General features: G+C 64.8%; 54 protein-coding genes and 2 pseudogenes (1 of these 56 only partly in view). 36 read left to right on the forward strand and 20 right to left on the reverse strand.

Going from position 1 to position 55,437, the window contains the following annotated elements; translation table 11 throughout:
- Positions 1 to 72 precede the first annotated feature (72 nt).
- The 3 genes from DPQ65_RS06095 to DPQ65_RS06105 form a co-directional block, all read right to left on the reverse strand.
- The gene (locus tag DPQ65_RS06095) at positions 73 to 669 is read right to left on the reverse strand and encodes a hypothetical protein (RefSeq protein ID WP_114906501.1); all 597 of its coding nucleotides are present in this window, start codon (positions 667 to 669) and stop codon (positions 73 to 75) included.
- A 92-nt stretch (positions 670 to 761) separates the two neighbouring features.
- Positions 762 to 2,063 carry an Eco57I restriction-modification methylase domain-containing protein gene (locus tag DPQ65_RS06100; RefSeq protein WP_162802040.1) on the reverse strand — a complete coding sequence of 434 codons (1,302 nt, stop codon included), beginning with the start codon at positions 2,061 to 2,063 and terminating at the stop codon, positions 762 to 764.
- A complete protein-coding gene (locus DPQ65_RS06105; protein WP_162802041.1) occupies positions 2,057 to 2,872 on the reverse strand; it encodes a hypothetical protein in 816 nt (271 codons plus the stop codon). Before DPQ65_RS06105 ends, DPQ65_RS06100 begins: the two co-directional genes overlap by 7 nt.
- Before the next feature lie 333 nt (positions 2,873 to 3,205).
- On the opposite strand from DPQ65_RS06105, the gene DPQ65_RS06110 reads away from it, so the two are divergent.
- The 22 genes and pseudogenes from DPQ65_RS06110 to DPQ65_RS06210 form a co-directional block, all read left to right on the forward strand.
- Positions 3,206 to 3,442: a hypothetical protein gene (locus DPQ65_RS06110; protein ID WP_162802042.1), complete on the forward strand. Its 237-nt coding sequence runs from the start codon at positions 3,206 to 3,208 to the stop codon at positions 3,440 to 3,442.
- Entirely contained in the window at positions 3,442 to 4,200 is a 759-nt protein-coding gene (locus DPQ65_RS06115; protein WP_162802043.1) for a metal-dependent hydrolase, read from the forward strand. Before DPQ65_RS06110 ends, DPQ65_RS06115 begins: the two co-directional genes overlap by 1 nt.
- 47 nt (positions 4,201 to 4,247) lie before the next feature.
- Positions 4,248 to 4,514, forward strand: coding sequence for a hypothetical protein (locus DPQ65_RS06120; RefSeq protein WP_114906506.1), 267 nt, complete (start codon positions 4,248 to 4,250; stop codon positions 4,512 to 4,514).
- A 129-nt stretch (positions 4,515 to 4,643) separates the two neighbouring features.
- A complete protein-coding gene (locus DPQ65_RS06125) occupies positions 4,644 to 4,901 on the forward strand; it encodes a hypothetical protein (RefSeq protein ID WP_114906507.1) in 258 nt (85 codons plus the stop codon).
- A 770-nt stretch (positions 4,902 to 5,671) separates the two neighbouring features.
- Positions 5,672 to 6,259, forward strand: a pseudogene (locus DPQ65_RS16445) (ABC transporter permease subunit); the annotation flags it as partial.
- 327 nt (positions 6,260 to 6,586) lie between these two features.
- Positions 6,587 to 7,141 carry an ABC transporter permease gene (locus tag DPQ65_RS16055; protein WP_238146715.1) on the forward strand — a complete coding sequence of 185 codons (555 nt, stop codon included), beginning with the start codon at positions 6,587 to 6,589 and terminating at the stop codon, positions 7,139 to 7,141.
- A gap of 101 nt (positions 7,142 to 7,242) precedes the next feature.
- Complete coding sequence (locus DPQ65_RS06135; protein ID WP_162802045.1) at positions 7,243 to 8,445, forward strand: ABC transporter ATP-binding protein; 1,203 nt, start codon at positions 7,243 to 7,245, stop codon at positions 8,443 to 8,445.
- Positions 8,442 to 9,512, forward strand: a complete 1,071-nt coding sequence (locus tag DPQ65_RS06140) for an ABC transporter substrate-binding protein (protein ID WP_114906510.1) — start codon at positions 8,442 to 8,444, stop codon at positions 9,510 to 9,512. Before DPQ65_RS06135 ends, DPQ65_RS06140 begins: the two co-directional genes overlap by 4 nt.
- Positions 9,513 to 9,705: 193 nt before the next feature.
- The gene (locus DPQ65_RS06145; RefSeq protein WP_162802046.1) at positions 9,706 to 10,887 is read left to right on the forward strand and encodes an MFS transporter; all 1,182 of its coding nucleotides are present in this window, start codon (positions 9,706 to 9,708) and stop codon (positions 10,885 to 10,887) included.
- Between the two features lie 530 nt (positions 10,888 to 11,417).
- Complete coding sequence (locus DPQ65_RS06150) at positions 11,418 to 12,410, forward strand: 5-dehydro-4-deoxyglucarate dehydratase (RefSeq protein WP_162802047.1); 993 nt, start codon at positions 11,418 to 11,420, stop codon at positions 12,408 to 12,410.
- A gap of 32 nt (positions 12,411 to 12,442) precedes the next feature.
- Complete coding sequence (locus DPQ65_RS06155; protein ID WP_114906513.1) at positions 12,443 to 13,822, forward strand: aldehyde dehydrogenase family protein; 1,380 nt, start codon at positions 12,443 to 12,445, stop codon at positions 13,820 to 13,822.
- 44 nt (positions 13,823 to 13,866) lie between these two features.
- Complete coding sequence (locus DPQ65_RS06160; RefSeq protein WP_202863029.1) at positions 13,867 to 14,061, forward strand: ferredoxin; 195 nt, start codon at positions 13,867 to 13,869, stop codon at positions 14,059 to 14,061.
- A gap of 21 nt (positions 14,062 to 14,082) precedes the next feature.
- Positions 14,083 to 15,366, forward strand: coding sequence for an NAD(P)/FAD-dependent oxidoreductase (locus DPQ65_RS16450; RefSeq protein ID WP_420330072.1), 1,284 nt, complete (start codon positions 14,083 to 14,085; stop codon positions 15,364 to 15,366).
- Positions 15,367 to 15,419: 53 nt separating this feature from the next.
- A complete protein-coding gene (locus tag DPQ65_RS06170; RefSeq protein ID WP_114906516.1) occupies positions 15,420 to 16,805 on the forward strand; it encodes an aromatic ring-hydroxylating oxygenase subunit alpha in 1,386 nt (461 codons plus the stop codon).
- The gene (locus tag DPQ65_RS06175; RefSeq protein WP_114906555.1) at positions 16,805 to 17,350 is read left to right on the forward strand and encodes an aromatic-ring-hydroxylating dioxygenase subunit beta; all 546 of its coding nucleotides are present in this window, start codon (positions 16,805 to 16,807) and stop codon (positions 17,348 to 17,350) included. Before DPQ65_RS06170 ends, DPQ65_RS06175 begins: the two co-directional genes overlap by 1 nt.
- Positions 17,351 to 18,279: 929 nt before the next feature.
- Positions 18,280 to 19,755 carry an aldehyde dehydrogenase family protein gene (locus DPQ65_RS06180; RefSeq protein ID WP_162802049.1) on the forward strand — a complete coding sequence of 492 codons (1,476 nt, stop codon included), beginning with the start codon at positions 18,280 to 18,282 and terminating at the stop codon, positions 19,753 to 19,755.
- A 162-nt stretch (positions 19,756 to 19,917) separates the two neighbouring features.
- On the forward strand, positions 19,918 to 20,718 hold the full coding sequence (locus tag DPQ65_RS06185) for an IclR family transcriptional regulator (protein ID WP_114906518.1): 801 nt from the start codon (positions 19,918 to 19,920) through the stop codon (positions 20,716 to 20,718).
- Positions 20,719 to 21,121: 403 nt separating this feature from the next.
- Positions 21,122 to 21,709, forward strand: coding sequence for a hypothetical protein (locus DPQ65_RS06190; RefSeq protein WP_114906519.1), 588 nt, complete (start codon positions 21,122 to 21,124; stop codon positions 21,707 to 21,709).
- Positions 21,710 to 21,913: 204 nt separating this feature from the next.
- Entirely contained in the window at positions 21,914 to 22,978 is a 1,065-nt protein-coding gene (locus tag DPQ65_RS06195) for a tyrosine-type recombinase/integrase (RefSeq protein WP_162802050.1), read from the forward strand.
- Positions 22,975 to 23,913: a tyrosine-type recombinase/integrase gene (locus tag DPQ65_RS06200; protein WP_114906521.1), complete on the forward strand. Its 939-nt coding sequence runs from the start codon at positions 22,975 to 22,977 to the stop codon at positions 23,911 to 23,913. The genes DPQ65_RS06195 and DPQ65_RS06200 overlap by 4 nt, the downstream gene beginning before the upstream one ends.
- Entirely contained in the window at positions 23,910 to 24,899 is a 990-nt protein-coding gene (locus DPQ65_RS06205; protein WP_114906522.1) for a tyrosine-type recombinase/integrase, read from the forward strand. The genes DPQ65_RS06200 and DPQ65_RS06205 overlap by 4 nt, the downstream gene beginning before the upstream one ends.
- An 83-nt stretch (positions 24,900 to 24,982) precedes the next feature.
- A pseudogene (locus DPQ65_RS06210) lies at positions 24,983 to 25,957 on the forward strand (IS1634 family transposase); the annotation flags it as partial.
- Between the two features lie 91 nt (positions 25,958 to 26,048).
- Here DPQ65_RS06210 and DPQ65_RS06215 read toward each other — a convergent pair.
- The 3 genes from DPQ65_RS06215 to DPQ65_RS06225 are packed head-to-tail and all read right to left on the reverse strand — an operon-like array spanning position 26,049 to position 29,551.
- On the reverse strand, positions 26,049 to 26,702 hold the full coding sequence (locus DPQ65_RS06215; protein WP_114906523.1) for an isochorismatase family protein: 654 nt from the start codon (positions 26,700 to 26,702) through the stop codon (positions 26,049 to 26,051).
- A complete protein-coding gene (locus tag DPQ65_RS06220; protein WP_114906524.1) occupies positions 26,699 to 28,435 on the reverse strand; it encodes an ABC transporter permease in 1,737 nt (578 codons plus the stop codon). Before DPQ65_RS06220 ends, DPQ65_RS06215 begins: the two co-directional genes overlap by 4 nt.
- 42 nt (positions 28,436 to 28,477) lie before the next feature.
- The gene (locus tag DPQ65_RS06225; protein WP_114906525.1) at positions 28,478 to 29,551 is read right to left on the reverse strand and encodes an ABC transporter substrate-binding protein; all 1,074 of its coding nucleotides are present in this window, start codon (positions 29,549 to 29,551) and stop codon (positions 28,478 to 28,480) included.
- Positions 29,552 to 29,915: 364 nt separating this feature from the next.
- On the opposite strand from DPQ65_RS06225, the gene DPQ65_RS06230 reads away from it, so the two are divergent.
- Positions 29,916 to 31,085, forward strand: a complete 1,170-nt coding sequence (locus DPQ65_RS06230) for an ABC transporter ATP-binding protein (protein WP_162802051.1) — start codon at positions 29,916 to 29,918, stop codon at positions 31,083 to 31,085.
- 82 nt (positions 31,086 to 31,167) lie between these two features.
- Complete coding sequence (locus tag DPQ65_RS16455) at positions 31,168 to 31,383, forward strand: dihydrodipicolinate synthase family protein (protein WP_114906527.1); 216 nt, start codon at positions 31,168 to 31,170, stop codon at positions 31,381 to 31,383.
- A gap of 104 nt (positions 31,384 to 31,487) precedes the next feature.
- On the opposite strand, the gene DPQ65_RS06240 is transcribed toward DPQ65_RS16455, so the two are convergent.
- Together DPQ65_RS06240 and DPQ65_RS06245 are read right to left on the reverse strand one after the other, a co-directional pair.
- On the reverse strand, positions 31,488 to 32,429 hold the full coding sequence (locus DPQ65_RS06240; protein WP_114906528.1) for an NAD(P)-dependent oxidoreductase: 942 nt from the start codon (positions 32,427 to 32,429) through the stop codon (positions 31,488 to 31,490).
- A 258-nt stretch (positions 32,430 to 32,687) separates the two neighbouring features.
- Entirely contained in the window at positions 32,688 to 33,635 is a 948-nt protein-coding gene (locus DPQ65_RS06245) for a LysR family transcriptional regulator (protein WP_114906529.1), read from the reverse strand.
- Between the two features lie 129 nt (positions 33,636 to 33,764).
- Between DPQ65_RS06245 and DPQ65_RS06250 the strand changes: the two genes are divergently transcribed.
- Complete coding sequence (locus tag DPQ65_RS06250) at positions 33,765 to 34,385, forward strand: LysE family translocator (protein WP_114906530.1); 621 nt, start codon at positions 33,765 to 33,767, stop codon at positions 34,383 to 34,385.
- Between the two features lie 7 nt (positions 34,386 to 34,392).
- On the opposite strand, the gene DPQ65_RS15540 is transcribed toward DPQ65_RS06250, so the two are convergent.
- Positions 34,393 to 35,349, reverse strand: coding sequence for a hypothetical protein (locus DPQ65_RS15540; protein WP_162802052.1), 957 nt, complete (start codon positions 35,347 to 35,349; stop codon positions 34,393 to 34,395).
- Between the two features lie 108 nt (positions 35,350 to 35,457).
- On the opposite strand from DPQ65_RS15540, the gene DPQ65_RS15545 reads away from it, so the two are divergent.
- A complete protein-coding gene (locus DPQ65_RS15545; protein ID WP_162802053.1) occupies positions 35,458 to 36,696 on the forward strand; it encodes a sensor histidine kinase in 1,239 nt (412 codons plus the stop codon).
- A 16-nt stretch (positions 36,697 to 36,712) separates the two neighbouring features.
- Positions 36,713 to 37,345, forward strand: coding sequence for a response regulator transcription factor (locus tag DPQ65_RS06265; RefSeq protein WP_202863031.1), 633 nt, complete (start codon positions 36,713 to 36,715; stop codon positions 37,343 to 37,345).
- Between the two features lie 86 nt (positions 37,346 to 37,431).
- On the opposite strand, the gene DPQ65_RS06270 is transcribed toward DPQ65_RS06265, so the two are convergent.
- Entirely contained in the window at positions 37,432 to 38,307 is an 876-nt protein-coding gene (locus tag DPQ65_RS06270; protein ID WP_114906533.1) for a GNAT family N-acetyltransferase, read from the reverse strand.
- Positions 38,308 to 38,561: 254 nt separating this feature from the next.
- Here DPQ65_RS06270 and DPQ65_RS06275 point away from each other — a divergent pair, with 254 nt between their 5' ends.
- The 4 genes from DPQ65_RS06275 to DPQ65_RS06290 all read left to right on the forward strand — a co-directional run bounded on the left by DPQ65_RS06275 (position 38,562) and on the right by DPQ65_RS06290 (position 41,507).
- Positions 38,562 to 39,089 (forward strand): alternate-type signal peptide domain-containing protein, encoded by a 528-nt coding sequence (locus tag DPQ65_RS06275; protein WP_114906534.1) that lies wholly within the window; start codon positions 38,562 to 38,564, stop codon positions 39,087 to 39,089.
- Between the two features lie 68 nt (positions 39,090 to 39,157).
- A complete protein-coding gene (locus DPQ65_RS06280) occupies positions 39,158 to 40,090 on the forward strand; it encodes a hypothetical protein (protein ID WP_162802054.1) in 933 nt (310 codons plus the stop codon).
- Positions 40,087 to 40,653 carry a signal peptidase I gene (locus DPQ65_RS06285; RefSeq protein ID WP_162802055.1) on the forward strand — a complete coding sequence of 189 codons (567 nt, stop codon included), beginning with the start codon at positions 40,087 to 40,089 and terminating at the stop codon, positions 40,651 to 40,653. The genes DPQ65_RS06280 and DPQ65_RS06285 overlap by 4 nt, the downstream gene beginning before the upstream one ends.
- A 26-nt stretch (positions 40,654 to 40,679) precedes the next feature.
- Entirely contained in the window at positions 40,680 to 41,507 is an 828-nt protein-coding gene (locus DPQ65_RS06290) for a PhzF family phenazine biosynthesis protein (RefSeq protein WP_114906537.1), read from the forward strand.
- 70 nt (positions 41,508 to 41,577) lie between these two features.
- On the opposite strand, the gene DPQ65_RS06295 is transcribed toward DPQ65_RS06290, so the two are convergent.
- The 3 genes from DPQ65_RS06295 to DPQ65_RS06305 all read right to left on the reverse strand — a co-directional run bounded on the left by DPQ65_RS06295 (position 41,578) and on the right by DPQ65_RS06305 (position 43,820).
- Positions 41,578 to 42,345 carry a thioesterase family protein gene (locus tag DPQ65_RS06295; protein ID WP_114906538.1) on the reverse strand — a complete coding sequence of 256 codons (768 nt, stop codon included), beginning with the start codon at positions 42,343 to 42,345 and terminating at the stop codon, positions 41,578 to 41,580.
- A gap of 138 nt (positions 42,346 to 42,483) precedes the next feature.
- Positions 42,484 to 43,398, reverse strand: coding sequence for a cation diffusion facilitator family transporter (locus DPQ65_RS06300; RefSeq protein ID WP_114906539.1), 915 nt, complete (start codon positions 43,396 to 43,398; stop codon positions 42,484 to 42,486).
- The gene (locus tag DPQ65_RS06305) at positions 43,395 to 43,820 is read right to left on the reverse strand and encodes an ArsR/SmtB family transcription factor (RefSeq protein WP_114906540.1); all 426 of its coding nucleotides are present in this window, start codon (positions 43,818 to 43,820) and stop codon (positions 43,395 to 43,397) included. The genes DPQ65_RS06300 and DPQ65_RS06305 overlap by 4 nt, the downstream gene beginning before the upstream one ends.
- Before the next feature lie 119 nt (positions 43,821 to 43,939).
- Here DPQ65_RS06305 and DPQ65_RS06310 point away from each other — a divergent pair, with 119 nt between their 5' ends.
- Complete coding sequence (locus DPQ65_RS06310; protein WP_114906541.1) at positions 43,940 to 44,497, forward strand: DinB family protein; 558 nt, start codon at positions 43,940 to 43,942, stop codon at positions 44,495 to 44,497.
- 16 nt (positions 44,498 to 44,513) lie between these two features.
- Here the strand turns inward: DPQ65_RS06310 and DPQ65_RS06315 are convergent, their stop codons facing one another.
- A complete protein-coding gene (locus DPQ65_RS06315) occupies positions 44,514 to 45,188 on the reverse strand; it encodes a maleylpyruvate isomerase family mycothiol-dependent enzyme (RefSeq protein WP_114906542.1) in 675 nt (224 codons plus the stop codon).
- 91 nt (positions 45,189 to 45,279) lie between these two features.
- Between DPQ65_RS06315 and DPQ65_RS06320 the strand changes: the two genes are divergently transcribed.
- Positions 45,280 to 46,287, forward strand: a complete 1,008-nt coding sequence (locus DPQ65_RS06320; protein WP_114906543.1) for an MsnO8 family LLM class oxidoreductase — start codon at positions 45,280 to 45,282, stop codon at positions 46,285 to 46,287.
- 44 nt (positions 46,288 to 46,331) lie between these two features.
- Here DPQ65_RS06320 and DPQ65_RS06325 read toward each other — a convergent pair whose 3' ends face one another.
- Positions 46,332 to 46,718, reverse strand: a complete 387-nt coding sequence (locus DPQ65_RS06325) for a DoxX family protein (RefSeq protein ID WP_114906544.1) — start codon at positions 46,716 to 46,718, stop codon at positions 46,332 to 46,334.
- 132 nt (positions 46,719 to 46,850) lie between these two features.
- Here DPQ65_RS06325 and sigJ point away from each other — a divergent pair, with 132 nt between their 5' ends.
- Together sigJ and DPQ65_RS06335 are read left to right on the forward strand one after the other, a co-directional pair.
- The gene (gene sigJ / locus DPQ65_RS06330; protein ID WP_238146717.1) at positions 46,851 to 47,828 is read left to right on the forward strand and encodes an RNA polymerase sigma factor SigJ; all 978 of its coding nucleotides are present in this window, start codon (positions 46,851 to 46,853) and stop codon (positions 47,826 to 47,828) included.
- A 72-nt stretch (positions 47,829 to 47,900) separates the two neighbouring features.
- The gene (locus DPQ65_RS06335; RefSeq protein WP_114906545.1) at positions 47,901 to 49,091 is read left to right on the forward strand and encodes a TerC/Alx family metal homeostasis membrane protein; all 1,191 of its coding nucleotides are present in this window, start codon (positions 47,901 to 47,903) and stop codon (positions 49,089 to 49,091) included.
- Positions 49,092 to 49,178: 87 nt separating this feature from the next.
- On the opposite strand, the gene DPQ65_RS06340 is transcribed toward DPQ65_RS06335, so the two are convergent.
- The 5 genes from DPQ65_RS06340 to DPQ65_RS06360 form a co-directional block, all read right to left on the reverse strand.
- On the reverse strand, positions 49,179 to 50,177 hold the full coding sequence (locus DPQ65_RS06340; protein ID WP_114906546.1) for a phosphotransferase enzyme family protein: 999 nt from the start codon (positions 50,175 to 50,177) through the stop codon (positions 49,179 to 49,181).
- Between the two features lie 44 nt (positions 50,178 to 50,221).
- Complete coding sequence (locus tag DPQ65_RS06345; protein WP_114906547.1) at positions 50,222 to 51,253, reverse strand: hemolysin family protein; 1,032 nt, start codon at positions 51,251 to 51,253, stop codon at positions 50,222 to 50,224.
- Positions 51,253 to 52,641 (reverse strand): hemolysin family protein, encoded by a 1,389-nt coding sequence (locus DPQ65_RS06350; RefSeq protein WP_114906548.1) that lies wholly within the window; start codon positions 52,639 to 52,641, stop codon positions 51,253 to 51,255. Before DPQ65_RS06350 ends, DPQ65_RS06345 begins: the two co-directional genes overlap by 1 nt.
- Before the next feature lie 177 nt (positions 52,642 to 52,818).
- Positions 52,819 to 53,187, reverse strand: coding sequence for a VOC family protein (locus tag DPQ65_RS06355; protein ID WP_114906549.1), 369 nt, complete (start codon positions 53,185 to 53,187; stop codon positions 52,819 to 52,821).
- A gap of 77 nt (positions 53,188 to 53,264) precedes the next feature.
- Complete coding sequence (locus tag DPQ65_RS06360) at positions 53,265 to 53,609, reverse strand: cupin domain-containing protein (protein WP_114906550.1); 345 nt, start codon at positions 53,607 to 53,609, stop codon at positions 53,265 to 53,267.
- A 133-nt stretch (positions 53,610 to 53,742) separates the two neighbouring features.
- On the opposite strand from DPQ65_RS06360, the gene DPQ65_RS06365 reads away from it, so the two are divergent.
- On the forward strand, positions 53,743 to 55,437 hold the 5' portion of the coding sequence (locus DPQ65_RS06365; RefSeq protein WP_114906551.1) for a copper-translocating P-type ATPase. The gene runs 438 nt beyond the window's last position; the window shows 1,695 of its 2,133 coding nt (coding positions 1-1,695); it begins with the start codon at positions 53,743 to 53,745; its stop codon lies beyond the right edge, outside the window.

The following is a 55,437-nucleotide window of genomic DNA, read 5'->3' on the forward strand; positions in this document are numbered from 1 at the left end:
CACGCCGTTCTCCTGACCACTGGCTTCTGTTCCTTGACAGCTCAGAAACCTATGCAGGGAACGGCGTGCGCCCTACCCAGGCACCCTCAGAACACCCACAGGTGAGTCAGAAGAGCCACCATCTTGACAAATTCCGGGATCGAACGTCGGGATCGGCAGTTTCCAGACGTGCTTGTCGATGTGCCTCTCGTCCTTACCGTATGACATCAACGGACGAACAAGGGCAGTCAGAACGGGGGCATTAAGAATGCCCATGAGAAAGCGTCCTTCGGCCAACGTCGCGACTGCGCTCCAGTACAGGGTGTGGTCGATGATCACCCTCGGGTTCGTAACTACTGCGGCGGAGACGTGCATCCCAGCCTTTGCGTAGACCACTCTTAGCTGTGGCGGGGGTACCTGTTGGGTGAGCTTGCTCATGTGATCGATCTGCTCGGTCAGGGTCATCTTGCCCGTGCTGCGCGTGCGCCAGATCTCTTCCGTCCTCCGGGTCCAGTCGGCGAGGCCGGGGTAGGCGTCGATCCGTTGGTGCTCACCGGAGAGCAAAGTGCCCTGGCTGGTCAGGGGCACGACGAACAGATCTGGATCTTGGTTTCGGAACGGCAATACATGCTCGCCAAGGAGCGTTGGCCAGATGAACTCGGTCTCGACGGATCCGGAGATGTTCGGCACTTCCTTCCACGGTGCCTTCTCTGTCGCGGATCGCTTTGATATGACAGCTGCCCGACCGCTGGGCACGCCAAGTGCGGTTTCTTCCGAGGGCTCTACGCGCATGAGCACGCGAGGTACGAGACTTGCTCCCTGGCTAAAGCGCTTGGCATAGGGCGAGCGGGGGTCGTCCTCGGAGCCGATGGACAAGCTGCCAGCGCTTGGCTCAGGAGGTGAGCCGTGTCGTGGGTGGCGTGAGGGTGCGGTGCTCGCCCCGTCCAGATGAGGGCCGTGGCCGGCATCTGGTCTGCTGCCGGACCACGCGATCCGAAGATCACAGCAGATCCGCGGGGGAAGAGGTGTGGCCGGATTCTGCGCAGGTCCCAGCTGGGGCTGAAGGTGACGTTCGCGCCGTCGAAGCTGCCGCGACGAAAGCCTCTCCAGTAGTCGCGGTCGATCACCGAGTTGGGGACGACGAAGGCGAGCCTGCCGCCAGTCTTGAGATAGCGCTCGACGGCGCGTGCGACGAACAGGCCGGCGAGGTCCTGGTGGGTGGCGGTGGTCTCGTTGTGCCAGAAGCCGCGATCTTTGGCCAGTGTCTTGAACCGTTTCTGCATGGTGGCGGTCATGTGTCGGTAACTCAGCCATGGTGGGTTCCCGATCAGCACGTCGACGCGGTTTTCGTATCGGGCGAGCCACGCGGGGCGTGAGACGTTGCGGATGTAGTAGGACCAGATGTGGTTCCGCCCTGCTTCGTGTAGCTCTTTGAGGCGGACGAAGTTCGCGTTCAGGTCGGGAAGGTCGGCCTCGGCCAGTGCTAGACGGCGGATCGTCCCCTCGGACAGTTTGCGAGTCGGTTTGCCTGCAGCCCGACCGGCCTCGTTGACCAGAGTCTGAATCAGATCGTCGAAGAGAGCAGAGTTCTCAAGTAGATGTTCGCCGAAGCGCAGTTCTCCGGACAGGAGTTGGTCGCCGACCTCGGTGGGAATGACGAGGTGGCTGATGCTCATCAGGTCCTCGCGCTGGTCCCAGCCGAGCGAGTCGCCCAGGTAAATCGGGACGGACAGATTGCCCCGGTCTGGGGCGTTGAGCCGTTCCCGACCCAGGGCCAGCAGGTATGTCACCCGAGCCAGGGCGACGGCAACGGGATGCAGGTCGATGCCCATCACCCTGGAGGTCACCAGTCCCATGGCGTCTTTCAGAGACATGCCTGAGTGTTCAGTTGCTATCAGGAAACGGCGTACGGCGTAGAACACAAATGTTCCGGAACCGCAGGAGGGATCCAGGACCCGTTGGTTGAGAGGGTCGGTGACTACCTCGGACACAACGCGGTTGGCCAGCCAGTCAGGGGTGTAGTACTCGCCCAGTGCTTTGCGAGTTTCGGCTGGGATGACGGACTCGTAGAGAACTTTCAGCACGTCGTGCTCGACTGCTGACCAGTCGAACCGGGCAAGCCGTCGGCCAGAGCGTTGATGAACCCGTCTCCGCCAGGGACTTCGAGGACCCAGTCGAAGAAGTCTCGGTCGACCACGCCGTGCAGACCAGCGATGGTGAACTGGTCGCCGGACAGCAAGGTCGCCGGCGAGAGTTCTTCGGCGTCAAGGCCGAGGACCAGGTGCGCGATGATCTCAGCGCTGTTGACCAAAAGGGTGTGTTCGAGGAAGAGATCATCCGAGTCCGTGAACTGGGTTCCCAGTGCGCTGCGGAGCAGGTCGGCCCATAGCTCGCGCTTCAGGGCCACGGTCGGTAGGTCCCTGCTGTCTGCGTACATGGCCTTGAGGATGGAGTAGTCCAGTGCGTGAGAGGAGCTCTCGGCTCCGAGCCGATCGGCGATCTCGTTCGGCGTCGGCCGAACACCCTTCTTAGTGGCCAGGACACCTTCGAGCCAGCGCAGTAGGTCCTGGGCGGCGCCGGGGCCGCCGGTTGTGGCAGTGTGCCGGGTTGCCTCGGTCAGAGCCCCCTCGACCTCGTGGTACGCGATCCAGAGCCGGCCGTCGGTGATGATCCCGACGTAGCGCTGCCCCATCTCTGCCGCGCGGGTCTGCACATAGTTGCTCACCTGTGCTGCGGCCTGGGCGATCGCAGTCTCGCTGGCCAGTGATCTCTTGACCTCGATCACGGTGCAGCCGACCTCGACGTCGATCCGCTGTCCCTGACCCACTTGTGTCTCAAGTTGGACGTCTAGATCATCCGCGGCCAGGCCAAGCTCATTGTCGAGAAGGAGCATCCGCACGTCCGATTGGATTGTTGCTTCTGACCGGACACCACCGGATTTGTTGACCAGCCTCTCGAGGAGAGCGGTTCTGCTTCCGACTCGGGCTTGGGTCATGACCCCGAACCTATCCGGTCGTGGTTCTGACCAGGGCAAGGCTCGAAGGGTGGCCACAGGGCATCTTTCCCGGCCACGACTGCGCTGGACGTCCGTCGTCGCGGGGTCACAGCGACTGAGTCGGCGGCACCTACTTGGACGGGAAAGGACTATTCATCTGACGAGAGGTAGACCTACATGACCAACCCGGCGCGAACACCTGGCCCACTGGACTCGGGCGCTCGGTGTCACATGAGGCTGGTGGACGTCCAGGCGGTCACCAGCATGGACGTCCACCAGCCGTTGGATCAAAGCACCGGGCCGCTGGGGGAGTGGCTGCGCAGGTCCATGATCGTCTGCGATGACACCGCACTGGGGATCATCAACGCAACGGTCTGGGATGACGAGGTTGACACAGATGTCTGCGAGCTCGTCCTCTCGGTGGAGATCAGTCATCGGACCGAGTCGGTCGGGGTGTGGCCCCGGTGATGGGCTACAACCACGCGGCCAGCGGCATGCTGGTCGGTGTGGCCACGGTCGGCCTGGTCCCGGTCCAGCACTGGTCCGAGCAGGTCGCCTGGGTGTTGGCCCTCGGTGGGGCGGCCATGAGTCCAGACCTGGACACGGGGGGCTCTCACGCTGCTCGCATGTGGGGAGCACCGACCAGACTGCTCGGCACCGGGCTGGGTGCGGTTGTCGGCGGACACCGACAGGGGACCCACGACGCCGTCCTGGTGTCGCTGACCGTGGCAGTTGGTGCCTGGCTGGCGGGCCTGCACCCGATCTCCCTGACGGTCGCGCTGGCCCTGTGCATCGGCTTGGCGCTGCGCGGACTGATGGTCGTCGGGGCCGGTCGCATCGGTGCCCCACTCAACCTCATCGCCTCGGGCCTGGGGGCCTGGTGGTTGGTCAACAACGGTGCCGGCGGGCTGGAGTTGCTGCCGCTGGTGCTGGCCGGTGGAGTCTTGGTCCACATCCTCGGTGATCTGATCACCACCGAGGGTGTGCCGATCCCAATTGTCTGGCTGTTCGGGGTGAAGCAGCGGATCAGTCTGCAGTTGTTCAGTGTGAACTCGAGGATGGAGCGCGCCGTGGTCGCGCCGGCCCTGAGTCTGGGCACCGTCTTCCTGCTGGCCGGTCACCTCGGGATCCACGACCTTGCCAGTTTGCTGGAGGCCGGCGACCTGATCGTGCGGACTGTTCTTCCCGGTCTGGCGAGCACTGGCTCTGTCAGCCCTCACATTTAGACTGTGCAGTGTCGGAACAAGTCAAAGTGAGGGAAGTGAGCGGACCGATGGCTACATACAACGGTTCTAACGTCGAGGCCAGCGGCGGCGAGGTCCTGACGATGGAGCGGTGCGAGTGCAAGACCTGTCCCGTCGACCCGTTCGCCTGCCCGAGCTGTGGCGGCGAGGTCGACTACTACTGGCGCGAGTGCCCGCACGAGGCGCCCGAGCAGCGGTGGTCCCTGGTCGTGCGGACGGTCGGGGGCTCGCAGGCGCGCTTGGTCCACGCGCGTCACAGCTCGATCATCGAAGCCGTCCTGAGCGAGGTGAAGTGATGGCCGCCCGCGCGCAGGCACCTGATCCAGCTGACTGGAGACATGTTGTGAAAAGCACCGCTGGCACGGGTCTGTCAGTGGGCGGCATTGGACTGTGTGTTGTCGAACATAGAGTGAAAGAAATGCACCATGACCATCACGCCGACGAGCATTGAGGACACCGCGGCCGCGGCGTCCGGAGCGTTCGAGCTTTACTACCGTGCCCTGGCGGCCGCCCTGCGACCACCGCGATGGGTGCCTCCCGTCCGCCGATCCCGGCCCTGGCCCCCGCGCTCGTCGAGGCCACCGAAGACGGCCACGTGCGCCCTGACCACTCGCATGGTGTTGGCGGAGGCCGGGGTGGCGCTCACCGCCACGGACCGCTACCGGCTCGCGTGGGGTCGGTGACGGCCCCGGAACCGCCGCCGCGCCCGAACGCCCGCCCCTACCAGTGACCCACGTTGGACCGCACAGCGCTTCCAAACTCCACTGACTGCGCGGCCACAGGGCAGTCAGGCGTGCCCCACTCATGCGGGAGCACCAGGTCACATCGCATCCTCCTGACTCCGCGACGTCCATCGCTGTGCGGAACTGGTCCAGACAGCAAGCCAACTGCTGGATCAAACGAGCTTGACGACCTTCCGTATCCGCGCCCCGACAGATCGCATGGGCGAACCAAAGGAGGGTCTTGACAACGTCCATACTGGCCCCTAGCATCTACACACCAATCCTTTCATCTCCCTATGCAGACACCAGCCATAGTGAGGAACCATGCTCGCTGCAGCTCTCCATCAAGTTTCCGATACGCGTCACCTTCAAGACGACAACGGCAACCCAGCCGACGCGCTGGCCTCGCTTGCATTGAACAGTAAGGCATGTGATTTGACCTCCACAGGAAGCTTTGGCCGGCCATGGTGACCGAAACGCACGCCCCCGTAAGACAACGCGTCGCACCTCGCCGAGGGGCAGCCCGGAAGTACAGCATCGCCGCGGCCCTGATACTCGTTGGCTACCTGATCCTTAGTCCCCTTCTTCAGGTTGTCGTGAACGCTTTCAGCGACCGCCCTCTTTACCAGGGAGTAGGACACTTCAGTCTTGAGCCATGGACTCTTTTGTCGGAACCCGGAACCTGGACACTCCTGACGAATACAGTTGCCTTCGCATTTGGGGCGGTCTGTATGGGCTTAGTTCTGAGTCTTCCTGCCGCATGGATCCTTGAGCGAACCGATATCGCCGGAAGACGCGTTTGGCGCTCACTGATTCTCTGCGGATTGGGTATGGCGCCTGGAGTAACCGCACTAGCGTGGACACTCTTGGGTAGCGGTACTATCGGTGCCATCACGCTCACTGTTGAACGGATACCGATCCTAGGGGATCTCGTTGATATAAACATCACTACTCTCTTCGGCATGGCATTTGTGGGTGGGATCATTGCCGTACCAACGATGTACACTTTGATCGCACCAAATCTGCGTCGCGTCTCAGGCGACCTGGAAGAGGCAAGCTACGTATGTAAGGCAAGCCGACTTCGTACCGCCCGAAAGATAATACTCCCATTGGTGCAACCAGCGGTACTAGGTGCAGTAATAATGATGGCTATCATCATGCTAGGCACGTTCGACATCCCTGCGATTGTCGGCTCAGCGCCCGGTCTACAAGTCTTCTCTAGCCGCCTATATGCCGAAATGACGCCCCAGATTGGGCTTCCTAATCATAACAGAGCCGCAGTAATCGGTCTGCTTATGCTGATACTCGCGGCAGCACTGATCGTTTTGTATACCCGTGCCAATGGCAAGAGCACTCGATACGCTGTTGTGTCTGCTCGAAGCTTTAGGCTCACGCGCACGGCACTAAGTCGCCGATGGACTGCAATCGCCCAACTCTACCTAGCTGTGGTCGTCACCATTGCTCTAGTCTTGCCCATGGCCATCCTAGTGCTCGCGAGTCTGCAGCCATTCTACCAACCACCCGCTGACAGCGCTGCATTCAGCAACCTCAGTCTCGACGCATACGCACAATTGTTGGATGCTCGCAATGTACGTCGAATGGTAACGAATACCGTCTTGGTTACCTTACTAAGTGCGACCCTTACGATGTTCGTTGCAGTCGGTGTTGGATGGCTGGTAACGCGCATCCAAAGACCATCGACATCCCTGCTAGCTGTCTTGGCGTTCGCCCCAATTGCGATCCCAGGAGTCCTGCTTGGCGCCGCCATATACATGACGTACCTCTACCTACCACTTCCTATATCGGGAAGCATTACGATAATGGTTATCGCCTACTTAACAAACTACCTCCCTTTCTCCATGATCGCGATGCGCTCAGGAATAGCCCAGATGCATCCATCCTTGGAAGAAGCGTCCCTGATGTCTGGTGCAACCGGCGCGAAGACGTTCCTTCGCGTTACGGGTCCACTTCTTATGCCGGCGTTCATGGCCGGGTGGATATGGCTAGTGGCCCATGTCATGCGGGACATGAATATCGCTCCGGTTCTCGCATCACCTGAGAACCAAACAATTGGTGCGTTCCTGTGGCAGAGAATCCAAGACGGAAACATCCAACAGTTCAGTGCCCTGTCGGTGTGCATGGTAACGGTCCTCTTGGCCCTTATTCTAACCTGGCAGCGAATGTCGCGAGAGGAAGGCTGAGGTACATGATTTGGAGTCGTTCGGAGTCGACCCTAGATGCCACGCCTGCGAAAACACGAGAAGCCCCAAGAGGCTCAGTTGAAAGCCATCCTGGGAAAACCGTGGAAGTCGCTGGCCTATATAAGAGCTTCGTGCTAGGACGGAACCGCGAGCGAGTAGACGTTCTTCGAGACATCTCCTTTGACGTTGGATCAGGAGAGTTTCTCACTCTGCTTGGACCGAGCGGTTCCGGTAAGAGCACCCTACTGCGCTGTATTGCGGGCCTAGAGAGTCCGGATGATGGCGTGATCAGGATCGGTGACGAGTCCGTCGCCGATAAGCGCCGCTTCGTTCCTCCCAACAGGCGTGATATAGGCATGGTCTTCCAGAGTTATGCTGTCTGGCCGCATATGACTGTGTCTCAGAATGTTGCGTATCCCCTTCTCAATGCACGGGCGCGGTCTACGCGAAGGTCGTCCATGAATGTGGACCGGGACGTCAACAGAACACTTGAGACCGTGGGGTTGGGGGGATACGGCGGAAGAGGCGTCCATGAACTATCCGGCGGTCAACAGCAGCGAGTCGCGTTGGCTCGAGCTATCATTTCCCGGTCCGGCCTTCTCCTGCTGGACGAGCCTCTTTCAAACCTGGACTCCAAGTTGCGCCGGGAGATGCGTCATGAACTCCGTCAGATATCAAAGGAGCATGGTCTCACATCAATCTATGTGACACATGATCAGTTTGAGGCGCTATCCATGTCTGATCGTATTCTCCTCATGCGCGATGGGAGGATTGAGCAACAAGGAGAGCCAGAGGCAATATACGGGTCACCCGACACCGAGTTTGTAGCCGGCTTCCTAGGGAATATTAACCTTATCCCCGCAAGAGTACTAGAGCGCCACGGTAGTGTGGTCATAGCTGAATTGTCTGGAACTGGCGAGACGGTTCGCGTCGCGATCCCAAGGAACAAGGAGTTGAACGTCGGCGAGAAGGCAACTCTAGGAATCCGCACGCATGACATCACGATTCAGGAAGCTGCCGAGGGTGGAGACAGCAGCATCCGGGATGAAGGCGCGCCTCACGACAATCGACTCACGGGGAGGGTCACGTCACTGCAATTCCTCGGGGAGCGGTGGGAAGTCCATGTGCAGGTTGGGGATCAAGAGGTGAGGTTGTTTCGGTATCGAAACCCGGACTCCTCCGAAGGGCACTTGGTAAATGTCGCCTTCGCCCCCGAGAGAGCATTCATATTTCAGGACCGGGATGCACCCCACGGTGCAGCCACAGAACCACTTCCGCCATCGAGTACGGAGAAGAGACAATGAGTCATAGCACCATGGGCCGCCTAGTTGTTCCACTAGCTGTTGTCGGCGTTCTGACGACGGCTGCTTGCTCCGGCAATCCGCCAGTTGAGGCTGCGGAAGATGTACCAGAGGAACTTCAGGGGTTGTACGAGGATGCCAGAGAAGAAGGTGGTTTGATATTCTCGTCGTCACAGCAAGGGCTCGATGAGCTTGCTGAGGCATTCGAGGAACGATACCCAGGTGTGACTGTTGAGGTGCTCTCGAGGAGCGCTGGCGATAGCGGCGCAACCCTTGTGACTGCCGTGACTGCCGGGGCTTCGCCGGACTTCGACGTGTCATTTGCACAGCCGTCAGGTTCCAAGGAGCTCTTGGAAACGGATTCGATCATGGACGTGGACTGGGTGGGCCTAGGCGTGAATCCGGCGCTCGTTCCTGATCTGCTCGAAGGGCGCATCGTTCACTGGAGCGATACTGTCTATTCGATCGCCTATAATACGGAGCTCGTTTCAGAGGAGGACGTCCCTAAATCGTGGGAGGACGTTGCACAGTATAGTGACGGGGTAATCGCTGTCGATCCGCGTGGGCATGGATTTGGTGCCTATGCGTTCACAGTAGACAACGACCTGGAGGCGGCACGGGAACTCGCTGAAGAGATGCGCACGAAGCAGTTAACGCTTCCAGGGTCATCGGGTATGCGTCGTACCACGGTTTCGTCAGGCCAGGCTGATATTGGGTTCGGTGACCATCTGTCGGGGATCCTTAATGAAAAAGAGCGGGGCGCCCCAATTGAGTGGGCAAGGACCGACACCGTGAGCGTGAGTCCCTTCGGCTTGTTTGTGGCGGCCGGGGCTGAAAATCCAAATGCCGCGAAGTTGTTTGTTGTGTGGGCGACCAGCACCGAAGGGCTCCAAGCCTACGAGGACATTGCCGGACAATCAGTTCTGAATGAGGACGTGGGCATTGAGTCGGCGAGGCTTGAGATGCTCCAGGAAAACGGCACAGTTCTCCATTCACAGCTCGACTATACCATGGAGGAACTGGAGGCAAATAATGCCATGAGAGAAGAGGTTGCCCGTTTGTTCGAGTAGCGATAGAGGGGAGGCGGTCCCTTGGGAACGCGATTAGTGGCTGTATAGACGGAGCACTGTCTCTAGAAGATTGTCTCGTATTGGCGAGTGGCACTCCTGGGTAAGTCGCAACATTGAGAGATCGCGCTAAACTGGAAACGGTGGGTGTCGTATGCGTCGGGCGAATAGGGAACGTGTCAAAAAGGAGTTACACGTGTTCTCCGCGGCGGGGTTCGTTTCTCTTTTACTAGTGTCGGGTATGAATCTGTTGACGCCGATACTTCCGTTATACGCTCAGGAGTTCGATGCGACTAGCACTGAGATTGGCGTGGTAGTTGGGTCCTTCGCCATTGGACGCGTGTTGTTCGACGTGGCAGGGGGAAGTTGGTCTGACCGGTATGGTCCAAGGAGTATCGCCCTCACGGGATGTTTGGTGACTGCTGGCGGATCCGTCATTGCGGGAGCAACCAATTCTCTGTCGGTGCTTATTGCAGCACGCGCTGTTCAAGGGGTCGGGTCGGCACTGTATGTCACGTCGGCGATGCTGTTAGTGATTGCCATAGCTCCTAGAGACAAGATCGGGCAGCGAATAAGCCAGTATCAGGGAATCTTCATTATTGGGTTAGCCATTGGCCCCATAGTCGGTGGTGTAACAGCTGATGCATTCGGTATGAGAGCGCCGTTCTATGCGTATGCCGGGATTGCTGTTGTGGGGTTTATTATCGTGGCGATCACGTTCCCATCCCTGAATGAAGTGCCGAGGAATCGTGAGGCGGTACATGCCCGCGGGCCACGGACGTCTAAAAAGGTGTTGTTACGTAGACTACTCGCGCACCCCGTGTTCATCGCTGCCTTGTTGGTCACTTTTACTGTATCTCTCGTTCGAGCCGGAATCAGGAATACGATTCTACCATTATATGCGGGTGATGTGATTGAGATGAGCACCTCATCGATCGGGGCCTTGTTGACTGTGTCTGCGCTCGGTAATCTGTTGGCGCTATGGGGGGCTGGCAGGTTATTGGATGGGGGGCGGCGCAAGGCAACAACGGTCATCAGTCTATTACTCTCGGGGTGTACCGTGGGCCTTTTCGCGATAACGCAGGAGGAATTGTGGCTGTTCGTGCTCGCGGGGATGCTAGGCGCCTTCACTGGGTATGCGACGGCTGCCCCTACCGCAGGAGTGGTCGATGCGGCAGAGGAAGAAGTTCGGGGGACAGCTGTGGGAGTGCAACGCATGGCAATGGATGTTGGGTTGCTCCTTGGACCGATAGCACTGAGTACCTTGTTACCCACGACCGGGTTCTCGGCCGTGTTCCTTATTGCGGCTTCGCTCCTAGTCATGGTGGCGTTTGTGGCAATTGCTATTCGAGAGACGAAAGTTCCGGTAATTGCGTGAGTATGCCGTCAACTTTGACAAGCAGCCAGTGTGAGAGTAGACACGAGGCGGTTGCAGGATGGGTTGCCGGCCTCAGCAAGGCGAACGCCGTCGTCACCTGCCCAGGCCAAGCGCGCGAGGGGCTGCTCACCGCGTCAAAGGTGGAGCCGCAGACTAATCGTTTCTCCATAGTGCGCCTTCCGCCGGCCACCGCGCTACTTCGAACGGACGGGACCAGCGCTGTGCCTCCCGCCTTCGTGCCTCAGGATGTCTCGTTTCCAGCCCGGGCAGTCCGCCCGCCCTTCAGCGTCACACCCATCCAATGGTTCGTGGCTGGGGTGGCTGCCCACGCTGTTCCTCTTGACCAGTCGGGAACGAAGTGACTACACTGGGAGTCAGCCAGTTGCATATGTAGACCCTATGCGGAGACCACAAGGGTCTGCTGGCGACTGTTCAGGCCCTGACGGAGTGTGGGGCCCGGGTAGGGCGCATGTTGGCCTTTCGTGACCTGAGCAGTATCACCAAGATCGATGGAGAACCGGAGCGACACCATGGAGCACGATGACCTCGCCAAGAAGGTCCCGGCCGGGAGCCTTATGTCTTTTCCGACCACACCCTTCACGCCCAAGGACAGGGTGGATCTCGACGTGCTGGCGCAGCACGTCGAGATCCAGTTGTCTTACGGGGCTAGGGCCGTCTTCCCTGGTTGTGGTACGGGCGAGATGCAGTCCCTCTCGCCCGAGGAGCATGTCCGTGTAGTGGCAGCGGTAGTTGACGTGGTGAACGGACGAGTTCCCGTTTTCGCGGGCGTCGGCTTTGGCCTAGCCGCGTCACGTCAGATGGTGAGCGTGGCTGCAGAGGCGGGGGCGGACGGCGCGCTGGTATTTCCACCCTACCTCGCTCCCGGGGATGAGAACGCTCTGCTCGACTACTACGCGACGATAGCAGCTGCGGCGCCTGTGGACTTTGGTCTAATCATCTATCAGCGGGACGGTCAGTCGCTCCCGCCAGAGGGGCTGAAGCGTTTGGCGCGGATCCGAAATGTGGTTGGCCTCAAGGACGGTAACGGCCTGGTGGACGTAATGCAGCAGCAGGTGGCTGCAGTTGAAGGAGCTGAATTCTTGTTCTTCAACGGTACCCCGACTGCTGAACTATACGCTCCGGCGCTGGCGAGTATCGGCGTTCCGTCATACTCTTCTGCGTTGCTCAATATGATCCCAGAGTTCGCCGCCGCGTTCAATGCCGCAGCCGCTCGTGGTGATAGCCAAGCCATTCGCCAGTTGACGGATCGCGTGGTGTTGCCATTTACTCTTCTCCGAGACCGTGTGCCAGGCTATGCGATTTCCCTGGTGAAGGAAGCTGTGCAAATGCGAGGAATACCAGTAGGGAAAGTTAGAGTGCCTCTTCCGGCGCCACGAGAGGAAGACAGAAAGGATCTTCAGGCATTCCTTGAAGGAATTGGGCTATTCAGCGATTTGATGCCCTGTCAGAATGCCAATGAACGGGCAGATTGGAGACCAAATGCTTCTGATTCGAAAATCTGACAGCCCGGCTCCCATTTACTCGAGGAGGAAGTATGCGCATGCCTGTTATTAAAAGCAGCAACCCTCATGACCCACTCGATAGTGTCACTGAGGTCGAGGCCGTGGGAAAAAGGCAACTGGAGCACATGCTCCAGCAAGTCGATGAAGGGGCAAGGTCGTGGCGTCGTAGCAGTGCGCTTGAGCGGCAAACGGCCCTATTAGGGATTGCACGAGAGTTCCAGACGCGGACAGAAGAGATTGCGACCCTCGTCGCACGTGAAGTCGGCAAGCCGATCGTCGAAGCACGTGGAGAAGTGGAGCGTGCCATATCGATCGCCCAGTACTTTGCTCAGGTCGTTCTTTTGGCAGACGGCGAAACCATCCCGGCAACGGATGGGAAAACGTGGTTGTCCACGCGTCGGCGCCCAGTTGGCGTCGTGGCGGCTATTACGCCATGGAATTTTCCGATTGCTATCCCCGCCTGGAAAGTGTTCCCGGCGCTGGCATTCGGCAATTCAGTCGTCCTCAAGCCCGCTAGCCAAGCGGTGGGCTGCGCAGAGATGTTTTCTGATATTGTGTTGAAGCACGTGCCGACGGACGTTTTCAACGTGGCCTACGGGGGCGCTGACGCGGCGAGGCAAATAATTCGGGAATCTAGTGTTGCGGCGGTGACATTTACGGGTTCTACGAATGTCGGCCGGTCGGTCATCGCTCTAGCTGCCGAGCGATCCGCTCGCGTCCAGGTAGAGATGGGAGGGCAAAACGCCAGCATTGTGCTGGCTGATGCCGATGTAGAGCGTGCAGCAAAGGCAACAGCGTACGCTGCGATGAGTTACGCAGGCCAAAAGTGTACGGCGACTAGCCGCATCATTGCTGAGCGAGCAGTGATGCCGGAGTTGCGTGAGGCGCTCTTGGCTGAGGTTTCAAGGCTAGCTGTTGGCGACCCTATGGATGAGGCCACGGTTATAGGTCCCGTAATTAGCGCAGCAGCACTTGATGATGTCCACAGGGCAGTGTCACTAAGTGGAGGACGAATTCTTATGGGCGGACAGCGCGATGTTGACATGACAGGATTCCATATTAAACCAACTGTGCTTGAGCTGGCGGATCGGGAGGACATCCTAGCCAGGGAAGAGGTGTTCGGCCCAGTAGTATCGCTAATGGAGGTGTCCGACGGAGATGAGGCCATCGAAGTAGCGAACTCAGTCGGATATGGGCTGTCTGCGGCGTTGTTCACGAAGGACCTGAGTGCTGCGATGACGTTCGTTGATCGCGTTGAGGCCGGAATGATCAAGGTGAATGCTCCTACTGCTGGAGTTGATTTTCACGCACCCTTCGGAGGCGTCAAAGCCTCGAGTTACGGGCCCCGTGAGCAGGGGATGGCAGCGCGTGAATTCTTCACGGAGACCTATACGATCTCCGTGACAGCCTGAAGCGCAGCTGAGGCTGTGTGTCGACAGAGTTTAAGGAGTAGGTGATGAGGATCCACCTGAACTTAGAGGAATGCCTCGGCTACGGAAACTGCGTCGTGGAAGCTCCCGACTTGTTTGATCTGGACGAGGATACCAACAAGGCAATAGTTCTTATTGAGAATCCGGACGACGGTCAACTTGAGGAGGCGCGAGCTGCTGTTCGATCGTGTCCTGCGGCGGCATTGCGGCTGGAGCGATGATTCGTGTCGAGGTCTGAGCGTGTGCTGATAGTCGGCGCATCCGTTGCTGGCGTGTCCGTTGCGGAGGAGCTCCGGGAACAAGGGTTCAATGGAGAGATCGTTCTGCTTAGCGATGAAGATTGCGAACCCTACGATCGCCCGCCTCTGTCCAAGCAGTTTCTCGCCGGTACGTTGCCCGCAGGTCGACAGTCCCTGGCTCTGCGAGATTCAGGCTGGTACGAAAAGAACAATGTTTGCCTCCGGTTAAGCACCAAGGCGGCGAAGGTGACCACCGACATCCTGGGAGTGCGGACTGCAGACGATGAGCACTTTCCGGCGGATCACGTTGTCATCGCGACAGGCGCCTCTGCCCGGACGCTGCCCGGGTGGAGTGGACTGCCCGGTGTCCTAGTACTTCGGACCCTCAGGGACGCCGACGTGTTGGCGGCCTGCCTTGAACGGGGCCCCGGCCGTCTCGTCGTGCTAGGTGCGGGCTTCATCGGGTTGGAGGTCGCGACTGCGGCCGCAGACGCGGGATGGGTCGTGCAAGTGTTGGAACGGGCCGATGCCCCGCTTTCGCGAGTGCTACCCCCTGCTCTGGGTCGGCTTTGTGTGGAAGGGGCCGTCGGGCACAACGTTCAGATCGACTACAGCATGGATGTCCTGGAACCCGCAGGTGGCGATATCGTGCAGGAAGTGCGACTCCGCGATGGGCGGACGTTTCCCGCGGACCTTATTGTGCTCGGAGTCGGAGTGGTCCCCAATACGGGATGGCTGGAGGGATCCGGCCTCGAGTGTCATGACGGGGTGGTTTGCGACGGCTCCGGAAGAACCACGGAACCTCGTGTGTGGGCAGTCGGGGACGTCGCACGCTGGCCAAACTCAGTTACGGAGCAGCACATCCGGGTCGAGCAATGGCAGACAGCGCGCGACCATGGTCGCATAGTCGCTGGGGCTATCAGCCAGTGTACGAGTACAGAGCCATTGGATCTGCCCGTGTGGGATACGGCTCCCTATTTCTGGTCTGATCTCTTCGGCCGCAAGGTACAACTCTCAGGACATGCCTCTCCGGACATGAATAGTGTCATTACGAGGACTGGTAAGCGTGTCGTCGCTGTTCTTGGGGACGATCGGCTCCGAGCGGTTCTCGCGATCGATCACCCAAGAGCGATCGCCGTGGGCCGACGCCTGCTGAGTCGTGGAGCGACGTTCAGCGAGGGTGTCGAGTGGGCAAAGGGCGCGGCCTCGGCCTCGCCGAAGCCTGCGGGGCGTGTTGCCAACGCTGTTACCCCGGAGACCTTGACGACCCCACCCCAAGCGCTATAGACTGTCTTCCATCGGAGACGCCCGTCTCCCCATGCAACCGAAAGGCGGATGTGATGACCCTGCAGGACATACATAGTCTCGTCGACGTCGAGAATGGCACTGGGAGTCGCGAGATTTTCGTCGACCATGACATCTACCGTGAAGAGCTGAAACAGGTGTTCGGTCGTGCGTGGCTGTTCATTGGTCACGAAAGCCAAGTACCAAACCCTGACGACTTCTTCGTGAGCCGCATGGGTGAGGAGTCGGTCATACTCACTCGTGACCGCCAGGGTGAGCTACATGTTCTTCTCAACACTTGTAGGCACCGTGGGATGAAGGTGTGCCGCTACGATGAGGGCAACACGCGCCTCTTCACGTGTCCCTATCACGCTTGGAGCTACTCTACGGATGGCGAACTCGTGAGTAAGCCAGGCGAACTCGTGGGGGTGCCAGGATTCAAGACTCACTATCATGGCCAGCTGGATAAGCAGGAGTGGGGCCTAATCCACGTTGCACAGATGCGGAACTACCGGGGGACCATCTGGGCTACCTGGGACCAGAACGCGCCGCCACTTGAAGACTACCTCGGTAGCTTCAGCCTGTGGCTCGATAGTGCACTTAATCACCGCGACGGCCGGGAGGGCGGTTCTGTCGTACTCGTTGGCGTGCAGAAATGGCGAACGAAGTGCAATTGGAAGTTTCCCGCGACCAACTTCGTCGGTGATGCTGCGCACGGAGTGAGCCACAAGTCTGTGAATATGGTCGGCATCAGTCCAAGCGCTTCTGGGCGCAGGGATGAAAGGCCCAAAGATCACTATGCCTTCGGATGGCCGGACCTTGGTCACGGTGGGCTTGGATTCACCCCCCGACTCGAAGAAGACTGGGTTCAAGGGGATGTATTCACTAAGTATCCTGAAGTTTCCAAGTATTTCGGCGAGGTGTACGCGACGCGCAAAAAGAACCTAGAGGGGAAAACACACTACCAGGGCAAGGGTACGATCTTCCCCAATATGTCCTTTCATGAAGAGCAGCCCCGAACGATCATAGTGAGTCACCCCAACGGCCCGGAGGAAACAGAGTTCTGGCGCTTCTACCTCGTTGATGAGGACGCGCCAGATCACGTTAAAGACACCTTGCGGCACTATTACATGACCTATTCTGGTCCTGGTGGAATGACCGAACAGGACGACCTCGAGAATTGGGCGTACGCTACGGAGGCCAGTAAGGGGGCGATTTCGCGACAGTTTCCATACAACTATCAGCAGGGGTTGGGGTGGTCGGAGCCGTTTGACGAGTACCCGGGAGCCGTTTGGTGTGGGAATTTGGTCACCGAGCAGAATCAGCTAGTCTGGCTGAAGAGGTGGTCGGAGTTTATGCAAGGATGGGAATGGGAGTATCTTATGCATGAGAGAGTGCACCCTGATGCCCGCGCCTTTCCTCTCAAGGTGGGCGACAAGTGATGTCTGAAGCTAAACTGAGCTCGCGCGGGACGGCACTCCTCCAAGAAGTGGAACAGTTTCTCTACTCAGAAGCTGAGATGGTAGATGACCGGCAATTCCGGGAATGGTTAAATCTGTTCACAGATGACCTGGAGTACCGCGTGCCTATGGCACGGAACGTGCGATCGGACAATATTGACAATGAATACATGGAGGGTGCGCACGATATCCATTGGATAGACGAAGGAAAGGAAACGCTGACCCAGCGTGTTGAACAAATTCATACCGGCGTACACTGGGCAGAGGAACCTCTGTCTCGAACAACACACCTTATTTCAAACGTGCGGGTCTCCGAGAGTGTAGCTCTGGGTCTGAAGGATGAGGAGGTGGATGTCCGATATGTATTTCTTACGTACCGGCACCGACTGAATGACCAGGAAGACACGGTGGTTGGGCGACGCAGAGACCTACTTCGGCGCGTGGATGGTCAGCTGAAGATCGCTCGCCGAACTATCTATCTCAACCAGACGGTCTTCCTGGCACGAAGCCTTAGCCACTTTCTTTGAGTCGGGATATAATATGGGTGAACGATCGCATGAGGATTCCCTACGCTTGGTAGCTGGAGACCGATTGACGCTGGCAGACGGTTCTGTAGTTGAGATAACTGAGAATCCGCGAGACGGAGTCTGGTTGTTCTGCACCTATCTCTCGTCGCCGGATGCAGACCTTCAAGGGCGCCGAGACGAAGCGGTCTACACGACCGACGTGACAGGGTTCGCCGACTAGCGGGTGGGGTGACCTGTCGTCTTGCGATGCTCCTTTTGCCGGAGCGTGGGTTGAGGTTTCATTAGGACGTGAGCGGCTCCGGGTGCCCGGTCGAATGATCTGGCTATATCAGTGCCGTTTGCCGCTTCGGTGGAGCGAACGACGACCGTTGGTTTGCCTTCTCCGCGGGTGGACCCTGCTGGTGTCGCGGTGTAGACGGTGTTGGAGTTTATTCCAGCACCTTCAACCACCAGGCTTCAGGCGGACATTAACGCAAAAACACCTTAGAGCAGCACCAGTAAGTGGCCCGCCCGCGGCCAGTACGCTCCGCATTTCACCGGCCAGCCACACCGACAGGATCGCCTACGACCGCGAAATCTGCCGGCCCGCCGAGCGCGACACCACCCAACCGCACCGTCGATAAGAACACGGGCGAGTTCCACGGCCCCACCAGCGTTGGGTGAAACTGTGGGCGAGAAGAGCGACCGAGTATCCCCTGGACTAATCCCCAAGCGGTCTAGACTGACAGACAATAGGATGCATGGGGAGATTGGAGGGTTCAGGATCGCTTGGGCCCGCCCCCGGAGTTCAAACTCACATGCCGGACAGGTGGGTTCTCGACCCGCAGGCAGTGATGGACCTCTGGGCAGTAGCCGTTGACAGGTGGCGACGGCGCACTGCGCCTGCACGTCGTCACGGTAGAGAAGCTAAAACACGGAGGAGAAGTCACATGGTCATGACCATCGGAGAGCAGGAGGTCATCGGCAATCACATCGCAGGCAGGGAGGTTCCTGCTGCCTGTGGCCGCACGAGGATGAAGGTTGCCCCGGCGACGGGGCAGGACCTCGCACTGCTTGTGGAGTCTGACGAGCAGGACGTTCAGGCTGCGGTTGAGGCCGCTCGAGCCGCACAGAAGGAGTGGGCGGCCTGCAGCGTCCTAGAGCGGAAGAAGGGGCTGCTGGCCTGGGCAAACAACCTACGCGACATCGCCAACGACATCTCGATCCTCGACGCCCACGACAGTGGCTCGCCCATCGGCCACGGCAAGAAGGGATTACTCGTAGGGATTCGACACCTGGAGCACTTCGCCGGACTCGGCTATGAGATAACTGGCGAGACGCTGCCTGTAACGTCGGGGAACCTCCATCTTACGGTTCGCGAGCCATACGGGGTGGTCGGAATCCTCACTCCCTTCAACCATCCGTCCTTCTTCCCGATCAAGTTGTCTGCCCCGGCTCTTGCAGCGGGCAACGCTGTGATCCTCAAGCCGTCGGAGCAGACTCCACTTAGCGCGACCATGATCGCGCACGCCGCCCATGGCGCACTCCCAGACGGCCTGGTCAATGTTGTCCATGGCGGACCTGCAGTCGGCCAGGCGATCGTTACCCACCCTGGGATTCAACGGCTCCACCTCACCGGCGGCGTGCCCACAGGACTGGCCATCCAGGAGGCAGCAGCTCGTAGCGGCTACGTCAAGGAGATATCACTGGAGTTGGGTGGAAAGAACCCTCTGATCATCTTTCCCGACGTCGACGTCAAGCTCGCGGCATCCACTGCTGTACGCGGTATGAACTTCGACCACCAGGGTCAGTCATGTGGCTCCACATCACGCCTGTTCGTGCACTCCTCCATCGCGAAGGAGGTGACGCGCCTGGTCGTCGAGCAGGTGAGTCTGATCACGATGGGAGCACCCGAACTTGAGCAGACCCAGATGGGATCGATGGTCTCGCGCCGCCATCAGGAGAGGGTGCTATCCCTCATCTCCTCGGCCGTTGACGAGGGTGCAGAAGTCCTGGTCGGCGGGTCGGCGCCCGAGGGTGCCCTGTCCTGCGGTGCCTATGTCCAACCGACGGTGCTCGGCTCGGTGACCGCTGATATGGATGTCGCTAAGACAGAGATCTTCGGCCCGGTGCTCTCCGTTATCGAATGGGAGGACGAAGAGACGATGATCGAGGCCGTTAACAGCACAGAATTCGGCCTGACCGGAGCCGTGTACACCAACGACATCACGAAGGCATTACGGACGGCTTCGCGGATCGAATCTGGTTTCGTTTGGGTGAACGGTATCGAGCGACGTTGGCTTGGCATGCCATTCGGCGGCTACAAGAACTCCGGCACCAGCCATGAGCACGCACGAGAGACGATGATCAGCTATACCCGCAAGAAGTCAATCAGCGTGATCCTGGATCCCACGACCGCGATCTGACTGACCCCGGTACCACGAACCGATGAGGGGAGCCAGGCGCGAAGCGCAACGGTGGCAACGGGCGCCTGGGGTCCTCTGCATCCTTGCTGGCAGCCGGGCAGTAGCGCGAGGTCGTCTACATCCGTGCATACTGGTGTAGTACTGTTATGAGAAGAGGTCGAGATGAGTCAATCTGCAGCGGGCCAGGATTCGCACGAGCGCGAGCAGCACGGGGTCCGTACCGTCAAGTCAGCGGACCGAACGTTGGCGCTCTTAGAGTACCTGATGAGCGTACGCGAGCCGATGACCTTGCGGAGCGTCAGCGAAGATTTGGGGATTCCTCGCGCCAGTGCCTATGCATTGTTGGTGACACTGCAACGTCGCGGCTGGGTAGATTCGGCCGGAAGTCGGTTTCGTCTGGGCCTCAGCGCACTCCGAGCCGCCGCTTCTGTGATCGATCTGGACGACACGGTTCGTGCGACGGAGGGCATCAGGAACGAGCTCGCGGCGCAACTAAGCGAGACAGTGCACCTGGCTAGGCTCGATGGCACCGATGTGGTGTATCTGCAGTCGTTCATCTCTCCACACTCGCTGTCGGTGGTGACGCGTCCCGGTCGAAGGCTGCCGGCATGGACGACAGCGCTGGGTAAGGCACTGCTAGCCGACAGGCCCTGGGCCGAGGTTGACCAACTCTTGCCGAAGCGTTTGGAGGGGATCACGCAGCATTCTGTGACGACCCGTGCCGCGTTGCGGAGGGACCTCGCCGAGGCAGCTGAGGCAGGGTACGCGCAGGACGACGAAGAGAACACTATTGGTCTGCGGTGTTACGCTATTTCGGTACCGCTGGTGGACCCGCCGCTGTACGCAATCAGTGTGTCCGTGCCGACTCCCCGGGTAACTTCCAAGAATGAGAAGCAGATCATCCAGGCGCTGAGGAGCGCGCGCGCCACCCTCAGTACAAACTGGCAGGCGCCGCAGTACTAGGGTCGGTCAGCGGGCAGGAGGCTGCCGAGGCCCTGCACTAGACCCCTAGACCTGACCGGAACGAGAATTCACCGAGCGTTGTGCCGACACGTTCTGGAAACGCCAGCGCGATGGCGACTTGAACGAGTACAGGGATTCCCAAACCAAGGAGTAGGCAGACGGGGCACCAGTAGCCTGGCGGTGCGCTCGACCGGCGTCCCAATGGTGGACCATGTCCAGCCCGATGATCAGGTCACCTTTCCCAGTGCCCGGCCTGAGTTTGATCAGTCGGGGCTGATTCTGTGGTGCGCGGGCTGTTGACCTGCTGGTTTGGGTGCTGGGGTGGTCACTAAGAACCCCGGGTAATCTGGCCTGGTGGGGACGTTCGTGCGCCGAGTCAAGACTGGGCTCTGGGGCCACGGCGGTGCAGATCGTGCACAAGCGGGGCCGGACCGTGCGGGGTATCGAGCACGTTGGGTCCGCCCACGACGAGGTCGAGTTGGCGCTGCTCATGCAGATGGCGCAGGAACGGATGCATGCTGGTCAGGGCCAGCTGCCCTTGGGTGAGGACCGTCCTGGCGGGAGACCGGTGGCCGGCCCGGCGGTGACCGCGACCCCATCTTTGGTGCTGTGGGAAGCGCTGGAACGTCTCTACGCCGATCTGGGGTTCGATGCCCTGAAGGACCGTACGTTCAAGCAGTTGGTGCTGGGCCGGATCGTGGAGCCCACCTCCAAGGTCGACACCATCCGGGTGCTGGGCGAACTCGGCGTCAAGGCGCCCGGGCAGGCGACGGTCTACCGGTGTCTGTCCCGCGCTGTCGAGCGTGGCTACCGCGACCAGCTGGGGGCCGCCTGCTATGCCCATGCCGCGCCTACCGGACGGCTCGGCGCGGTGCTGTATGACCTGACGACGCTCTTATGCCGACATCGGCATAACAGCGTTTATGCCGACGTCCTGGTTATGCCGATGTTTGGGGCATCGGAGCAGGTCAGCCCTGCTGTGGTGGGGTGAGAGGTCGGCATAAGCAGATGGGTGGAGCCTTCAAGTGTTCTCTACTTGGAGGTGGTTCGAATGCGTCCTGTTCACCCTGGCCCACCGAGGGGCCCACTCACGGGCGCGGCGGTTGCTGATCTTCGTCAGTGGCTGACAGCTCAGCAATATTCACCCGGAACGATTCCCCAGGTCATCAGCGTCGCAGCGTGGTTCAGCAACTGGATGGATGATCACGCCGTCGCGCTTGAGGTTGTTGACGATGAAGTGTTGGGTCAGTTCATCGCTGGTTTCGCCCCGGGCGCTGCGGGTCGCGCGATGGCTGTGTGCCGACTTCCCGTCCTACGTCGCTATCTACTTGATCCTCATAGCCGGCCGCCACGCACGCCACGCTCGGAAGACCTTGGGCCCGTTGGTCAGGAACTGGATGCCTGGGGCCGCTGGCAGCGCGAACAGGGCGGGATCAGCCGGGAAGTCGTCGGAAACCGGCGTCACTGGGTAGGCGGCTTCGTCGCCACGCTGCTGGAAGGCAGCGTGCTGAGGTGGGACACAGTCGGTATCGAGGGCGTCAACGCCTACGTCGCTGAGCGCGGCAAGGGCTACGCGCCGGCATCTTGTTCGCTGCTGGTCAGCGCGATGCGGTGCTTGCTGCGCTGGGCGCTGGTGACCGGTCGGATCGACCGGGACCTGGGCCCTGGCGTGCTGCGGGCGCGGGCCACCCGCGCGACGCTGCCACGTGGCCTGAGCCCGGCACAGTTCGAAGCGCTGCTGGCCGCGACTGACCCGACGACCCCGGTGGGTGCGCGCGACCGAGCCGTGTTGATCACGTTGGCGCGCCTTGGGTTGCGTGCGGGCGAGGCCGCCGGCCTCGTGCTCGATGACATCGACTGGGCCACTGGCCGGCTCAGCGTCATCGGCAAACACCACCGTCGTTTGACCCTTCCCCTGCCCGAGGATGTGGCCCACACGATCATCGCGTGGCTGCGCGTCCGTCCCGCTGCCGCCGGGGACCGGGCCGTGTTCGTCCGTTTACGAGCACCCATCAGCAGGCTGACCAGCGCGGGCATCTCAAGTATCGTCGCGCACGCCGCCCAGCGGGCCGATCTCGGCGTGATGCACGCCCACCGGCTGCGGCATACCGCAGCGACGAACGTTCTCGCCGCTGGAGGGTCTCTGGTCGAGGCTCAAGAGCTGCTCGGCCACGCACACCGCGACAGCACGCGCGTGTACGCACGGACCGACCTGATCTCGCTGCGGACGCTAGCCGTGCCGTTCGGGAGGCTGCCGTGAAGACGCTGCACGCCGAACTCGACGCCTATCTGGACGCACGCCGCGCCCTGGGCTACAAGCTGATCACCAGCGAGTACCTACTCCGGCAGTTCTGCACCTGGCTGGCCACACGCGGCAAGGCTGAGACGTTCACGGTCGATGACGCGGTGGCATGGGCTCGTGAGCCGGTCAACGCGCAACCGGTGTGGTGGACCCAACGGCTCACCGCGGTGCGTCCCTTCGCGGCCTACCTCAATGCCTGCGGTCGGAACGTTCCTCTCGTCCCACGTTCCCTGCTGCCCCGGGCCACCACGCGGGCAACGCCGTTTATCTACTCCCAGGCCGACGTGGACGCCCTGCTCGACGCGTGCCCCGCCGTGTTCGCGAACGTGAGGGTGGCCGCGACGATGCGGGCGATCGTGGGGTTGCTGGTCGCTACCGGGATCCGGATCGGGGAAGCCGTTGCATTGACGGTCCCGGATCTGGACACCGGCAACGACGTCATCCTCGTGCGCGGGAGCAAGACCCCACTAGACCGTCTCGTCCCGCTCGACCCGACCACGACGGCCGTGCTGGTCGACTACCTCGCCATGCCCGAACGCGCAGCCACCCACCCCGACCCTGACGGCCCGGTCTTCGTCACCTACAAAGGCACCGGTTTCGGGATCGAGATGATCGAGCAGTACTTCAAACGGTTGACCCGCGCGGCGGGACTCACGCCTCGTGGCCGGGCCCGGCCACGGCTACACGACCTGCGGCATACCTTCGCCACCGCGCACATGGCCGCCGCGTACCAGGACCGTGGCGACCCTCAACTGACCTTGTCGCTGCTGACGACCTGGCTCGGGCACACCCAGGTGGCGCACACCTACTGGTACCTCAGCGCCACACCGCAACTGATGGCGATGGCCGCCGAACGTCTCCAACCAACTGCCCGGACGGCAGGCGAGTCATGAACACGCTGGCCCTTGCGCTGCAGCAGTACTTCACCAGTTACGCCCAGGCTCAGCGTGACCTGTCGCCCAACACCATCGCGGCCTACCGCGACACCTGGCGCATCCTCATCAAACACCTCACCGAGGTCCTCGGCGTAAACGCCGACGAGATCGACTTCGATGCCCTCACTGCCGAACTCGTAACCGGATTCCTGGACCACCTCGAGCAGGTGCGCGGCAACAGCGTCGCCACCCGAAACGCGCGGTTGACAGCGATCCGAGCGGTCCTCACCCGCGCGCAACCCGACACTCCCGAGCACGCCGGAACGATCACCCGGATCCTGGCGATACCGACGAAACGTCGCGCCAAGCCCATCGTGGAGTTTCTCGACACCGCCGAGACCAATGCCCTGCTGGCCGCACCGGACCGCACCACCTGGACCGGGCTACGAGACCACACCCTGCTCGCTTTAGACATCCAAACCGGACTGCGCATCAGCGAGCTGTGCTCCCTGAGCACGAGCGACATCCACCTGGGCACCGGCGCGCACGTCACCTGCACCGGCAAAGGCCGCCGGCACCGAGCAACCCCGCTAACCGCCGCCACCGCCGCGCTCTTGACCGGCTACCTCGACCAGCGCACGAACAAACCAGGAACCGTGCTCTTCTGCGGCCCCCGCGGACAACAACTCTCCCGCGACGCTGTAGAACACCGCCTTGCCGTGCACCTAGCCACCGCCAGGACACACTGTCCGAGCCTGACCGAGAAGAAGGTCACGATGCACACCCTGCGGCACACCTCTGCGATGAACCTCCTCGCCGCTGGCGTCGATCTCGCCGTGATCTCCCTGTGGCTCGGTCACCAGAACACCCACTCCACCGACGTCTACCTCCACGCAGACATGACGATCAAGCAGACCGCGCTTGACCGGACCCGACCAGCCGACGTCCGACCGGGCGCTTACCACCCCGAACCCGACGTCCTCAGCTGGCTCGCCAGCCTCTGATTATGCCGACCTCTCACCCCACCACAGCAGGGCTGACCTGCTCCGATGCCCCAAACATCGGCATAACCAGGGCGTCGGCATAAACGCTCTATTTCGAGACTCCGAAGGAAGACGCGCTACGCAAGGTCGGCATGTCTAAGGAGCGACGCGTCGACCCGCAAGTGACTGTCGGGCTGCTGTGCGACACAAGCGGTTTCCCGCTGGCTGTGCACCTGTTCGAGGGGAACAAGGCGGAGACAAAGACCCTGATTCCCGTCCTGCAGGAGTTCCAGGAGAGCCACCAGGTCACCGAACTCGTCGTGGTGGCCGATGCGGGGATGCTGTCCGCGGCGAATCTGCTGGCCCTAGAAGATGCCGGGTTGTCGTTCATCGTCGGCTCCCGCGCGGCGAAGACCCCGTACGACCTGGCCACCCACTTCAAGACCAAGGGCAATCACTTCACCGACGGGCAGACCGTGGAGACCACCCGGGCCATGGGTACCGGCAAGGACAAACGCACCCGCCGGGTCGTGTACCACTACTCGTTCAAGCGGTCTAAGAACGATGACCGGGCGATCAACGCGATGGTCAAGAAGGCCGAGGACGTCGCCGCCGGGAAGCGGCCGCTGAAGCGTGACCGGTTCGTGCGGGTCGACGGTGCGACCAAGGGCGTGAACTGGGACCTCGTTGAACGGGCCAGATCGATGACCGGGCTGAAAGGTTATGTCACGAACATCGGCGTCGAGCAGATGGACGGACTCGCCGTGGTGGCCGCTTACCACGACCTGTACCAGGTCGAACGGTCCTTCCGGATGGCCAAGTCCGACCTCAAAGCGCGACCTATTCTTCACCGCACCAAGGACTCGATCGAGGCCCACCTGAGTATCGTGTTCGCCGCCCTGGCGATTTCCCGCGAGGCCCAGCAACGCACCGGCGCCTCGATCAAGAAGATCCTCAATACCCTGCGGCCCCTCCGCTCGGCCGTGATCACCGCTGGCGACTCCACGATCACCGCCGCCCCAGCCATCCCACCAGAGGCCGCCGAGTTGCTAGACCTCCTCAACCCGGGTGGTCACTAAAGTGATCAAACTCAGGCCCGGCACCGTCGGCGAACAGCCTCAAATCCGAGGGCGCTTCACCGTCCTACGGCTGCCAGATGAAAGGACGAGGCTAAGCGGATGCTGATACGTGGGACACGACGTCCGCCACAGCCATGACGTCCCCAATCGAACGGTCCATATCCAGGAGGCTGTTGGCGTGCGCTCGCGCAGAGCGGTCCCCTACCGCCTCCTCGGCGATGATGACGTGCAGGTTGTAGTCGTGCGCAGAACTCGCTGTCTCACGCACACAACCGCTCGTTGAGCAGCCTGCCAGGATCACTGTATCGACTCGTTTCGCGACCAACTGGCTCAGCAAGGTTGTGCCAAAAAAAGCACTTGCGCGTTGCTTCACGATGAGCACTTCATCGTCCCGACGATTGAGCCGAGGGTCGAGATCGACCCACTCAGAATCTTGGACGAGCAGATCGCGCCCCGGGCGCTTCTTGTTGATGACGGCTCCTCTGTCCAGGAGGCCAGGGGCGTATGCCGTAGTGGTGAAGAAGACGGGGACCTCCGCCAGACGGGCTGCGGCTAGTAGCTCCACAGCGTGTTCAACCACGTCGTCCAACGATGCCCCCAGCTGAGAGCGCTCATCTAGCCACGCCCTTGCTAGGTCGATGACGAGTAAGGCCGGCTGGACTCCAAAGCCGACACGGTCACCAAATCCTCGGTCGAGATAGAACTGACGTTCTTCTGCGAACTGATTCAGCACTGAGGTACTCATGACGGGACTCCTGTTCGGAATGATCGACTAGCGAGACGTGACACCGCACCGACAACTGTCGCCGTAATCGCCGTGACCAGAATGGCGAGTACAGCTACGTCGGCCAGACGGCCGTTGTTGAAGAAGTCAACGGCCAGATGCCCTACGACGGAGGTGCCAAGACCCGCCAGGAGAGCGGAAGCGGTCACCTCATTGACCGCGAGGAAGAACACAATCACCCAACCTGCCACGAGCCCCGGCAGCATCTGCGGGAGCACGACACGCACCAACGTACGCAATGGTCCGGCACCGCTAACGTTTGACGCCTCTGACAGCTCCTTGCTCGATTGGCTTACTGCCGATGCCGCGGCAGAGGCTCCCTGAGGCATGAAAGCTACGATATAGGCGAATAGCAGGAGCAGGGGCGTTCCGTACAGGATCAGCGGTGGTCGACTGAAGGTGAACAGAAACGCTGCGCCGATGACTGTGTGCGGGATGGAGGCCGGCATGAATAGGACTCCCTCAACGAGGCGGCCCCCCTTGCCAATGCTGCGGGAAGTGGAGTAGATGAGCACGGCGCTAACAGCCATGACTAGCAGTGCTGCCACCGCGCCAAGGGTGAAGCTGTTCAGGAGCGACTCTTGGGTGAGCGGGTTAGTCAGGACGCTGCGATAGGTGTCCAGTGTGAACGTCGACGGATCCAGCACGCTGGCTCGGTATGGTTGCAGCGATCCGATCACTAGACCGATGAGTGGCAGGATCACCGCGCAAACGTAAGCGATGATGAAGAGCCGGAGCACCCATCGCCACTTTCCCAGACGCACGACAGCGTTGGAGGACCTCTTGCCGGCGATTGTGCTGCGGTGGACGGAGCGGGCGACTCTCATCTGAAGGACCACTGCGACTTGGATGACCAGAAGCATCATCACGCCGAGCGTGATCGCGACATCCTCCTGAGGAGGGTAGACCGAGAATAGGCGGTAGATGTACACCGGTAGGGTGGTGATACCTGCGCTCGTTCCGATAATCAGCGGATATGTGAAGGCACCCACCGCCATGATCCCAACGACTAGGGAGCCACTTGCTAAAGCAGGCCGTATAACCGGGAGGGTCACTCGACGAAGCGTCCGCAGGTGGCCCGCTCCGAACACGCGTGACGCCTCGTCGAGCGCGGGGTCGACGTTGCGGAAAGCTGCGCTGATGACCAGATACGCCAACGGAGCGAGGTTGATGGAGCTGACTAGGATGAGACCCGGAAAGTTGGCGACCGACACGGGGCCCTCGTTACCAGCAATCCCGAGGAGCTGGCGCAAAATAGCGTTGAAGACGCCCGCTCGCTCGTCGAACAACAGCACGTAGCCGAGAGCGCTGCCAATGGGTGGGATCAGCAGGGGAATCAACGGAAGCACACCGGCTAACCAGTTGATGCGCGCGTCAGTTCGCTCGTTGATCCAAGCTAGGAGACCGCCAATGCTGGTGGCGACGACGAGCGTGCCGACGGTGTAGACGATGGTATTCCACACCACTCGCCCGATGCCCTCGCTGTTGAGTACGGCACGCACGGGTTCGAGAGTGAACGCCCCTTCCTGGTAGAAACTGGCGATGACCATGCGGCCGATCGGATAGACGATCAGTGCCACGACGACGAGCAGAAGCACGCCGAGCAACCAGGGCATGAACTTACGAACTAGGCCGTGGCCAGCGCGCACGGTAGAGACGGCGGGCAATTTTGCAGCAGAAGTAATCTCGGTCATCGGTGCTCTTCCCGTATTGACGCGTTGAGGGTTTTGAGCAGCTCAGGCTCCGATATTGAGTAGCTCGAGAAAGCGCGGCAAGCTCTCAAGCGCTTCCTCCGGCGAAGGGTCCACCAAGGTGTCCGGCATCGGTAGCGATCCTTTTATCTTGTCCGGTCCGTAGAAGGAAACGCCTACACCATCGTTAACGAGCTGCTGGCCCTCCTCGCTCAGAATATAGGATATCCATTGCTCGGCTGCCTCGGGGTTCGGGCCAGAGTTCACCATTCCTGAGTAGAAGTACAGCATGTGGGTTGGCGACGGAGCTCGCGGGATCGTCGCTATAGGCGCCTTCGTCTCGACGAAAGGCAGCAGGTTCATGTCGAGGCCGGGGAAGGCGATCGATCCGCCGCCTGCCGCGACGGTCTCGGTGGCAGCCGGAGCATTCGGGGTTAGTCGAACCTCTTGCTTCGCTAGTTCTGTGAAGAATTCGTCGCCGTACGCAGAGTGGATCATCAGGAACAGTCGGCCCTGGGACGTCTGGTTGTTCCGAGGATCTGCCATGAGGATCTCGCCCTTGAACCGGCTGTCGAGCAGGTCCCCCCAGCCCGTCGGCACCTCGTCTTCGGCGACGGCGTCTGTGTTGTAGAGGATCGTCTCCGGCGATTGACTGAACAAGATGCGCTTCTCTTGGGGGTCCCACTCTGCGGGGATGGCGTTGTAGTTCTCCACAGTGGTGAGGTCGCGGAGCATGTCCTGCGCCACGAGGTCCCGGAAGACCAGCGGGTCACCAAGGGTGATGATGTCGGCTGTATGCTGCCCGGCACGCTGCTCCTCCATAAACCGCTGCGCGAGGGCTCCGGTGGCTAGCCGCAGGGACTCCACCGGTATCCCGGTCTTCGCAGTAAATCCCGCGGCGAGCCTCTCCTGAACGGGAGGCACCGTCGTGGCGTAGACGACCAGCCTGCTGCTACCGCCACCATCGTCGGAGGAGCCGCCGGTCGTGGATGAGGAGTCACCTCCGCAACCTGCCAGCCCCCCCAAGATGCCTGCACCCGCAAGTGCACTCAGGCCTTGGAGAACCTGCCGTCGATCGAATGTCAACCCTGCACCGGGCACGGCGAATTTGTCTGCCATGGAGTACTCCTGTCCATCGTTTTGGGGTGTTCTCCCTGGGGGCCGCGGCGTCTACTATGTGAGTTGCCGTCTTCCCATGTAGCACGACGCTAGAAGCAAAGAGTACGCAAAGTCAAGGGTTTCAATCGATCTGCAGATTACGCCGCACGCGGCGGTGGCCCACAGCCCAGCCGGTTCGGGAGAGGTTGTTGACTCGACCGAGGAGGCGTGCTTGGATCTACCCACCCGCACACTGGTCTCCTTACGTAGATGAGCGAGTCTAGGTGGTACCGACTGGTCTGCGCCGAAGCGTGGCAGGTGACGTCGCTTGCCGCAGTCACGCCTGCCGGCCTCGGTAGGCCCGTTCTGAAAGGTGATGGTGCTGATGAACAGGCAGATCCAGGTCCATGAGGAGGTTACGGGAGCCGAAGTAGAGAGGGAACAAGCGGTACGCATACGCGCTCGGGACGTCCGCAAGACTTACAGCAGTCAGCGTGGTGGTGAGGTCGTGGCACTCGATGGCGTCTCCCTCGACATCAAGGCTGGTCAGATGGCCGTTCTCCTGGGCCCCAGCGGCTGTGGCAAGACGACACTGCTTCGTTCTATCGCGGGCCTTGAGCAGCCCCAGGGTGGCGACATTGAGATCGATGGAACGCTTGTCTACTCCGCTTCCCGCAAGACCTGGATCCCGCCCGAGCGCCGGCAGCTGAGCATGGTCTTCCAGTCGTATGCACTGTGGCCCCATATGACGGTGTTCGAGAACGTTGCCTTCCCACTGAGGTCGCGGCGGACGCCTAAGGACCGCATTCGAGGCAAGGTTCTGCATGTGCTCGAGGCGGTCGGCCTGTCCGGCTACGAGCAGCGACACCCATCCCAGCTCTCCGGTGGACAACAGCAGCGCGTGGCGCTGGCGCGTGCGATCGTTGCCGATGTCGGTGTCGTCCTATTCGACGAGCCGCTCTCAAACGTCGACGCCAAAGTGCGTGAGCAGGTCAGAAACGAGATCGTTGCGCTTCAGTCCACGTTCGGCTTCGCGGGCTTGTACGTGACGCACGACCAGGTGGAGGCCGGTGCACTGGCGGAGGTGCTGGTGGTGATGGACCACGGTCGCATCGAGCAGACGGGCCGACCCCAAGAGCTGTATGACGCGCCGGCATCCAGGTATGTCGCCAACTTTATGGGCACGATCTCTGAGATTTCTGGGAGCGTGTCCGGCATCAACGCTTCAGGGGTTGTAACCCTTCAGACGGCACTTGGACCAATAAGCGGCACAGCTAGCGCCAGTTTGGCTGTCGGTTCGGAGGTCGTTGCCGCTTTCCGCCCAGAGCGCGCACTGCTCAGCTATGACGAGCCGGGTGATACAGCGAACGTCTGGCGCTGTGCCGTCAAACACAAGATGTTCATGGGGTCCTACATGGAAGTGCTCCTGGACATCATGTTCGGCGACGAGAGGTGCGGTGCGACCGTGACCGCGCCCCGGGGGTCGGGCTTCCGCGAAGGTAGTGAGGCGTGGATCCATGTGCCAGTGGAGTCGATGTTGGTACTGAATCCCTGACTGTCGTATCTTGTCAAGGGGAGGATAGGGACGCGTGGGAGGCCTGCCCTGGTGCTCCAGGGGTCTCCCAGCGGCGTGCGATATGACGCGCGTAGTGCTCGAGGGTGGTGCGGACGACGCACTCGTGTTTCCGCCGTACCTCAGCCCGCACTGTGACGAGACGCTGTTCGACTACTACGCTGCTATTGTGGCAGTTGCTGGCCAGGGACTCGATCTCATCATCTATCAACGCGGTGGCAGAGAATTGCCTACTGAAACCCTGTGTCGGCTCGCCGCCTCGACAACGTCATCAGGCTAAAGGACGGGAACGGGATAGTCGACGTGATGCAGCCTGCGGTGGCGCACCTCAATGTGGGCGGCCAGCGCACCCGCGTTCCGAGCAGATTTTGCCTTCTGTGGCTGTCAGGCAGTAACCACGTTCCGAAGTGGTTCTCCCCTCAGGAGTGCATTGAGGTTCGCTTCGATGAGGGCCGGCGCATCCACCGGCCTGCCTCCTGCGGCGTGGGGCGAAATGATGACGTTCGGCAGATCCCATAGCTGGGAACCCTGGGGGAGTGGCTCGGCGTGGAACACGTCGAGCGCTGCGCCCGCGATATGCCCCTGCTGTAAAGCAGAGGCTAGCGCCTCTTCGTCCACGGTCGTCCCACGCCCAACGTTGACGACCAAGGATCTGCTCGGCAACAGGCACAGGGTCTTCGCGTTGAGTGCCATCTTCGTCTCCTCTATACCTGGGAGAATCATGATGAGCACATCTGTGATTGGGAGGAGATGCGGCAGTTCGTCCGAGGTGACCACGCGGTAGCCGGCACGTGTGCCGGCCGACCGTGCTACTCCGGTTACTTCTGCACCAAGTGCTTCAAGATGAGGAGCGAGCGTAGTAGCGATGCCTCCAAAGCCCCAGATCGTGACCTTCGCGCCACGCAGCGATAGGACTTCATCTACTCGGTTCGCCTGACTCCGCCCCCCGAGCTCAGCCGGCCATCGACGACCGATCTGTGCGCGGACCATCTCGTTAATTCGACGAGTTGCGGCCAACGTCAAGGCAAGAGCATGCTCGGCCACTGTGACATCGTGCAAGCCTCTACCGCTCGTGACGATGACTCCAGGTCGAAATCCTGCTTGGAGGACTGCGTCGGGACCTGCGGCAAGCGCCTGAACCCAGCGAAGCTGCGTGAGGTCCCGAGCGAAGTCCTGCAGTTGATGCCTGGTGTTGCCCCACGCCACAAGGAACTCCGCGTTCCAGTGCTCGTCCGGCAACTGCCGGATGCAGGCATATCGGACGGGTGTGACGTCCGCGGGCAGAGCGAGGTTCAGCTCGATACTGTCTGGAAGTAGGATCTTCATAGGTGTCAGTATTTCACATATGTAGATGTTATTGAGCGCGGGGAGGCGGGCCTGTGGACCAGCCCCTCGGTGGGGACCTGGTCGATGAGGACGAAGCAGTGCCGGCACCAGCCACTCTCCGGCGCTATGGACCCGGTGGGACCTCGCAGCCACAGGGTGTCCGGCAGCCTGGCGGGGGCAGTGCCGCACGCCGGACGGTGGCCCCGAGGGCTGTATGCCGAGGCGCAGGCCAGTCAGCAGCCGCACGTGGCGCTCGGGCTAGGCCGTGCTCCCGGAGAGCTCCCGCAGGGTGGCGAGGGTGAGGGCCGCGGCGTCGGTGTGTGCGGTCAGCCGGCGCTGGAGCGCGATGATCCGTCGTCGTGGAGTCGGGTCAGTGAGGGGCCGCGCGACGATCCCGTCGGGCACCCGCCGGGCGGCCAGGGCCGGCAGGGCCGTGACGCCGAGGCGCGCGGCCACCAGCCCGATCGCTGCCTGGTGGTCGTCGCACCGAGCGGCAAAGCGTGGTTGGAAACCGGCCGCCTGACACGCATCGGTGAGGATGCGCAACGTCGGGCTGTCATACACGACGTTGTCGATCCAGGTCTCTTCGGCCAGCTCGGCGAGCCGCACCTGTCCGGACTGTGCCAGGGGGTGGCCGTCAGGCAGTAGCACGACGTAGGGGTCCATCCCGAGGTCGTGGCGGATCAACCCCTCGGGCGCCGCGCTGTTCGGCGGGCGTTCGGTCCGTGACGGGCTGACAGGAGGCGTGCCGATAGCTGGCTCGACGAGCTCAGAGCGCACGTCCAGATCGGGAGGACGTCTGCCCCGGCCGCCGTGCGGCTCGCTGATGCTCACCTCGAGCGTCACCCCCGGCAGCTCGCGCCGCAGTCGGTCGGCGATCTCCGGCACCCACGCCTGCGCGACCGAAGCGAAGCAGGCGATGCTCAGGTGCTCGGTGTGCCCGTCGCGCAGGTCGGCCACGACGTGGTCCAGCCGGCCCAGGGAGGCGATGACCTCACCGCCCTCCTCCGCCAGCCGCAGGCCGGCAGCGGTCGGCTGGAGCCCCCGACCCACGCGCGTCGTCAGGACCAGGCGGGTCTCCCGCTGGAGAAGTTTGACGTGCTGGCTGACGGTCGAGGGGGTGTAGCCCAGGTGCCGGGCGGCGGCGTGGATGGAACCGCTGGCGACCACGGCCTGCCAGACCCGCAGCCGCTGCACATCGATCATCACCCAATCATATGTGACAGACGAACAATTGTGCGGTGATTGGTGCTTGTGGGCTGACGGTCCGCGGCCGCACTCTGGAGAGGTGCACCACTCCCTGCTGATCGTGCGGCACTCCACGCCGCGAGCATCATGACCTGGCCTCTGCTGGGCGGGCTGATCTCGGTCAGTCTAATCCTGGCTCTCACGCCCGGTCCGGACACCCTGCTCACGCTGCGCTGCGGTGCCCGGTCGACCGTGGCGGGATTCCGCTACGCAGCCGGTGCCGCCACGGGGATCGTGGTGTGGTCGCTCTTTGCCCTGACGGGGCTGCGGCTGGCGCTGGACCGCTGGCCGCAGCTGCTCCCCGCGGTCACCGCCGTGGGCGGTGTCCTCATCCTGGCGCTGGGGCTGGCTGCCCTGCGCAACGGGCTGCGCCACCACGCCGTTGGGGCACCGCTGACACCGCCCAGGCGCCCGGCGGTCGTCGGGCTCGCCAGCAGCCTGACCAACCCGAAGACGGGCCTGATCTTCCTCGCGGCCTTCCCGCGGGTCCTGCCCGATGACCTGACGCTCAGCTCGGCCGTGGTCGTCCCGGCGATCGCGGCGGGAAGCGTGGGCCTCTGGTTGGCGCTGCTGGCCTCGGTCGCCGGTCGCGGGAGGGTCGGTCGCGTGCTCACCGGCCCGTCGTTCGAGGTGGTGTCGGGGTTGGTGCTCGCCGGCATGGGGGCGCTGGCTGTCTATGAGGGGCTCGCGCACGGGGCCATCGCGTAGGCCACACTCATCGTCGCGAGAGGCGGGCCGGCCGTCGTGACAGGCGGGCAGCCAGGGCCCCGGCTCCCGCCATGCCGGCCAGGGCGCGCCCGGCGGAGACGCCGGCCACCTGCCAGTCGATCGCGGTCTGCCCGACCAGCTCGTTGGGGATCACGGTGATGACGAAGAGGTACGTGCCCCACGCGGCCAGTGCCCCCGTCCCGATGAAGGCGACCACGACGACCGCCCGGGCTGCGCGTCCACGCAGGTCGGGATGCTGGAGCGCCAGGAGTGCCGCCGCAGCGGTGCAGGCCACCGCCAGGTCGAGCAGGCGGGTGCCCAGCGGCAGCGTGCGGAGGGTCATGTGCCCGACCATCGAGACCACGATGAGAGTCGCGACCCCGACCAGCACCCGACGGGCGAACGGGGTGAGGGCCGGCAGCTGCTGCCCTCCCCAGCGCTGGTGGGCGTAGATCGCAAAGGCCCCCAGCAGGCCGATGCCCAGGCCAGCGAACCCGGCATAGACCACGGGATACACCCAGGCGTCCAGGGGCGGGAGCTCCTCGGTCGGCGGCTGGGACGGCGCCACGGCCTGGACGACCAGGGCCAGTGGCAGCGACACCAGGATCTGACCGAGCAGGCCCGCGCCGATCCACATCGGCGGCAGCACGAGCCACGCCGGCGCGCGGAGCCCGCGGCGGGTGAGGAAGACGACCGCGAGCACCAGCGCCACGACGTCCAGGGCCAGGGTGAGGGAGTTGAGGATCTGCATGGCGGTGCTGCGCCCGAACTCCGGGTCGTTCAGCCCGGTCCGCGACCCGGAGAGCCAGGCCACCTTGAGGGCCAGGTAGGGCAGCGTCGCCAGGGCGGCGAACCCAGCCAGCGCGCGCCGGGGCCTGCCGACCGGTGGCAGAGCAGGACGGTCGGGAAGGCCACCGGGGGAGCGGGTGTCGTTGGCTGGGTGTGGTGTCCGTGTCTGTTCCATGACTCCACGGTCCAGCCGGTATGCCGTGTCGCACCTCCCGCACACGGGGGTTCCTGGTCCCTCGGAAGGGGGAGGAGCAGGGGACGGCCGACTGACAGACTGACGGGCATGATCGGGCGCTGGACGAAGGGGCTGCTGCACCTGCTCGTGGGCGGTGCCTGCGCAGCCCTGGTGGCGTGGCTGACCTTCGGCTTCAGCATGACCATCGTGAACACGCAAGGACCGGTGCGTCTGGTGATGGCAGCCCTGGTCGTGCTTGCGGGGGTCATCGTCGCCGCACTCCTGCTCGCCTCACCGGTCCGCGCCGCGGAGGTGGGGCTGGCGAGCACCCTGCTCGAGGTGCCGCTGGCTGCGCCGGCCGACCAGTCGTCGTGGGAGTCGCGTCGGCGCGGACTGCTGTGGGCCGTGCTCGTCATCCTGCTGGGCGGCGCCTCGCTGCTGGCGCTGCTCTGGTGCGTGCCGCAGGGGCTCTGGATGCTGGTGGCGGCCGTCGACGACGGAGTCGCCGGGTCACTGCCCGAGCTGCTCAGGTCCGTCCCCGGCATCGGCCTGGGAGCGATGGGCCTGGGGCTGGTGCTCGTGGGGATCTTCGGCCAGGTCGCCCTGGTCGCCCTCCTGCGATGGCTGGCCCCACGGGTGCTGGGGCCCACCTCCACCGACAGGCTGCTGCGGGCCGAGGAGGAGCACGCCCGCCTGCTGCGCTCGCACGAGCTGGCCCGGGAGCTGCATGACTCGATCGGGCACGCGCTGACGGCGATCGGGGTGCAGGCCGAGGCGGGGTCGCGGGTCGCGGCCCACGATCCAGCCTTTGCCCAGCGAGCACTGGAGCAGATCGCCGAAACCACACGGTCGGCGGTGAGCGAGCTCGACGGGGTGCTCGGCTCGCTCCGCCGCGGTGCCGACCCGCCGCCGAGCGCGGCTGAGGATGGGCGGAGGGCCCCCGACGCCGTCCAGGCCCTGCCCGGCCTCGGGTCGGTCATCGCCCTGCTCGGCGACCTAGGGCCTCGAGGGCAGGGGACGATCAGCTGCCAGGAGGCCTCGGGTGAGGTTGACGAGGGGGCCGCGCACACGGCATACCGCGTGGTGCAGGAGGCCCTGACCAACCTGCACCGGCACGGGACCGGCGAGGGGCGCGGTCAGGTTCGGGTGGAGAATGGGCAGATCATGATCCTGCTGGAGAACCCCGTCCGGAGCGCGGCGACGGCACGCTCGGGCGGCCACGGCCTGGTCGGGATGCGCGAGCGCCTGGCGCTGGCGGGCGGGAGCCTCGCCGCCGGGCCGGTCAGTCTGGACGGGCAGGCGTGGTGGCGGCTGGAGGCCACGCTGCCGGCGAGGTCCTCCCGATGACCACGGAGGCCAGGCGGTGACCACGGTGCTCGTCGTCGACGACGACGCGATGGTCCGCTCCGGGTTCGCCGCAATCCTCGGGGCCGAGCCGGACCTGGACGTGGTGGCGGAGGCCGCGAACGGTGCCGAGGCCGTGAGTCGGACACGACAGCTGGCGCCCGACGTGGTGGTGATGGACGTGCGGATGCCCGGGTTGGACGGCATCGAGGCGACCCGCCGCCTGGTGCGGGCGCCCGACCCGCCGCGGGTGCTGGTGGTGACGACCTTTGAGCACGACTCCTACGTGCTGGAGGCCCTGGAGGCGGGCGCTCACGGCTTCCTGCTGAAGCGTGCCGGCGCCGACCAGCTCGTGCACGCCGTGCGCACCGTCGCAGCTGCGGACGGCCTGCTGTTCCCGGACGCGATCCGGGACCTGGTGCGTCGGACGGCGCGACCCTCGCGGGTGCTGCCTGACCTCTCGACCCGGGAGGCCCAGGTGCTGCGGCTGCTGGCCCGCGGTCGCAGCAACGCCGAGATCGCGGGCGAGCTCTTCCTGGGACAGGAGACGGTCAAGACCCATGTGCGCTCGCTGCTGACCAAGCTCGACGCCCGCGACCGCACGCAGGCCGTCATCGCCGCCTTCGAGTCCGGGTTCGTCGGCGGCGACTGATCCGTCAGGTCGACCGGTCGCGCGGTCACGTCGACCCGGCGCGCGGTCAGGTCAACCCGGCGCGCGGTCAGGTCAACCCGGCGCTGTCAGGACTCTCGCTCACGGTCCAGACGCTCGTAGAGGGTGGTGAACCCCGCTGCGTGGTACGTCGCCACTGCCCCGACATTGGAGCCGGGCGTGGCCACGAAGGCCGCAGAGCTCCCCAGCTCACGCAGTGCGCTCGCGGCGGCGAGGTTCAGGGCGCGGCCATGGCCCTGGCCGCGGTGGTCCGGGCTGACGCCCATCGGCTCGATGATGCCGTGGCGACCGGGCCCGGCGGACCACACGGTGACCGTGCCCACCGGTCGGTCCTCCTGGTCGAAGCCAACCAGGCACCGCGCGTCGGCGAAGGCCGGTCCGGAGGCCAGTTGCCGCCAGCGGCCCAGGATCGCCTCCTCGTCGCTGGGACTCCCGCCCCAGGCAGCACCATGAACGTGCGCCCACACGTGGGCGCGGTCGTCCTTGATGACCTCGATGCGCAGCCCGTGCTCCTCCACCGAGGAGAGATCGTGCCGCATCACGGGCCAGGGGTCGACCCGGCTCCAACCGGCCTGGTCGAGCACCTCGTGCAGGTGCACCCCCCGCGCGATCTCCAGGTCGACTGTGCCCGGACCCAGCACTCCGCGATCCGGATCCGCGATGTCCGTGATCACCTGCCGGGCCAGCTCGGCGTCGCTGTGGAGGTCCGGGTCGATGGCCAGGCGCAGCAGGTCGGGCTCATCCAGCAACCCGATGGCGAGCACCTGGTCGTCACGGCTCCAGGTGCGCAGCGCGGCGGCAGTGGCTTCCGCGCCGTGTCGCCAGAACCACCCCACGTCCCCCGGGTGCAGCTGGAAGGGCGCACCGTCGAACTGCCAGGCGGCCAACGTCCCCAGGAGGTCGTCCAGCTCGTCGACCTCGGGTGTCCGCAGCGTCATCGTCATGGAGCGATCGCACCACGCCGGACCTTCGCGCGCACCCCATTTAGACAGCGAGACGGATCCGCAGAGCGCACCCACATGACTAGGAACTAGTTGCACTTGCAATGAAACGAAAGTCACGCTAAACCCTCGATTAGGTCAAGGAGGCGTAAAAGAGCCCTCGTTCTGACCGACCAGTGAGCGCACCTTCGGCGGGGACTTCGGGATCTCGATGCGTGAGGCCGCGCGCCCAGACCCAGAACCCAAGGAGCCACCCCATGCGCAGCACCCCGACCTCCACCAGCACGTCCTCCACCGGCTCGGCCACCAAGGCGCTCATCGCCGCCGGCCTGGGCGTCGTCCTCCTCGCCGGTGCCGGTGGGACCTTCGCCCTCTGGAACGCCGAGGAGACCACCGCCACCGGCACGATCACCGACGGGGAGCTCTCCCTGGAGGTCGCCGCCGGCACCTGGACCGACGGCGCCACCGCCATCGACCCCGCGACCTTCCGCATGGTCCCGGGTGACACCGTCACCTTCAGCACCACCGTCGTCCCGACGATCATCGGCGACAACCTGGTGGCCACCCTGACCGGGAGCCTCCCGCAGGGCGAGCAGGCGCACTGGAGCGTCGTGGCCAACCTGCCGGCCGGCGAGACGTTCCTGGATGCCGCGGACTCGGGTGTGCCGGTCGCGGTGAGCGTCGAGGTCAGCCTTCCGGTCAGCTCCGACAACACCAGTCAGGCGCAGGTCCTGCCGCTCAGCGACCTCACCCTGAACCTCCAGCAGGTCGACCCCACGCTGTGACCCTGTGGAGGCCGATCCGCGCGGACCGGCCTCCTCTGGCCACCACCGCGACTGAGAAGGAGGGCACCGTGAACCGCGGAAGGCGAGCCGTCGGCATCCCCCTGACGGTCGTGGTCGCTCTGCTCGCCGCTCTCCTCCTGGCGCCCAGCGGCGGCACCCACGCCCTCTGGAGCGATGGCAAGACCCGGTCCCTGGGCGCCGTGAGCAGCGACAACATCGGCCTCAGCGCGCGCCTGGTCAGTGCCGAGCCGACCCTGCCCGGCGCCTCGAGGATCGAGGTCCAGAACACCTCGGCCAGCCTCCAGGGGTCCGTGTCCGCGACCCCGAGCGTCGCACCCGTCGGCTGGGACAACGGCCTGGCGGGCCAGGTTGCGGTCTCGTATGCCGAGTGTGCCGGTGGTGCGGGCATCGGCACCTCCCCGGTCGGTCCGGGGGAGCGTCAGGAGCTCTGCGTCCAGACGACCGCGCCGGGCTCCGGGGCGGCCTTCCTGCGGCAGTACGCCGGAGTGACGGTGCAGGTCAGCAGTGCGCTGACACAGACGGCCGTCGGCGTGCCGACGTGGAGCTCCAGTGCCACGGTCGGCACCCAGCACCGGGTCCCCTTCCCCAGGCCGACCCATCCTGGGGACACCCTGGAGCTCGCGAACGTGTGCCGGGAGCCATTGCTGGTGGGGTCGGCCACGCTCTCGTGGGCGTGGCCGGACACCACGGGCACCGTCGCTCAGCAGACCCCCGCCGTGGCGACGTGGGCGATCCAGAAGCGGGTCGGCCCGGACGCCTGGCAGGGCGTCGTGTCCGGCATCTCCGGGAGCGCTCGCTCCGCCAGGCTGTCCACCGCGGATCTCCTCAGCCTCGGCTCCTATGACGTGCGCATCGTCGGCTACTCGGCGGCGGACCCGGCAACGCCCGTGGTTGCGACCTTCACGGTCAACGTGACGAGTCTCAATCTCCTCGGAACCGGCCTGCTCGTCAGGTGCAACTCGGCCACGGGCCCCCTGTGACCCTGCTCAAGCGTCTCACCGTCATCTTCGTGTGGGGCCTCCTCCTGCTGGTCGGCTGCCTGCTCACGGTCATGGTGCTCATCCCGCGACTGACCGGCTGGGTCCCGCTGACCGTCCTGTCGGGGTCGATGGAGCCGACCATCCCGACCGGAAGCCTCGTGGTCGTGGAGCGGCTCCAGGGCGAGGGTGACCTGGCCGAGGTGGCCGTCGGTGACGTGGTGACCTTTATGCCGCGCCCGCAGGACCCGACCCTGGTCACGCACCGCGTGGTGAGCATCGGGGGCCGGGCCGACGGCAGCACGGTCCTGGTCACCAAGGGTGACGCCAACGGGGCGAACGACCCCGATCCTGTTGCCGCAGAGCAGGCCCGGGGGCTGGTGCGCTACCACATCCCCTACGCCGGGCACCTGTCCACCGTGCTGAACGTGGAGCAGAAGAAGCACGGGGTCATCGCCGTGGCCGGCCTGCTGTTCGCCTATGCCGCGACACGGGTCGTGCGGGCTGTCCGTGCGCGACGTCAGGGTCATCCGCCAGCCGCCGCGCCCGCAGACGTCGACACCTGACCGGGGGCCTCCGGCAGACTGGGGGCATGCGCTTCTCCCAGGTCGACGTCTTCGCTCAGGAGTCCTGCCGCGGCAACCCGCTGGCCGTGGTCCACGACGCGGAAGGGCTCACCGACGACCAGCTCGCGCGTTTCGCGAACTGGACCAACCTCTCGGAGACCACCTTCCTGCTGCCGCCCACGGAGCCGGGGGCCGACTACCGCGTCCGGATCTTCACGGTCAGCCAGGAGCTTCCGTTCGCCGGCCACCCGACGCTCGGCAGCGCCCGCGCCTGGCTCGCAGCGGGTGGTCAGCCGGCGCAGGAGGGCGTGGTCGTCCAGCAGTGCGGGGCGGGACTGATCCCCATCCGGCATGCCGACGCGCACCTGGCCTTCGCCGCCCCCGACTTTCTTCGCTCCGGTGAGGTGGGCGAGGACGACCTGCACCAGATCGTGGCCGCCCTGCGGATCCGCCCCGACCAGATCAGTCACGCCCAGTGGATCGACAACGGTCCCGGGTGGGTGGGCGTCGTGCTCGACTCGGCCGAGGCGGTGCTGGCGCTGGAGCCGGACTTCAGCGCTCTCGGTGGCCTCGACCTCGGAGTGATCGGGCCACACGCACGGGGAGGGCCGGCCGACTACGAGGTGCGGGCATTCGTGCCCGGGCTGGGGGTCAACGAGGACCCGGTGACCGGCAGCCTCAACGCCGGCTTCGGCGTCTGGTTGATCGGCGCGGGTCTGGCGCCCGAGGCCTTCACCGTGCGTCAGGGGACCGCCCTCGGCCGGAACGGCCGGGTCGACCTACGGCTCGCGGACGGTCAGGTGTGGGTCGGCGGAGCAGCCGACGTCCTGATCAGCGGTGAGGTCGCCCTCTGAGGTGAGCTTCGGCATACCAACATCTGCCTCTCAGGTCCGGTGCGCCGCCGCGCTGCCGGAGGTCGTCGCCTCACGCGCGGACGGTGAGCACCTGCGCCATCGTGCCGATCGGTCCCGTCCGGTCGTGCAGGACGCTGCTGGTCAGCCCCACTCCGCCGGCACCGAAGCTCACCGAGGTGTCGAAACCGACCCAGTCGCCCTGGGGCTGGGCGAAGAAGTGGGCGGTGAGGTCGAGGTTGGGGAAGGCGACCTCCGTGGGGTGGGCGCGGACGGTCATGCCGTTGGCGATGTCGAGCAGCCGCACCGCGCGTGCCAGTCCACTGACCGGGACGCCACTCAGCAGCTCCTGGTCGGAGCGCACCCAGAAGGCGGCGCGTCCCGGCTCGAGCTGCTCCCGACGCACCTCAGCGCTGGCGATGAAGCCGCCGGGCCAGACCGTCGTCGGGTCCCATGCGGCCATGGCCTCGGGTGCGGGGATCGCGGGCAGCGGTGTCCCGCCCAGGGCCGTGGTGTCGCCGGGCCGCATCAGCCACGCCCGCATGATGACCCCGTCGCGCTCCCCGTGGCTCAGGCGCGCCTCGACCAGCTCGATCGTCCGCCCGGGGCGCAGGACCCTCACCGTGCACTCGACCGCGTCGACCGGCAGGGTGCCCAGGATGTCGTAGGAGAGCCGGCCGATGACCAGTCCGTCATCCCGTCGGCTGTCCCGGTCGACCTCCACCCTGTGTGCCAGCAGGCCCAGAGCGGGTGCGATGTGCTGTTCGGTGGTCTCCCACGCGCCGCTGACGTGCTCGGTCGCACGGAAACTCGTGGGACCGATCTGCTCGAAATAGGCCATGGAGGGGACTCCTTCGCGTGCTGGTGCCCGCCGGCACGTGGTTCGGGCTGCTGTTCGGGCAGTATGCCGTGGGCCGGGTTGCTCCCTGTGGTCGCCTCCGCGGGTGGAGGGCCATCACGGGGTTGGATGGGTCCTGGGTCAGGAGTGGGCTGAGCGCTCCCTGGCCGCGTGACCGGGCGGCTCGAGCTGGAAGGTGGAGTGCTCGACGCTGACCTCGAAGTGCGCAGCGACGCACTCCTGGAGCTGGCCGAGCATCTCGGCGGCGTGACCGTCCTGGAAGCACGCGTCGTCGAGGACCACGTGGGCAGAGAGCACGGGCAGGCCGGTCGCGATCGTGGAGGCGTGCAGATCATGCACCTCCTGGACGTGGGGGAGGCCCAGGATGTGCGTGCGCACCTCGGCCAGGTCCAGGCCCTTGGGAGTGGACTCCAGCAGGATGCTGCCTGCCTCGCGCAGCACCAGGAAGGCTCGCGGCACGATCAACGCGGCGATGACCATGCCGGCGACGGCGTCGGCCCCAGTCCATCCGGTCGTGGTGATCACGAGAGCACTGACAATCACCGCGACGGAGCCCAGTGCGTCGTTGACGACCTCGAGGAACGCCGCTCGCAGGTTGAGGTTGGCACTGCGCCCCGCGCTGAGCACCCACATCGAGACAAGGTTGCCCGCGAGCCCGACGACGCCGAAGATCAGCAGCCCCGTCGAGCTGATCTCCGGTGGGTCGTTGAGCCGACGGACGCCCTCGATGAAGGCGTAGGCGCCGACCGCGAGCAACACGGTGGCCTGTGCCCCGGCGGCGAGGACCTCGGCACGCCGGAACCCCCAGGTGCGCTCCGGCGTGGCCGGCCGCAGCACCAGCGTCGAGGCGACGAGGGCCATGAGCAGCCCCGCGGTGTCGGTCAGCATGTGGGCCGCATCGACCAGGAGGGCGAGGCTGCCGGTCCACAGGGCGCCGATGACCTCGGCCACCAGGATCGTGGCGGTGATCCCGAAGGCGATGGCCAGGCGCCCTCGGTGGGTGGTCACCTGCCCGTGGTGGTGACTGGTGGTCATGACGTCTCGGGTCCCGGGTGCGCTCGCGGGTTGTCGGGCCGCGCACGGGTGGCTGCGTCGACACCGAAGTTCGGGCACAGGGCAACGCGGTTCCCCGCCGTCGCGAGCACGCCTTCCGCAGCCGACAGCAAGGTCAACAGCTCTGGTGCACTGGTCAGCGAGAACATCGAGGCGCGTCCCTGTGGGCGGGAGGTCACCAGCCCGCAGTCGCGGAGACAGGCCAGGTGTGCGCTCACTGTTGATTGCGCCAGGCCGAGGTGGTCGGTCAGGTCGCGCACGCGATGCTCGCCGAGTCTCAGGTGCTGGAGGATCGCGAGGCGGGAGGGATCGGAGAGCCCGTGGAACAGGGCCGACGCGACAGCGAGGTCACCCGCCGCTGGGGTGGCTGAGTCGGGTTCGATGTCCCGCGATGCTATCGCCATGAGGCGATCATAGCCGGTTGTGGCGTCGAGCGAACCAGCAACCGCTGCTGGGCAGGGGAAGACCTTCCCGTGGCGAGAACTCACTGGCGATCACCCAGCACGCCGCCGACGATGGAGCGATGAGTGATGTTCCCTTGCGTTGGACGCCAGCCACCGTCTACCCGGACATGTGGGTCGACCCCGCCGATGACCCCCGCAACACCGACGGAGTCAGCCCGGACGGAGAGCTCGAGACCCTGCTGGACACCCTGCGGGACTATCGCCTGACGTTGTTGATGAAGTGCGAAGGCCTGGACCCTGAGCAGCTGGCCCGTCGCAGCGTTCCACCCTCAACCATGTCCCTGTTGGGGCTGCTCAGACACCTCGCCGAGACCGAGCGCGACTGGCGCACCTGGCTCGGTGGGCCGCCGCTCGAGAAGCTCTATGGCCCACACGACGCCGACTTCGACGGGGCCGTGGCGGACCAGGGGGTGGTGGACGCGGCCTACGCCGACCTGGAGCGTGAGCAGGCGGCGACCGATGACGCCCTCACGGCCCTGCCTGACCTGGGGGAGCGGGTCGGGGACTCCCGCATCGCGGTGCGGGAGTTGCATGTTCACCGCATCGATGAGTACGCCCGCCACGCCGGCCATGCGGACCTGCTCAGGGAGTGTGTGGACGGGCGGGTCGGGCAGTGACCCTGAGCTGACAGGCTCAGGCGGGTTGTGCGCGCTCGACCAGTTCGGCGACGCCCGGCCCAGTGAGCTCTTCGTATGCCGAGGCTCGCCCGGCCATGGCGAGCACCAGGGCGAGAGTGGACCCGGTGACGAGCGGTCCAGTGCCGACTGCGAAGGGCCCGTCGCTCGCCTCGAGGCGAAGCCCCTTGACGGCGCTGCGGCTGTTGACCGCGAAGTCCTGCCGCGCGAAGAAGTGTGCGACCGCCGCTGTGGTGCGAGTCGGCGGTGTGCGCACGATGCCGAGCGGGCGACGGACGTCCTCGCCGTGCACGATGACCTCCCCGAGCCACGCCGCGGTATGGCCAGAGGGCGCCACGGTGCTGGTGACGACAGCCTGGAACCGCTCTAACGTCTGAGTCGGTGAGGTCCCGAGGTGCTCGACCAGGCGTCGTTGGTTGTGCACTGCCGGGCGGAACCGTGCGGCGACGATGCTGCGGACCCACGCCAGGCGGGCTGTGCTCGCGGCAGCAGTCAGGTGTGCCACCACCTCCTCGACCGTCCACTCGGCGCACAGCGACGGAGTGCTCCACTCCTCCGCAGAGATGTCTGCCAGGTCGCTGGCCAGCGCCGCCCGCTCTGTGTGGATAGCTGACCACAGTGCCGAGGTGCTGAGCGTGGGGTCGTGGTCGCGGGGGTGTGGTCTGGCGGTCATTGGGTGCCTTTCCTCGTGTCGATGGCAGGGTGGACCGCCCTCAGGAGGAGGAGTCATCGACTGACGGCATCAGCGTACGGTCAGAGACACCATGACCACTGCCACCCGACCTCCGCAGGCCCGATCGACCGGGACGGTCCCGCTCTCCCTGCTGGACCGCTCGCGCACCCGCCAGGGCGAGTCGCCCGGCGCCGCCCTGCGCGACACAGTCGAGCGGGCTGAGCGGGCCGACGAACTGGGACTCCACCGCTTCTGGGTGGCCGAGCACCATGCCGTGCCCGGGATCGCCAGCGGCAGTCCGCCCTTGTTGATGGCCGCCGTCGCCGCGCGGACCAGGCGGATCCGGATCGGCTCCGCGGGGGTAATGCTGCCGAACCACCGGCCGCTCATCGTCGCCGAGCAGGCACGCATGCTGGAGGCGCTGCACCCGGGCCGGATTGACCTGGGCATCGGGCGGTCCCTGGGCTTCACCGCACCGGTGCGGGAGGCCCTCGGAGTGTTGAGGCACACGCCCGGGGACTTCGCCCGCGACCTCAGGCAACTCGAGGAGTTCCTGGCCGACGAGGGCCCGGTCACGGCGATGCCGGCCGGAGTTCAGGCACCTCCGATCCTGGTGCTAGCCACCGGATCCGGGCTCGCTGTCGCAGCCGAGCGTGGGCTCCCGGTGGTCGTGGGTGGGCCGGTGCTGCGCGGTGATCTGGCCCCGCTGGACGAGTACCGGGATCGCTTCCGACCCAGCCGAACCTGCCCGGAACCGCACCTCATCGTCAGTGCCGACGTCATGATCGCCGAGACCACTGAGCGTGCCCGCGAGCTGATGCTCCCTGAGGCGTGGGCGATGGTCACGGCCCGCACGACGGGTGCCTTCCCGCCCCTGAGTCCCCACGGCCTCGACCGTCCCACCGAGCGCCAGCTGTCCCAGGTCGAGGACCACGTCGCCCAGTCGGTGCACGGCACCGCCTCGGAGGTCGCCCAACAGCTCACCGAACTGGTGCGCCGCACAGGTGCCGACGAAGTGGTCGCCTTCGCCTCGACATACGACCGGCAGGCCCTCGCCGACTCCGATGCGGCTCTCGCTGAGCTGCAGGTGACCCACTGACCGGCGGCGGCCACCACACCGCCAGCCGGCCCCCTCTGCGGGTCCTAACCGACGAAGGGCTCGGCCACGAAACGTCCCCAGGCCACGAAGGCGGCGAGGGTGAAGAACACCAGGTCGCCGACGACATTGGGCCACTCCCGTCGCACGATGCGCACGGTCGTCGCGCCCGTCATGAGCAGCACGAATCCCAGGGCCGCCCAGGGCACCAGGCCGGGGGCGATATCCAGTGCCGCCGGAAGGACGAGTCCCACGGCGCCGAGGACCTTCACCATGCCGAGACCCTTGAGGAAGGGCGTGGGGAAGAGGTCCACGAACTCCTGGCTCCGGTGCAGCGCGCGGTAACGTTGTCTGGGCAGGATCAACATCGCGACGCCTCCGGCGAAGTAGCCGGTCGCGAGGAGTCCAGCCACAACCCACAGGGCGATATTCATGAGATCTCTCCTTTCCGTGAGCCACCCGTCCGGTGCCTCGAGTCTGGGACGAAGCAGGCCCGCCCTCTGTGACATCCCCGCACCAGCCGGCCCGCGATGTCACAGATCGGGGGCCGCATTCGTCCCAGGGTCATGGCTGAGACGACCTTCCGAGACGAGAGCACGGCGCGACTGATGGACGCCGAGAAGTTCGAGGAGCTTCGACCCCTGTTGTTCTCGATCTCCTATCGACTCCTGGGTAGCGTGAGCGAGGCCGAGGACGCGGTGCAGGAGACGTGGCTGCGCTATGCGGCCACGGACGTCGAGCCACGATCGCTGAAGGCCTACCTGGCAACAGTCGTCTCGCGGATCTCGATCGACGTGCTGCGCTCGGCGCGGGTGCGGCGGGAGGCCTATGTCGGTCCCTGGTTCCCCGAGCCGTTGCCCACCGACACCCTGCACACCCAGCCGTATGCCGAGCCCGCGGACTCCGCGGAGCTCGCCGACTCGGTGTCGCTGGCTGCCCTCCTGCTGCTCGAGCGGCTCAGCCCGCTCGAGCGGGCGGTCTTCGTGCTCCGGGAGGTGTTCGACTATGGGATTGCTGACGTCGCGGAGATCGTCGAGCGGTCCGAGCCCGCCGTCCGCCAACTGGCGTCCCGAGCGCGGCGCCACATGCAGGACGGCCGCCCACGTTTCGAGGTCGACCGTCGCAAGCGGGTGGACCTCGCGGACCGCTTCTTCGACGCCCTCCGCGAGGGTGACCTCGATCGTCTCCAGGGGCTGCTGGCGGCGGACGTCGAGACCCTCAACGACGGTGGAGGCAAGGGCGGCGGTCAGGGCGGGTCCTTCGGGCCCGAGCGAGCCGCCCGCATCCTGGTCGCGACCGTGCCCCCGCTTTTGGCCTCCGGCGCAGTGTTGGAGCCTCGGGAGCTCAACGGCTATCCCGGAGCGATCCTGCGGGACGCTGGAGGGCGGATCGTGGGCACCTGGACGCTGGACATCCGAGACGGCCGGATCCGGGCGATCCATTCGGTCACCAACCCCGACAAGCTCGCGCACCTGGGCCCGACCGGGGACCTTCGCGCCGTCGTGGCAGAGCGCAACCGCCAGCGCCGTGCCGGCAGGGGCTGACATCGCTTCCCGGCGGCGGGGCCATTAGATTCGAGGGGTGAGAGCCCTCCCCTCGAGTGCCGTTTCCCGCTGATGCAGGCCACCACAACGGTCTGGATCGTCACGCTGGTGGGGATCATCGGCCTGCTCGCCTACGACTTCTTCTTCCACGTGCGCAAGGCGCACATCCCGACGCTGCGCGAGTCGGCGATCTGGTCGGCCGGCTATGTCGGGATCGCGCTGCTGTTCGGCGTCGGGGTCTGGGTCTTCGGTGGGGGTGAGGCGGGGACGGAGTACTTCGCCGGCTACGTCACCGAGAAGGCCCTGTCGGTCGACAACCTGTTTGTCTTCCTCATCATCATGGGCAGCTTCGCGGTGCCCCGGGCCAACCAGCAGAAGGTCCTGCTGTTCGGCATCGTCTTCGCCCTGATCTCCCGCACCGTGTTCATCTTCATCGGTGCCGCCGCGATCGAGCGCTTCGCCTGGGTGTTCTACCTCTTCGGGCTGATCCTGCTGATCACCGCGGGTCACATGCTGAAACCGGAGGACAGCAACGCGGACCGGGAGAACTTCGTCGTGCGGTTCGTCCGCAAGGTGGTGCCCACCAGCGAGGGCTATGACGGGGACCGGCTGTTCAGCGTCGAGAACGGCGCCCGGGTGATGACGCCGATGATGGTCGTGATGCTGGCGATCGGCGGCACGGACATCCTGTTCGCCATCGACTCGATCCCGGCGATCTTCGGCCTCACCCAGAGCACCTACATCGTGTTCACGGCGACTGCCTTCTCCCTGCTGGGGCTGCGTCAGCTCTACTTCCTGATCGACGGCCTGCTCGACCGACTGATCTACCTGTCCTTCGGGCTGGCGGCCATCCTGGGCTTCATCGGTGTCAAGCTCATCCTGCACGCGCTCGCCGAAAACGCCCTGCCGTTCATCAACGACGGCGAGCACGTCCCGGTCGTGGAGGTCAGCACAGGTTTGTCGCTGGTCGTCATCATCGGTGTCCTGGTGGTCACGATCGCCGCCTCCCTCCTCAGCCCCGCCGGTCGCGCCAAGAACGCCATCGGCAACGCCCGCCGCCACGCCACGCAGTATCTCGACATCGGCTACTGGGGCGACCCCGAGGCGCGGGAGAAGAGCTATCAGGCGCTGGAGGAGGAGATCGCCACGATCAGGTCCCTGCCCGAGAAACAGCGTGCACACATCCGCAACGAGCGGGAGCTCATGGAGCTCCTCGAGGAGGCCCAGCGGCAACACGAGTCCGAGACGCCGGATCAGCGGTGAGGCGGCGGGCTGCTCGGGGACGACTCACCATCCTGCGGACCGTGCGTGCCCGCCCACGATCAGGTGGACTGTGCGTGCCCACTCACGTCAGGTGGACACCTCGCGCGTGAAGCGGCCCGTCTCGAGCCAACGACTGAGCCGGTCCACAGCGGTGGGCAGATACGTCCGGGCCAGCTCCCGGAACTGCGCCGTCGTGCTCTTGACGATGTCGTTGGCCAGGAGCAGCTGCCGGGAGGCGAGCAGGGCCTCGAAGTGTTCCGGCGCGATGTCGGGGAGCGGCGCAATCGATGCATAGCCGTCGCGCAGAGACTCCTCGACGCCGGGTGCGCCGCGCAGGTAGAAGGTGCTGATGGCCAGGTCCAGCGCGGGCACCCCCAGGCCGCAGTCGTCGAAGTCAAAGACCGCGAGGCGGCCGTCGTGCCACTTGAGATTGCCGCCGTGCAGGTCGGCGTGAAGCGCCCGGACCGGCACATTCTCGAACGCATGAGCAAAGGCCACCACGCCGATCGCCCGAGCCCGGTCAAGCACCTCCCGCTGCCCCGCCTCGAGGTCAGCGCCGCTGAGCCGGTCTGGGGCACCGAACAGCGGAGTGTCCAGGAGGGGCAGTCCCCCTCCCTCCGGCAGCTGCCAGGACTGCGCCTGAAGGTGCAGCTGGGCCATCGTCCGGCCCAGCTCATGGGCCACCTCGGGGGAGGCGGTGCCGACGTCTGGTCCCTCCAGCCAGGAGGCGCAGGTCACCAACAACTCCCGGCCCAGGGCGTCGGACTCGACGGCGGCGCACCACTGGCCATCCGTGGTCGTCCGTGGGACCGGGACCCGCACCGGAGTCTGCTCGGCGAGGGCAAGCTGCCAGGCCTGTTGGGTGGCGATCTCGTCCCGGGGGCTCGTGGAGTTGGTGTTGACCCGGAGCGCGAACCGCTCGCCAGTCACCGTCTCGAGGGCAAAGGTTGTGTTGTAGGCGTGCAGGTGCATCTCCAGCCTGTGCGCCTCGAGACCGAAGGATCGAGCGGCGGCCACCGCGACCGGGCGCAGCGCCTCTGCCTGTTGGGCGTCGGTGAGCTGGTCGTAGGTGTGAGTGGTCGTCATCGGGACACCAGATGGGGGTGTGTCGTCATCGAGGCACTGTAGGGCTAGGCGGTGGGTTGCGCGGAGTGGATTTCGCCTTCGCCCTCCGGCAGGAGCAGCCGCAGGACGTCGGCGAGCGTGACCACGCCAACGGTGCGACCCGCTTCGGAGACCACCGCGAGGTGGTTTGCGGTCGCCCGCATCTGCGCGAGCGCCTCATAGACCTTCGTCTCGGGGTCCAGTGTGAAGACGGGACGCACCAGGCCTGCCAGAGGCGTCGTGTCAGGGTGCAGCAGCGTGTCCCGCACGTGCACCAGGCCGTCCGTGCCCGTGCCGGAGCCCACCAGGATCCGCAGGTGACCGCTCCGCTGGCTCGCGGCCCGCACCTGCGCCACGGTGGCGGACGTGGGCACCTGGGTGATCGGTCGCTCTCCCAGCAGGTCGCGGACCCGCAGGTTCTCCAGGTCGAGAGCGCCGCTGAGCTGGGAGGAGAAGCGCGCGTCCAGGGCACCGACGTTGGCGGAGTGCTCCACCAGGTGTCGCAGGTCGTCCGGGTTCTGACCGGTCGCCACCTCGTCCACCGCCTCGACGCCGAAGCGCGCGAGCATCCAGTTGGCGGTGCCGTTGAGGGTCCGCAGCAGTGGCCTGGTGGCCCACATAAAGGCTCGCATCGGCAGCGCGAGGACGGTTGCGGACCGCTCGGGGTGGGCGATCGCCCAGGACTTGGGCGCCATCTCGCCGACCACCAGGTGCAGGAAAGTCACGATGACCAGGGCCAGGACGAAGCCGGCGACGTCGGCCATCCAGTAGGCCAGGCCCCAGGTCTCAAAGAGGGGAGTCAGCCAGTGGTGGACGGCCGGCTTCGTGATGGCGCCGAGCGCCAGGGTGCACACCGTGATGCCCAGCTGTGAACCGGCCAGCAGCAGGGTGAGCTCGGTCGCGCTGCGCAGCGCGGCGCGGGCCGACCGGCTCGAGCTGGCCGCGTCTTCCAGGCGGTGCCGCTTGGCGGCGATCAGAGCGAACTCGACGGCGACGAAGAACGCGCTCAGCGCGATGATGGCGATGGTCGTGAGCACGACGACCCAGGGATTCTCCATCACTCCGTCTCCTGCGCGTCCGCGGAGCGTCCCAGCGACTCATCTGATGGCGCGGGCACCAGTCTGAGCCGGAGCAGGGAGGGCACGTGCCGGTCCAGCTCGAGCACCTCCACGTGCAGCGCGAGCTGTTCGTGCTCGCTCTCCAGCACGCTCTGGGGCTCGATCGGCACCACGATCACGTCGCCCTGCTCGGGGAGCGCGCCGTGGGTGGCGATGAGCAGGCCGGACACGGTCTCGTAGTCGCCGTCGGGCAGCGTGTGTCCGATCGCGCGCTCGATCTCGTCGACGTGGACGTCGCCGTCCAGCACCCAGGCGCCGTCGTCTTCCTCGACCGCCTCCGGTGGTGGCTCCGGGTCGTGCTCGTCGGTGATCTCTCCGACGAACTCCTCGGCCAGGTCCTCCAGGGTCAGCACGCCGGTGAGACCGCCGTATTCGTCGACGACGCAGGCCAGCTTGTTGCCGGAGCTGGTGAGCTGTTCGTGCGCCTCCGGGAGCATCATCACGGTCGGCACGATCACCGCTTGGCGGGCCAGGTCACGGGCGGGGGTCGCGTCGTCCGCCGTGGAGGTCAGCACGTCGACCAGGTGCACCACGCCGAGGATCTGCTCGTCGTCGTCCAGCACCGGATAGCGGGAGTGCTGGGTCGCCATCAGCTCGCGGACCTGACCCAGGGTGTCCTCGGCGTGCACGACGCCGACCCGGGAGCGGGGGATCATCGCATGCTCGACGTCACGCTGCGGGAAGTCGATGATGCGGTCGAGCAGCGTGGACAGCTCGTCGGGCAGGTCACCGCTGCGCCGCGACTCGGCCACGATGTGCTCCAGGTCGCGGGCGGACGCGGAGTGCTCGACGTCGTGCACCGGCTCGATGCCAAGGGCCTTGAGCAGCAGGTTGGAGGACTGGTCGAAGATCCAGACCAGCCACCCGGTCAGTCGCAGGTAGATGACGGTCGGCAGGGAGAGCGCCCGTGCCACCGGCTCGGGACGGGAGATCGCGAGGTTTTTGGGCACCAGCTCGCCAAAGACCATCTGCACCACGGTGGACAGGGCGAGGGCGATGACTGTGCCGATCAGGATGCCTGTGCCCGTCGGCACCCCGGCCCAACCGAACATCTCACCGGCGGCTTGTCCAACCAGCGGCTCAGCGACATACCCGACCAGGAGTCCGGTCACCGTGATGCCGAGCTGGGCGCCGGAGAGCATGAAGGAGGTGCGTTTGGTGATGGACAGGGCGCGCTGGGCCACGGCGTCACCACTGGCGGCCCGGGCGCCCAGGCGGGAGCGGTCCACCGCCATGTAGGCGAACTCCTGCGCCACGAAGAATGCGGTGGCGGCGGTGATCACCAGGATCACGACCAGGCCGATGAGCAGCGACAGGACAGCACTCACGGGTTGACCCCCTGCCGGTGGTGGACCGTCAGGGGGCAGGGCATTGGCCCGTCGGAACTCATGCGGTGGGTCTCCTCGACATCGGACAGTTCAGGGGCCGCAACGTGCAACCGACCCCCAGTGTTCCGGACGCTGTGGTTCACCACCGCATGGCTCACCCCGGTGACCTGGCTGCGGTCAGTCCTCGGCGCTCGGCACGTGCGGACCGGACACGCAGAACTCGTTGCCCTGCGGGTCGGCCAGGGTGACCCACCGGAAGTGCTCGTCACCACGACGGGCCACGAGGGTGGCGCCGGCGTCCAGGAGTCGCTCGACCTCCGCCTCCAGGTCGGGAGCGCTCAGGTCCAGGTGCAACCGGTTCTTGCCGGGAGAGACCTCGTCGACCTTCTGGAAGGCGAGCCACACCGGCAGGCTCCCGCCCCGCACGATGACGAACCAGCCGTCGTTGGTCTCAGCGATGTCGGCGCCGGTCTGCTGAGCCCACCAGGCCGCAAGCCCTTCGGCGTCGGTTGTATCGGTGGTGACCATGGCAAGCGAGAGAGTCATAGTCGCAACTTAGCGCCCGGGACCGACGGTCGGCAGCCGTCCAGGACCGGACGCGGCGGGTGCGTCCGGTCGGTGGCCTACTCGAGCCACTCCGTCTCGAAGGCCACGCTGGCGTGGATGTGCACGGCCTCGTAGCCTTGCGGACCGGTCGCGAACGTGTGCGGGGTGTCGGCGGGCACGACGAGAACCTGCCCGGCCCGCCCGGTGACCGTCTCCCCAGCGATCGTGAAGGTGGCTGAGCCCCGCCGGATCAGGAACGTCTCGGCATACGGGTGCTTGTGCAGTCGCGGTCCCACGCCCTCCTTGCTGGTGGATTCCAGGATCAGCGAGACGGCGGCTCCGCCCGGCAGCTCCTCGTAGTCCTCGGCCCAGTCCTCCCCGTCGTCACGTCCGTCGGTGCGATCGATCACGAAGCCTTCCATGTCTTGACGGTAGGGGTGTCCGCAGCAGCGTGCGAGCTGCGGAGGCGGGGTGGCGCTACCACTGGCGAAATAGTTGAGCGATGCGCTATGTTGTCGGACATACCCCCCATGGGTATACGTTGAGGAGAGAGTGATGACGCAGAAGGCGCACAACCACGACACTGCGCACGAAGGCCACGCTGCCGCCACTGGCGACGAGGCTCATGACGCCCACAGCGGCCACGCAGTCGACCACGGAGGTCACCAAGGGCACGGTGCTCACGAGGGGCACTCCGGGCACGCGGGGCACGGTGACCACGTCGCCATGTTCCGGCGGCTGTTCTGGGTGATGCTCGTGCTGGCCGTCCCGACCGTGCTGACCAGCCCGATGTTCGCCGACCTGCTCGGCTACCAGCTGCCCGACGTGCCGGGGATCGGCCTGGTGGCGCCGGTGCTGGGCACCGTGATGTTCCTCTGGGGAGGCAAGCCCTTCTATACCGGTGGGCTCGAGGAGATCCGCAGCCGCGAGCCGGGGATGATGCTGCTCATCGGCATGGCCATCACCGTTGCCTTCGGAGCCTCACTGGCGGCCAGCCTCGGGCTCATCTCACACCAGCTGGAGTTCTGGTGGGAGCTCGCGCTGCTGATCGTGATCATGCTCCTGGGCCACTGGATCGAGATGCGCTCGCTGGCCCAGACCTCCTCCGCGCTGGAGTCGCTGGCCGCTCTGCTGCCCGATGAGGCCGAGCGGGTCGAGGGGTCCTCGGTGGTCACCGTGGCGCCGTCGGATCTCTCCGTCGAGGACGTGGTCGTGGTGCGCCCTGGTGGCCGGGTGCCGGCCGACGGTGTCGTGGTCCAGGGAGCGGCCGCCATGGACGAGTCGATGATCACCGGTGAGTCCAAGGCGGTGCGCCGCAGCGAGGGTGACCAGGTGGTCGCGGGCACCGTCGCGACCGACTCCGGCCTGCGGGTGCAGGTGTCGGCGGTCGGCGAGGAGACCGCGCTGGCCGGCATCCGTCGCCTCGTTGAGCAGGCGCAAGGGTCCTCCAGCCGGGCCCAGCGGTTGGCGGACAAGGCCGCGGCCTGGCTGTTCTGGTATGCCCTGGCTGCCGCCGTCATCTCGGCCGTCGTCTGGTTGCTGGTCAGTGACCCGGGCACGACGCTGGAGCGGGTGATCACGGTTCTGGTCATCGCCTGCCCCCACGCCCTGGGTCTGGCGATCCCGCTGGTCGTCTCCATCACCACCGAGCGGGCCGCACGCGGCGGTGTGCTGATCAAGGACCGGCTGGCTCTGGAGCGGATGCGCTCGGTCGACACCGTCCTGTTCGACAAGACCGGCACCCTGACCCGTGGTGAGCCTGCTGTCGGGGCCATGCACGGAGCCGGTATGCCGAGTGCTGAGTTGCTCGCCCTGGCCGCCGCTGCCGAGGGCGACAGTGAGCACCCGCTGGCCCGTGCCATCGTGCGCGCTGCCCGGGAGGAGGGGCTGGATGTGCCCGGAGCCACCGACTTCAGTGCCGCACCGGCCGTCGGGGTCACCGCCACCGTCGACGGCGCCACGGTGCGGGTGGGTGGGCCCTACCTGCTGCAGGAGGAGGGCTTGAGCGCCCTTCCCGAGAGCGAGCCGTGGGCGCGTGACGGGGCCACCGTGCTGCACGTCGTCCGTGACGGAGCGGTCGTCGGTGCGCTCGCCGTCTCCGACGAGGTCCGTGCTGAGTCGCGGCAGGCCGTGGACGCCCTTCACCGGCTGGGCCTCCAGGTCGTCATGATCACCGGCGACGCCGAGCCCGTGGCCCGCGCTGTCGCCGCGGACCTCGGGATCGATGAGGTGTTCGCCGGGGTGCGCCCC

Origin of the sequence: Ornithinimicrobium murale (assembly GCF_003352835.1) — a bacterium.
Taxonomy (GTDB): Bacteria; Actinomycetota; Actinomycetes; order Actinomycetales; family Dermatophilaceae; genus Ornithinicoccus; species Ornithinicoccus muralis.

Excerpts from the sequence above, each read along its gene's own strand:
- DPQ65_RS06105 (WP_162802041.1), bottom strand. The coding sequence starts at position 2,872 with ATGCTCCTTCTCGACAATGAGCTTGGCCTGGCCGCGGATGATCTAGAC.
- DPQ65_RS06110 (WP_162802042.1), top strand. The coding sequence starts at position 3,206 with ATGAGGCTGGTGGACGTCCAGGCGGTCACCAGCATGGACGTCCACCAG.
- DPQ65_RS06115 (WP_162802043.1), top strand. The coding sequence starts at position 3,442 with ATGGGCTACAACCACGCGGCCAGCGGCATGCTGGTCGGTGTGGCCACG.
- DPQ65_RS06120 (WP_114906506.1), top strand. The coding sequence starts at position 4,248 with ATGGCTACATACAACGGTTCTAACGTCGAGGCCAGCGGCGGCGAGGTC.
- DPQ65_RS06125 (WP_114906507.1), top strand. The coding sequence starts at position 4,644 with ATGACCATCACGCCGACGAGCATTGAGGACACCGCGGCCGCGGCGTCC.
- DPQ65_RS16055 (WP_238146715.1), top strand. The coding sequence starts at position 6,587 with ATGTTCGTTGCAGTCGGTGTTGGATGGCTGGTAACGCGCATCCAAAGA.
- DPQ65_RS06140 (WP_114906510.1), top strand. The coding sequence starts at position 8,442 with ATGAGTCATAGCACCATGGGCCGCCTAGTTGTTCCACTAGCTGTTGTC.
- DPQ65_RS06150 (WP_162802047.1), top strand. The coding sequence starts at position 11,418 with ATGGAGCACGATGACCTCGCCAAGAAGGTCCCGGCCGGGAGCCTTATG.
- DPQ65_RS06155 (WP_114906513.1), top strand. The coding sequence starts at position 12,443 with ATGCGCATGCCTGTTATTAAAAGCAGCAACCCTCATGACCCACTCGAT.
- DPQ65_RS06160 (WP_202863029.1), top strand. The coding sequence starts at position 13,867 with ATGAGGATCCACCTGAACTTAGAGGAATGCCTCGGCTACGGAAACTGC.
- DPQ65_RS06170 (WP_114906516.1), top strand. The coding sequence starts at position 15,420 with ATGACCCTGCAGGACATACATAGTCTCGTCGACGTCGAGAATGGCACT.
- DPQ65_RS06175 (WP_114906555.1), top strand. The coding sequence starts at position 16,805 with ATGTCTGAAGCTAAACTGAGCTCGCGCGGGACGGCACTCCTCCAAGAA.
- DPQ65_RS06180 (WP_162802049.1), top strand. The coding sequence starts at position 18,280 with ATGGTCATGACCATCGGAGAGCAGGAGGTCATCGGCAATCACATCGCA.
- DPQ65_RS06185 (WP_114906518.1), top strand. The coding sequence starts at position 19,918 with ATGAGTCAATCTGCAGCGGGCCAGGATTCGCACGAGCGCGAGCAGCAC.
- DPQ65_RS06195 (WP_162802050.1), top strand. The coding sequence starts at position 21,914 with ATGGATGATCACGCCGTCGCGCTTGAGGTTGTTGACGATGAAGTGTTG.
- DPQ65_RS06205 (WP_114906522.1), top strand. The coding sequence starts at position 23,910 with ATGAACACGCTGGCCCTTGCGCTGCAGCAGTACTTCACCAGTTACGCC.
- DPQ65_RS06215 (WP_114906523.1), bottom strand. The coding sequence starts at position 26,702 with ATGAGTACCTCAGTGCTGAATCAGTTCGCAGAAGAACGTCAGTTCTAT.
- DPQ65_RS06220 (WP_114906524.1), bottom strand. The coding sequence starts at position 28,435 with ATGACCGAGATTACTTCTGCTGCAAAATTGCCCGCCGTCTCTACCGTG.
- DPQ65_RS06225 (WP_114906525.1), bottom strand. The coding sequence starts at position 29,551 with ATGGCAGACAAATTCGCCGTGCCCGGTGCAGGGTTGACATTCGATCGA.
- DPQ65_RS06230 (WP_162802051.1), top strand. The coding sequence starts at position 29,916 with ATGAACAGGCAGATCCAGGTCCATGAGGAGGTTACGGGAGCCGAAGTA.
- DPQ65_RS16455 (WP_114906527.1), top strand. The coding sequence starts at position 31,168 with ATGACGCGCGTAGTGCTCGAGGGTGGTGCGGACGACGCACTCGTGTTT.
- DPQ65_RS06240 (WP_114906528.1), bottom strand. The coding sequence starts at position 32,429 with ATGAAGATCCTACTTCCAGACAGTATCGAGCTGAACCTCGCTCTGCCC.
- DPQ65_RS06245 (WP_114906529.1), bottom strand. The coding sequence starts at position 33,635 with ATGATCGATGTGCAGCGGCTGCGGGTCTGGCAGGCCGTGGTCGCCAGC.
- DPQ65_RS06250 (WP_114906530.1), top strand. The coding sequence starts at position 33,765 with ATGACCTGGCCTCTGCTGGGCGGGCTGATCTCGGTCAGTCTAATCCTG.
- DPQ65_RS15540 (WP_162802052.1), bottom strand. The coding sequence starts at position 35,349 with ATGGAACAGACACGGACACCACACCCAGCCAACGACACCCGCTCCCCC.
- DPQ65_RS15545 (WP_162802053.1), top strand. The coding sequence starts at position 35,458 with ATGATCGGGCGCTGGACGAAGGGGCTGCTGCACCTGCTCGTGGGCGGT.
- DPQ65_RS06270 (WP_114906533.1), bottom strand. The coding sequence starts at position 38,307 with ATGACGATGACGCTGCGGACACCCGAGGTCGACGAGCTGGACGACCTC.
- DPQ65_RS06275 (WP_114906534.1), top strand. The coding sequence starts at position 38,562 with ATGCGCAGCACCCCGACCTCCACCAGCACGTCCTCCACCGGCTCGGCC.
- DPQ65_RS06290 (WP_114906537.1), top strand. The coding sequence starts at position 40,680 with ATGCGCTTCTCCCAGGTCGACGTCTTCGCTCAGGAGTCCTGCCGCGGC.
- DPQ65_RS06295 (WP_114906538.1), bottom strand. The coding sequence starts at position 42,345 with ATGGCCTATTTCGAGCAGATCGGTCCCACGAGTTTCCGTGCGACCGAG.
- DPQ65_RS06300 (WP_114906539.1), bottom strand. The coding sequence starts at position 43,398 with ATGACCACCAGTCACCACCACGGGCAGGTGACCACCCACCGAGGGCGC.
- DPQ65_RS06305 (WP_114906540.1), bottom strand. The coding sequence starts at position 43,820 with ATGGCGATAGCATCGCGGGACATCGAACCCGACTCAGCCACCCCAGCG.
- DPQ65_RS06310 (WP_114906541.1), top strand. The coding sequence starts at position 43,940 with ATGAGTGATGTTCCCTTGCGTTGGACGCCAGCCACCGTCTACCCGGAC.
- DPQ65_RS06315 (WP_114906542.1), bottom strand. The coding sequence starts at position 45,188 with ATGACCGCCAGACCACACCCCCGCGACCACGACCCCACGCTCAGCACC.
- DPQ65_RS06320 (WP_114906543.1), top strand. The coding sequence starts at position 45,280 with ATGACCACTGCCACCCGACCTCCGCAGGCCCGATCGACCGGGACGGTC.
- DPQ65_RS06325 (WP_114906544.1), bottom strand. The coding sequence starts at position 46,718 with ATGAATATCGCCCTGTGGGTTGTGGCTGGACTCCTCGCGACCGGCTAC.
- sigJ (WP_238146717.1), top strand. The coding sequence starts at position 46,851 with ATGGCTGAGACGACCTTCCGAGACGAGAGCACGGCGCGACTGATGGAC.
- DPQ65_RS06335 (WP_114906545.1), top strand. The coding sequence starts at position 47,901 with ATGCAGGCCACCACAACGGTCTGGATCGTCACGCTGGTGGGGATCATC.
- DPQ65_RS06340 (WP_114906546.1), bottom strand. The coding sequence starts at position 50,177 with ATGACGACCACTCACACCTACGACCAGCTCACCGACGCCCAACAGGCA.
- DPQ65_RS06345 (WP_114906547.1), bottom strand. The coding sequence starts at position 51,253 with ATGGAGAATCCCTGGGTCGTCGTGCTCACGACCATCGCCATCATCGCG.
- DPQ65_RS06355 (WP_114906549.1), bottom strand. The coding sequence starts at position 53,187 with ATGACTCTCTCGCTTGCCATGGTCACCACCGATACAACCGACGCCGAA.
- DPQ65_RS06360 (WP_114906550.1), bottom strand. The coding sequence starts at position 53,609 with ATGGAAGGCTTCGTGATCGATCGCACCGACGGACGTGACGACGGGGAG.